This is a genomic window from Streptomyces sp. NPDC047049 (assembly GCF_040643995.1).
GTDB lineage: Bacteria > Actinomycetota > Actinomycetes > Streptomycetales > Streptomycetaceae > Streptomyces > Streptomyces mooreae.
The window spans coordinates 528,582-579,385 of record NZ_JBEYVM010000001.1 but is presented as its reverse complement, the minus strand read 5'-3'; the positions used below and the strand labels follow the sequence as shown (position 1 = coordinate 579,385).

General features: G+C 70.7%; 47 protein-coding genes and 1 tRNA gene (1 of these 48 only partly in view). 19 read left to right on the top strand and 29 right to left on the bottom strand.

Translation table 11 applies throughout. The features are described 5' to 3' along the window. Positions 1–194 precede the first annotated feature (194 nt). Positions 195–1,304, top strand: a complete 1,110-nt coding sequence (locus ABZ851_RS02720) for a potassium channel family protein (RefSeq protein WP_361121076.1) — start codon at positions 195–197, stop codon at positions 1,302–1,304. Positions 1,305–1,376: 72 nt separating this feature from the next. Here ABZ851_RS02720 and ABZ851_RS02715 read toward each other — a convergent pair whose 3' ends face one another. The 5 genes from ABZ851_RS02715 to pdhA all read right to left on the bottom strand — a co-directional run bounded on the left by ABZ851_RS02715 (position 1,377) and on the right by pdhA (position 8,310). Further along, a complete protein-coding gene (locus ABZ851_RS02715; RefSeq protein ID WP_361121073.1) occupies positions 1,377–3,206 on the bottom strand; it encodes a molybdopterin-binding protein in 1,830 nt (609 codons plus the stop codon). Continuing rightward, positions 3,203–4,180 carry a DUF6457 domain-containing protein gene (locus tag ABZ851_RS02710; protein ID WP_361121070.1) on the bottom strand — a complete coding sequence of 326 codons (978 nt, stop codon included), beginning with the start codon at positions 4,178–4,180 and terminating at the stop codon, positions 3,203–3,205. Before ABZ851_RS02710 ends, ABZ851_RS02715 begins: the two co-directional genes overlap by 4 nt. Before the next feature lie 217 nt (positions 4,181–4,397). After that, positions 4,398–6,083, bottom strand: a complete 1,686-nt coding sequence (locus ABZ851_RS02705; RefSeq protein ID WP_361121067.1) for a dihydrolipoamide acetyltransferase family protein — start codon at positions 6,081–6,083, stop codon at positions 4,398–4,400. Next, positions 6,083–7,120 carry an alpha-ketoacid dehydrogenase subunit beta gene (locus ABZ851_RS02700; RefSeq protein WP_328385766.1) on the bottom strand — a complete coding sequence of 346 codons (1,038 nt, stop codon included), beginning with the start codon at positions 7,118–7,120 and terminating at the stop codon, positions 6,083–6,085. Before ABZ851_RS02700 ends, ABZ851_RS02705 begins: the two co-directional genes overlap by 1 nt. Then, complete coding sequence (gene pdhA / locus ABZ851_RS02695) at positions 7,117–8,310, bottom strand: pyruvate dehydrogenase (acetyl-transferring) E1 component subunit alpha (RefSeq protein ID WP_361121064.1); 1,194 nt, start codon at positions 8,308–8,310, stop codon at positions 7,117–7,119. The genes ABZ851_RS02700 and pdhA overlap by 4 nt, the downstream gene beginning before the upstream one ends. A gap of 224 nt (positions 8,311–8,534) precedes the next feature. Here pdhA and ABZ851_RS02690 point away from each other — a divergent pair, with 224 nt between their 5' ends. Further along, positions 8,535–9,107 (top strand): Lrp/AsnC family transcriptional regulator, encoded by a 573-nt coding sequence (locus ABZ851_RS02690; protein ID WP_361121061.1) that lies wholly within the window; start codon positions 8,535–8,537, stop codon positions 9,105–9,107. 112 nt (positions 9,108–9,219) lie between these two features. Here ABZ851_RS02690 and ABZ851_RS02685 read toward each other — a convergent pair whose 3' ends face one another. Together ABZ851_RS02685 and ABZ851_RS02680 are read right to left on the bottom strand one after the other, a co-directional pair. Further along, complete coding sequence (locus tag ABZ851_RS02685) at positions 9,220–9,810, bottom strand: TetR/AcrR family transcriptional regulator (protein ID WP_336047472.1); 591 nt, start codon at positions 9,808–9,810, stop codon at positions 9,220–9,222. Between the two features lie 11 nt (positions 9,811–9,821). Beyond that, complete coding sequence (locus ABZ851_RS02680; protein ID WP_361121058.1) at positions 9,822–11,333, bottom strand: 3-hydroxyacyl-CoA dehydrogenase; 1,512 nt, start codon at positions 11,331–11,333, stop codon at positions 9,822–9,824. Positions 11,334–11,481: 148 nt separating this feature from the next. Between ABZ851_RS02680 and paaN the strand changes: the two genes are divergently transcribed. Then, positions 11,482–13,164: a phenylacetic acid degradation protein PaaN gene (gene paaN / locus ABZ851_RS02675; protein WP_361121055.1), complete on the top strand. Its 1,683-nt coding sequence runs from the start codon at positions 11,482–11,484 to the stop codon at positions 13,162–13,164. A 126-nt stretch (positions 13,165–13,290) separates the two neighbouring features. Here paaN and ABZ851_RS02670 read toward each other — a convergent pair whose 3' ends face one another. The 3 genes from ABZ851_RS02670 to ABZ851_RS02660 are packed head-to-tail and all read right to left on the bottom strand — an operon-like array spanning position 13,291 to position 16,039. Then, complete coding sequence (locus ABZ851_RS02670; RefSeq protein ID WP_336047476.1) at positions 13,291–13,965, bottom strand: TrmH family RNA methyltransferase; 675 nt, start codon at positions 13,963–13,965, stop codon at positions 13,291–13,293. Further along, positions 13,962–15,371 (bottom strand): HTTM domain-containing protein, encoded by a 1,410-nt coding sequence (locus ABZ851_RS02665; RefSeq protein WP_361121051.1) that lies wholly within the window; start codon positions 15,369–15,371, stop codon positions 13,962–13,964. The genes ABZ851_RS02670 and ABZ851_RS02665 overlap by 4 nt, the downstream gene beginning before the upstream one ends. Further along, positions 15,368–16,039 (bottom strand): DUF5819 family protein, encoded by a 672-nt coding sequence (locus ABZ851_RS02660; RefSeq protein WP_361121791.1) that lies wholly within the window; start codon positions 16,037–16,039, stop codon positions 15,368–15,370. The genes ABZ851_RS02665 and ABZ851_RS02660 overlap by 4 nt, the downstream gene beginning before the upstream one ends. Positions 16,040–16,206: 167 nt before the next feature. Between ABZ851_RS02660 and paaA the strand changes: the two genes are divergently transcribed. The 6 genes from paaA (at position 16,207) to ABZ851_RS02630 (ending at position 21,112) form a co-directional block, all read left to right on the top strand. Next, on the top strand, positions 16,207–17,157 hold the full coding sequence (gene paaA / locus ABZ851_RS02655; RefSeq protein ID WP_361121048.1) for a 1,2-phenylacetyl-CoA epoxidase subunit PaaA: 951 nt from the start codon (positions 16,207–16,209) through the stop codon (positions 17,155–17,157). Then, positions 17,154–17,492: a 1,2-phenylacetyl-CoA epoxidase subunit PaaB gene (gene paaB, locus ABZ851_RS02650; protein WP_361121045.1), complete on the top strand. Its 339-nt coding sequence runs from the start codon at positions 17,154–17,156 to the stop codon at positions 17,490–17,492. Before paaA ends, paaB begins: the two co-directional genes overlap by 4 nt. After that, complete coding sequence (gene paaC, locus ABZ851_RS02645) at positions 17,492–18,208, top strand: 1,2-phenylacetyl-CoA epoxidase subunit PaaC (RefSeq protein ID WP_361121042.1); 717 nt, start codon at positions 17,492–17,494, stop codon at positions 18,206–18,208. Before paaB ends, paaC begins: the two co-directional genes overlap by 1 nt. After that, positions 18,202–18,699, top strand: a complete 498-nt coding sequence (paaD, locus tag ABZ851_RS02640; protein WP_088798774.1) for a 1,2-phenylacetyl-CoA epoxidase subunit PaaD — start codon at positions 18,202–18,204, stop codon at positions 18,697–18,699. Before paaC ends, paaD begins: the two co-directional genes overlap by 7 nt. Beyond that, entirely contained in the window at positions 18,699–19,742 is a 1,044-nt protein-coding gene (gene paaE / locus ABZ851_RS02635; RefSeq protein ID WP_361121039.1) for a 1,2-phenylacetyl-CoA epoxidase subunit PaaE, read from the top strand. The genes paaD and paaE overlap by 1 nt, the downstream gene beginning before the upstream one ends. Before the next feature lie 236 nt (positions 19,743–19,978). Further along, complete coding sequence (locus ABZ851_RS02630) at positions 19,979–21,112, top strand: acyl-CoA dehydrogenase family protein (protein WP_361121036.1); 1,134 nt, start codon at positions 19,979–19,981, stop codon at positions 21,110–21,112. A gap of 206 nt (positions 21,113–21,318) precedes the next feature. Here the strand turns inward: ABZ851_RS02630 and ABZ851_RS02625 are convergent, their stop codons facing one another. The 4 genes from ABZ851_RS02625 to ABZ851_RS02610 all read right to left on the bottom strand — a co-directional run bounded on the left by ABZ851_RS02625 (position 21,319) and on the right by ABZ851_RS02610 (position 26,429). Beyond that, positions 21,319–21,663, bottom strand: coding sequence for a rhodanese-like domain-containing protein (locus ABZ851_RS02625; protein ID WP_336047483.1), 345 nt, complete (start codon positions 21,661–21,663; stop codon positions 21,319–21,321). Between the two features lie 10 nt (positions 21,664–21,673). After that, complete coding sequence (locus tag ABZ851_RS02620; protein WP_361121033.1) at positions 21,674–22,738, bottom strand: hypothetical protein; 1,065 nt, start codon at positions 22,736–22,738, stop codon at positions 21,674–21,676. A gap of 663 nt (positions 22,739–23,401) precedes the next feature. Then, positions 23,402–24,841: a DUF2252 domain-containing protein gene (locus ABZ851_RS02615; protein WP_361121030.1), complete on the bottom strand. Its 1,440-nt coding sequence runs from the start codon at positions 24,839–24,841 to the stop codon at positions 23,402–23,404. 193 nt (positions 24,842–25,034) lie between these two features. Then, the gene (locus ABZ851_RS02610) at positions 25,035–26,429 is read right to left on the bottom strand and encodes an ABC transporter permease (RefSeq protein WP_361121027.1); all 1,395 of its coding nucleotides are present in this window, start codon (positions 26,427–26,429) and stop codon (positions 25,035–25,037) included. Between the two features lie 118 nt (positions 26,430–26,547). On the opposite strand from ABZ851_RS02610, the gene ABZ851_RS02605 reads away from it, so the two are divergent. Further along, positions 26,548–26,982 carry a MarR family winged helix-turn-helix transcriptional regulator gene (locus ABZ851_RS02605; RefSeq protein ID WP_361121024.1) on the top strand — a complete coding sequence of 145 codons (435 nt, stop codon included), beginning with the start codon at positions 26,548–26,550 and terminating at the stop codon, positions 26,980–26,982. Between the two features lie 183 nt (positions 26,983–27,165). Here the strand turns inward: ABZ851_RS02605 and ABZ851_RS02600 are convergent, their stop codons facing one another. Beyond that, a complete protein-coding gene (locus ABZ851_RS02600) occupies positions 27,166–27,528 on the bottom strand; it encodes a helix-turn-helix domain-containing protein (RefSeq protein WP_088798781.1) in 363 nt (120 codons plus the stop codon). Between the two features lie 126 nt (positions 27,529–27,654). On the opposite strand from ABZ851_RS02600, the gene ABZ851_RS02595 reads away from it, so the two are divergent. Continuing rightward, positions 27,655–28,305, top strand: coding sequence for an NAD(P)H-dependent oxidoreductase (locus ABZ851_RS02595; RefSeq protein ID WP_361121021.1), 651 nt, complete (start codon positions 27,655–27,657; stop codon positions 28,303–28,305). A 425-nt stretch (positions 28,306–28,730) separates the two neighbouring features. Here ABZ851_RS02595 and ABZ851_RS02590 read toward each other — a convergent pair. Beyond that, a tRNA-Leu gene (locus ABZ851_RS02590) sits at positions 28,731–28,814 on the bottom strand. Between the two features lie 541 nt (positions 28,815–29,355). Between ABZ851_RS02590 and ABZ851_RS02585 the strand changes: the two genes are divergently transcribed. From ABZ851_RS02585 to pknB, 6 genes are all read left to right on the top strand, one after another. Then, entirely contained in the window at positions 29,356–30,183 is an 828-nt protein-coding gene (locus tag ABZ851_RS02585; protein ID WP_361121018.1) for a DUF3662 and FHA domain-containing protein, read from the top strand. A 10-nt stretch (positions 30,184–30,193) separates the two neighbouring features. Then, positions 30,194–30,718, top strand: a complete 525-nt coding sequence (locus ABZ851_RS02580) for an FHA domain-containing protein (protein WP_093492247.1) — start codon at positions 30,194–30,196, stop codon at positions 30,716–30,718. Between the two features lie 132 nt (positions 30,719–30,850). After that, positions 30,851–32,431, top strand: coding sequence for a PP2C family serine/threonine-protein phosphatase (locus ABZ851_RS02575; RefSeq protein WP_361121015.1), 1,581 nt, complete (start codon positions 30,851–30,853; stop codon positions 32,429–32,431). Between the two features lie 23 nt (positions 32,432–32,454). After that, on the top strand, positions 32,455–33,840 hold the full coding sequence (locus ABZ851_RS02570; RefSeq protein ID WP_093492245.1) for an FtsW/RodA/SpoVE family cell cycle protein: 1,386 nt from the start codon (positions 32,455–32,457) through the stop codon (positions 33,838–33,840). Next, complete coding sequence (locus tag ABZ851_RS02565) at positions 33,837–35,306, top strand: penicillin-binding transpeptidase domain-containing protein (RefSeq protein ID WP_361121012.1); 1,470 nt, start codon at positions 33,837–33,839, stop codon at positions 35,304–35,306. The genes ABZ851_RS02570 and ABZ851_RS02565 overlap by 4 nt, the downstream gene beginning before the upstream one ends. Before the next feature lie 146 nt (positions 35,307–35,452). Beyond that, positions 35,453–37,456 (top strand): Stk1 family PASTA domain-containing Ser/Thr kinase, encoded by a 2,004-nt coding sequence (pknB, locus tag ABZ851_RS02560; protein WP_361121009.1) that lies wholly within the window; start codon positions 35,453–35,455, stop codon positions 37,454–37,456. Positions 37,457–37,606: 150 nt separating this feature from the next. Here pknB and ABZ851_RS02555 read toward each other — a convergent pair whose 3' ends face one another. The 6 genes from ABZ851_RS02555 to ABZ851_RS02530 form a co-directional block, all read right to left on the bottom strand. Beyond that, positions 37,607–38,347 (bottom strand): class E sortase, encoded by a 741-nt coding sequence (locus tag ABZ851_RS02555; protein WP_361121007.1) that lies wholly within the window; start codon positions 38,345–38,347, stop codon positions 37,607–37,609. Between the two features lie 25 nt (positions 38,348–38,372). Continuing rightward, a complete protein-coding gene (locus ABZ851_RS02550) occupies positions 38,373–39,893 on the bottom strand; it encodes a class E sortase (RefSeq protein WP_361121004.1) in 1,521 nt (506 codons plus the stop codon). Beyond that, entirely contained in the window at positions 39,890–40,546 is a 657-nt protein-coding gene (locus ABZ851_RS02545; protein ID WP_311623133.1) for an aminodeoxychorismate/anthranilate synthase component II, read from the bottom strand. Before ABZ851_RS02545 ends, ABZ851_RS02550 begins: the two co-directional genes overlap by 4 nt. After that, complete coding sequence (locus ABZ851_RS02540; protein WP_006604449.1) at positions 40,543–40,719, bottom strand: hypothetical protein; 177 nt, start codon at positions 40,717–40,719, stop codon at positions 40,543–40,545. Before ABZ851_RS02540 ends, ABZ851_RS02545 begins: the two co-directional genes overlap by 4 nt. 81 nt (positions 40,720–40,800) lie before the next feature. Then, positions 40,801–41,541: a class E sortase gene (locus ABZ851_RS02535; RefSeq protein ID WP_361121000.1), complete on the bottom strand. Its 741-nt coding sequence runs from the start codon at positions 41,539–41,541 to the stop codon at positions 40,801–40,803. A gap of 38 nt (positions 41,542–41,579) precedes the next feature. After that, positions 41,580–42,341 carry a DUF881 domain-containing protein gene (locus ABZ851_RS02530; protein WP_361120997.1) on the bottom strand — a complete coding sequence of 254 codons (762 nt, stop codon included), beginning with the start codon at positions 42,339–42,341 and terminating at the stop codon, positions 41,580–41,582. A 180-nt stretch (positions 42,342–42,521) separates the two neighbouring features. Here ABZ851_RS02530 and crgA point away from each other — a divergent pair, with 180 nt between their 5' ends. Continuing rightward, positions 42,522–42,779: a cell division protein CrgA gene (crgA, locus tag ABZ851_RS02525; RefSeq protein WP_088798793.1), complete on the top strand. Its 258-nt coding sequence runs from the start codon at positions 42,522–42,524 to the stop codon at positions 42,777–42,779. Between the two features lie 235 nt (positions 42,780–43,014). Here crgA and ABZ851_RS02520 read toward each other — a convergent pair whose 3' ends face one another. Beyond that, positions 43,015–43,932, bottom strand: a complete 918-nt coding sequence (locus tag ABZ851_RS02520) for a rhomboid family intramembrane serine protease (protein ID WP_361120994.1) — start codon at positions 43,930–43,932, stop codon at positions 43,015–43,017. Positions 43,933–44,074: 142 nt separating this feature from the next. After that, positions 44,075–44,602, bottom strand: coding sequence for a peptidylprolyl isomerase (locus ABZ851_RS02515; protein ID WP_088798795.1), 528 nt, complete (start codon positions 44,600–44,602; stop codon positions 44,075–44,077). Positions 44,603–45,010: 408 nt separating this feature from the next. Between ABZ851_RS02515 and ABZ851_RS02510 the strand changes: the two genes are divergently transcribed. Then, positions 45,011–45,724: a DUF5324 family protein gene (locus ABZ851_RS02510; RefSeq protein WP_361120990.1), complete on the top strand. Its 714-nt coding sequence runs from the start codon at positions 45,011–45,013 to the stop codon at positions 45,722–45,724. Between the two features lie 133 nt (positions 45,725–45,857). Here the strand turns inward: ABZ851_RS02510 and ABZ851_RS02505 are convergent, their stop codons facing one another. The 5 genes from ABZ851_RS02505 to ABZ851_RS02485 all read right to left on the bottom strand — a co-directional run. Continuing rightward, entirely contained in the window at positions 45,858–47,141 is a 1,284-nt protein-coding gene (locus tag ABZ851_RS02505; protein WP_361120987.1) for an MFS transporter, read from the bottom strand. Positions 47,142–47,332: 191 nt separating this feature from the next. Beyond that, positions 47,333–48,343 (bottom strand): 2,3-diaminopropionate biosynthesis protein SbnB, encoded by a 1,011-nt coding sequence (gene sbnB / locus ABZ851_RS02500; protein ID WP_361121788.1) that lies wholly within the window; start codon positions 48,341–48,343, stop codon positions 47,333–47,335. A 5-nt stretch (positions 48,344–48,348) separates the two neighbouring features. Continuing rightward, entirely contained in the window at positions 48,349–49,329 is a 981-nt protein-coding gene (sbnA, locus tag ABZ851_RS02495) for a 2,3-diaminopropionate biosynthesis protein SbnA (RefSeq protein WP_361120984.1), read from the bottom strand. A 202-nt stretch (positions 49,330–49,531) separates the two neighbouring features. Further along, complete coding sequence (locus ABZ851_RS02490) at positions 49,532–50,449, bottom strand: diiron oxygenase (protein ID WP_361120981.1); 918 nt, start codon at positions 50,447–50,449, stop codon at positions 49,532–49,534. Between the two features lie 84 nt (positions 50,450–50,533). Further along, positions 50,534–50,804, bottom strand: the 3' portion of a protein-coding gene (locus tag ABZ851_RS02485) for a LysE family translocator (RefSeq protein WP_361120978.1). Its footprint extends 335 nt past the window's final position; only the last 271 of its 606 coding nucleotides appear in the window; its start codon lies beyond the right edge, outside the window; its stop codon occupies positions 50,534–50,536.

Sequence of the window (50,804 nt, the reverse complement as noted above, 5' to 3'; positions counted from 1 at the left end):
GGTGAGAACCTCCGCCTTGGGGAGCACGCGTCGTAGCGGCACCACGACGTGGCGGGGGGAGATGCTGCCGGCCTGCCGCCGCACGCCGACTCCCGCCGCGGCCGGGCACGCGGGGTGCCCGAATCAAGGAGCATGGGAGCTATGTCTCCTTCACAGACCGTCTCAGCCCAGGCCGCTCCGGGAGCGCCGGCCGGATGAGCGGCGAGCAGCAACCGCGCCGCGGGACGGGCAGTTCCTCGACCCTCCGCTCCCTGTGGTCCCGCACCCGGACCGAGGCCAAGGACGACACCGAGGCCGGCCGCTCCATCCTCCTGCCCGCCCAAGGCATGGTGCCGCCCCTCCAACAGGTCCTGCGGCGGCTGGTGATGGCGCTCGGCGTACTGGCCCTCACGACGCTGCTCGTCTGGTTCGAGCGCGCCGGATACCGCGACAGCGCCCACGACGAGGTCGATTTCCTCGGCGCGGCCTACTACGCGACGGTCACCCTCTCGACCACCGGTTACGGCGACATCACCCCGGTCAGCGAGGGCGCACGGCTGACCAACATCCTGGTCATCACGCCGCTCCGCGTGCTGTTCCTGATCATCTTGGTCGGCACCACGCTCGAAGTCCTCACCGCGCGCACCCGGCACCAGGTACGCATTCACCGTTGGAGGTCCCGCATGCGAGATCACGTCGTCGTCATCGGGTACGGGACGAAGGGCCGCCACACCATCGAGACGCTGATCGGTCAGGGCGTCCCGAAAGAGCAGATCGTCGTTGTCGACCCGCAGAAGACCGTCGTGGACGCCGCCGGCAGTGACGGCTTCGTGAGCGTGCACGGAGACGCGACCCGCTCCGACACGCTGACCAGAGCCGAGTTGCAGCGTGCCGCCCGCGTGGTCGTGGCCACCCAGCGCGACGACACCGCGGCCCTGGTGACGCTGACGGCACGGCAGCTCAACACGCACGCCTCGATCGTGGTGGCCGTCCGGGAGGACGAAAACGTACCGCTGCTGAAGCAGAGCGGCGCCGACATGGTCATCACGAGTTCCAGTGCGGCGGGGCGGCTGCTCGGTATGTCCATGGCCAGCCCGTACGTCGGCACGGTCCTGGAGGATCTGCTGACCTACGGGAGCGGGCTGGACCTCGACGAGCGACCGGTGACGAAGAGCGAGGCCGGCCGCTCACCCCGGGAGCTCGGTGATCTGGTGGTGGCGGTCGTACGGGGGCACCGGGTGCTGAGCTACAGCGATCCGCAGGCCGCGACACTCGAACTCACCGACCGCGTGATCACCATCCGGCAGGCGGTGCCGAGCAGCTGACGCATGCGCGGCACCGGTGCGCGGCCGAGGGCGCCTGGCCGGGGGTGTGCGTGGCAGAGGGTGCGCCCGGCCCTACCCGGCCCCCGGAGCGGTCCAGCCCGTCGAGGAGCCCGGGGACCAGCCCGCGGACGCCCCAGCCGACCAGGGAAGTTCCAGGAGTTCGAGCTCGGTGCCACGCTCCGCGCCACCGGGCGGGACGACGGCCAGCGCCTCTGCGGCGGCGATTCCGCGCAGCATGGCGGGGCCGTGGAAGCGCAGCGGCGCCGCCCTCAGGCCGTGCCGTTCGTCCTCGCGGTAGGCCACCGGAACGAGCCGGGTGTCCCGCGGATGCCCGTGGACCGGGGCGGCCAGCGGCGCACGGTACGGCGCGGCAGGAGGGCGCGCGGCGAGCGTACGGAGCAGCGGTTCGGCGAGCGTGACCAGGCCGGAGACGGCGGCGAGGGGGTTGCCGGGCAGGCCGACGAGATGCCGGTGCGGGGCCAGGCGGGCGAGCAGCATGGGGTGTCCGGGGCGTACCGCGACACCGTCGACCAGCACCTCGGCGCCCAGCCGGCGCAGCGTGGGGTGCACATGGTCGAGGGGGCCCGCCGCGGTGCCGCCCGTGGTGATCACCACGTCGGCGGTGGACTCCGCAACGGCGGCGTACAGGACGTCGGCGTCATCGGCGAGATGGCGGGGCGCGGCCGCTTCGACGCCCAGGGCATGCAGCCACGGCGCGAGCATCGGGCCGAGCGCGTCCCGGATCCGGCCTTCCTGGGGCAGGCCGTGGTCCAGCAACTCATCGCCCAGCACGAGGATTTCGGCGCGTGGCCGGCGGTACGCGGTCAGCTCGTCGTAACCGGCCGCGGCGGCCAGGCCGAGCACGGCAGGGGTCACCAGGGCGCCAACGGGCAGCAGTTGGTCGCCGCGGCGGCACTCCTGACCCCGCGGACGGATGTCCTGACCGGGCGGCGCGGGCTGCGGCGCGTACAGCCGCCGCCCGCCGTCACTCAGCTCACGGACCTCGCCGTGCTCGCTGCGCAGCACGGCGGTGGCACCGGACGGCACGCGCGCACCGGTGGCGATCGGGATCGCATGCCCGTCGTGGAGCGCCCGGTCAGGGGCGTGGCCTGCGAGGATGCCGGGAGGGGGGCCGGGATGGGGGCCGGGATGGGGGCCGGCCTCGGATGCGCCGGCGGGGTGGTCGAGACGCCAGGGGCCGGGGCCGGACACCGCCCAGCCGTCCATCGCCGAGGTGTCGAACGACGGCAGATCGGTGAGCGCGGTGAGGGGCGCGGCGAGCGTACGGCCGAGCGCGTCGCCGAGCGCCGAGGTCACGGGCTCGGGGGGACCGGCCACGGCGCGCTCGGCGATGTCCCGGGCGGTGTGCCACGGGACGGCGACCGGGGTGGGACGGGAGCCGTGGCCGGGGGGAGGCGGGGGGTCCGCAGGGTCTTCGGGGCCTTCGGGGCCTTCGGGGCCGACGGGGGCGGAGGGGCGGGAAGGCCCGGAGGGGCGGGAGGCGCCGTTGCCGGGTGCACGTGAGGGCCCGGAGGAGCGTGCGGAGGCGCCGGTCCCGGCGGCCATGGGGTCATCGAGGGAGAAGGGATCGTCCGGGGTATAGGGAATGTCGTTGCTGCCCCCGCCGGCGGCGGAGTTGGCCGCCACGGCCTCGCGGGTGGCATACGGCGCCCTGCCGGTCGTAGGCCGCCCGGCCCCGCTGCCCTCGGCCCCGGGCCGTACGCGCGACGGCGCCGTGGCGTTGGCCAGCGCAAGCGCCTCCTCGAACGGGTCGACGCGCCCCTCGTCCGCCGCCGCGCCCCCTGTGCTGCCCACCATTCCGCCGGGCTGCCCGCCGAAATCCCAGCCGGCATCGCCCTCGAAGTCCCCGTCGAATTCCTTGCCGAAGCCCCTGTCGGTCATTCTGCGGGCTTCGTTTCGGCACCCGGGCCGCCGCCGGTCTCCGCCGGACCGGCGGACTCCTCGGCCTCCGCCGCCCAGCGGTTGGCCAGTGCGGTGGCCCGTTCGGTCAGCTCCGTGACGTCCCGGCCCTGCCGGCCCGCCGCGTAACCGATCAGGAAGGTCGTCAGGGGGGCGGCCGGCCGGGCCACACCGTGCGCCGCGTCCCGCGCGAGGTCGAGAAGCGCCGCCGTGTCGACATCGAGCTCGATGCCCAGTTCGGCCTTGACTGCGGTGATCCATTCATCCAACACGTTTCCATGCTCCCTGATACGGGCGCGTGCCGCGCTGAGGTCTTCCCAGGTGTCGCAGTCGAAGGAGGCCGTGGCCGTGACGTCCGGGACCCGTCCGAGCCGCAGCCCGTTCACCAGGGCGCGCAGCGGCAGTCCGGCCAGAGTGCCGTGCCCGGCCCGCACCCGCGCCAGCTCCCGGCGCAGCGACGCGGCCCGGTACGCGGCCACCAGCGGCTGGTCCCGTCCCGAGGCGTCCTGGAGCATCGCGCCGTCACCACAGCGAGGGGCACCGCTGTCCTCCGGCCCTACGGCATTGCTGCCCGGCTCTACGGCGCCGGTGCCCGCCCCGGCGTCACCGGGCGTTCCCGTCGCCGCTGCCAGCAGGCCCTGCACGGCCGCGGTGGTCAGGAACGGGAGATCGGCGGAGAGGACGAGCACCGTCGGGGCGGTGGTGTGCCGCAGACCGGCGTCCAGCGCGGCGAGCGGACCGCCGCCCGGCGGGTCCTCCAGGGCGCGGACGACCGCGCGGGTGGTCGGGCGGTGCGGGCCGACCACGACGGTGATCGCGGCATCGGGGCAGGCGGCGAGCACCCGGTCCAGGAGGGGGCGAGCGCCGACGGACAGGGCGGGCTTGTCCGCCCCGCCGAGCCGTCGGGCCGCGCCGCCGGCCAGCACGATGGTGTCGTAGGCGGTGGGGGCGTTCACCCCTTGAGTATCGCCGGGGGTGAGCGGATCACACCGGTGCCGACGCTGCGGCAGCTGTCAGCTCCGCCACAGCGGAGGCGACGGCCGCCGCCCCAGGTCACCCACCAGACCAGGGGCCCTCACCGCACCGGGCTCACCGACCCACCGGGCTCACCGACCCACCAGGCTGACCGACCACAGCCAGGTGACCACACCGAGCTCACCGGCCACACCGCGCTCACAGCCCCCGCAGCAACAGCGCGGGCTGTTCCACGCAGTCGGCCACATGGCGCAGGAAGCCTCCGGCGGTGCCGCCGTCGCACACCCGGTGATCGAAGGTGAGGGAGAACTGGACGACCTGGCGGACGGCCAGCTCGCCTTCGTGCACCCAGGGTTTGGCGGCTATCCGGCCGACGCCGAGCATCGCCGCCTCGGGGTGGTTGATGATCGGCGTGGAGCCGTCGACGCCGAAGACCCCGTAGTTGTTGAGGGTGAAGGTGCCGTGTGTCAGCTCGGCCAGGGAGAGTCCGCCGCTCCTGGCGGTTTCGGTGAGCCGGGTGATCTCGGCGGACAGTTCCTCGACCGTACGGGCATGGGCGTCCCGTACGACCGGCACGACCAGACCGCGGTCGGTCTGCGCCGCGAAGCCCAGATGGACGGCGGGCAGCCGGACGATCTCCTGGGTCCTGGTGTCGACGGTGGCGTTGAGCTCGGGGAACCGTGCGAGCGCCGCCGTGGTGATCCGGGCCAGCAGCGCGAGCAGCGACACCTTGGGGGCGCCCGCCACATTCATCGCCCTGCGGGCGGCGAGGAGTTCGGTGGCATCGGCGTCCACCCAGCAGGTCGCCTCCGGGATCTCCCGGCGGCTGCGGCTGAACTTCTCGGCGGCCGCACCGAGCATCCCCTTCAGCGGGATCCGCTCCTCGCCCGCAGCGGCGCCGGCTCCCATGGATCCGGGGGCCGTCACGGCTCCGGCGGCGGACGCGGCCCCCACCACGCCGGTCGCACCGGCGCCGACGGTTCCTGCGGCACCGTTCGCCGCCCTGGCATCCACCGAGGCGACCGCCCCGGCCCTCGCCGGGAGCTCCCTCTCCTGCCGCGCCCGGATCGCGCACTCGACGTCCGTACGGAGAATCAGCCCATCACGCCCGGACCCCGTCAGCTCCCGCAGGTCCAGCCCGTTTTCCCGCGCCATCCGACGCACCAGCGGAGAAATGACGGCCACCGTACGGCTGTCGGCATCCACGCCACCGGTGCCGGTCCCGGCCACCCCAGCCGCCTCAGCCGGGCCTTCCGGACCGTTCTCCCCGGTGACGCCGACCGCCCCCGCGGCCGCCGCCCCGGCGTCGGCCGCCCCTGATACACCGGGCGCACGATCGGCCGCTCCCGCTCCCGCTCCGGCCGAGCCGTCCGCCGCTCCTCCGGGTGCCCGCGACGCTCCCGCCATGGGGCTTGCCCCGCCCCCCGGCCGGATCCGGCGCCGCCGCGCCGCCGCTCCGCTCGTGCCGTACCCGACGAGCACATTTCCGGACCCGGCATCCGCCGCACCCTCCCCGGCCGGAGCGGCGACACCGGCGGAAGGCGGCGCCGGCACCCCCGCACCGGCTGCACCGCCCGCCGCCCCCGCACCGGCTCCCGGTCCCTCCCCAGGGCCTACGCCCGCCAGGTCATCGGGCACGGCCCCCACCGCGACCGTCACCAGCGGCGCCCCCACCGGGACTTCCTCCCCCTCCGCACCGAAGCGGGCGGTCACCACGCCCCCATACGGGCACGGCACCTCCACCATCGCCTTGGCGGTCTCGACCTCCACCACCGGCTGGTCGATGGCCACCACCTCGCCGACCTCGACCATCCAGTGCACGATCGTCGCCTCGGTGAGGCCTTCCCCCAGGTCGGGCAACGTGAATTCGCGGACCACGGCCATCACTCACCACGTCCCTCGGTCCAGTCCGACTCCCACTGGAGGCGGGCGACGGTGTCCAGGATCCGGTCCACGCCGGGCAGATGGTGCCGCTCCAGCATGGGTGGCGGATAGGGGATGTCGAACCCGGCGACGCGCAGGACCGGCGCCTCCAGGTGGTGGAAGCAGCGCTCGGTGATCCGTGCGGCGATCTCCCCTCCGGGACCGCCGAACCCGTTGGACTCATGGACGACCACGGCCCGTCCGGTACGCCGTACCGAGGCGCAGACCGTGTCGTCGTCGAACGGCATCAGCGAGCGCAGATCCACGACTTCCAGGTCCCAGCCCTCCGCACCGGCGGCCTCGGCGGCCTCCATGCAGACCGGCAGCGAGGGACCGTAGGTGATCAGCGTGGCGCTGCTGCCGCGGCGCCGGACCGCGGCACGGCCCAGCGGCGCGACCTCGGTGGGCGCATCGGGCGACCAGTCGGCCTTGGACCAGTACAGGCGCTTGGGCTCCAGGAAGACGACCGGGTCGTCGGAGGCGATGGCGGCGCGCAGCAGCCCGTAGGCATCCTCGACGGTCGCCGGGGTGACGACCTGGAGCCCGGGGGTGGCGAGGTAATACGCCTCGGAGGAGTCGCTGTGGTGCTCGACCCCGCCGATGCCGCCGCCGTACGGGATGCGGATGGTCAGCGGCATCGTCAGCGCACCGCGGGTGCGGTTGCGCATCCGGGCGACATGGCTGATCAGCTGCTCGAACGCGGGGTAGGCGAAGGCGTCGAACTGCATCTCGACGACCGGTCGCAGCCCGTACATCGCCATGCCGACGGCGGTGCCCAGGATGCCGGCCTCGGCGAGCGCGGTGTCGGTGCAGCGGTCCTCGCCGAACTCCTTGGCCAGGCCGTCGGTGACCCGGAAAACGCCGCCGAGGGTGCCGACATCCTCGCCCATGACATGGACGGACGGGTCGTCGGCCATGGCGTCGCGCAGCGCGCGGGTCAGCGCCTGCGCCATGGTGGCGGGCTTGCGCGCGGTTGCCGGTGCGGCGGTGGTCGTCATGGCCTGGCCTCCTCGGCGGAGCCGTCGGCGCCCGCGGTGTCCTCGGTGTGTCCGTCGGCCTCGGCGTCCAGCTCGGCGCGCAACAGCGCCGCCTGGGCGCGCAGTTGGCCGGTCTGCTCGGCGAATACGTGGGTGAACAGGTCCATCGGGTCCAGCTCCGGATCGGCGTTCATCCGCTCCCGGAGGCCGGCCGCCAGCTGCTCGGCGCCGTCCCGGGTGGCGGCGACGAATTCGTCGGTGAGCAGATCGCGGGCCGCCAGCTCATGCTCCAGAAGGGCTATCGGGTCGTGCGACCGCCAGGTCTCGACCTCGGCGTCGCTGCGGTAGCGGGTGGCGTCGTCGGCGTTGGTGTGTGCCTCGATGCGGTAGGTGACGGCCTCGACCAGAGTGGGACCGCCGCCCCTGCGGGCCCGCTGCACGGCTTCGGTGAGCACCTCGTGCATGGCGGGCGCGTCGTTGCCGTCGACCAGGCGGCCCGGCATGCCGTATCCGACCGCCTTGTGGGCGAGGGATGGCGCGGCGGTCTGCTTGGCGAGCGGCACGGAGATGGCGAAGCCGTTGTTCTGGACGAGGAAGACCACCGGCGCCTGCCAGACCGCCGCGAAGTTCAGCGCCTCGTGGAAGTCGCCCTCGCTCGTGCCGCCGTCACCCACCATGGCCAGCGCCACCACGTCATCGCCCTTGAGGCGGGCGGCGTGCGCCAGGCCCACGGCATGCGGGAGCTGGGTGGCGAGCGGGGTGCACAGGGGGGCGATGCGGTGTTCGTGCGGGTCGTATCCGTTGTGCCAGTCACCGCGCAGCAAGGTCAGTGCCTGTACGGGGTCGAGGCCGCGGGCCACGGCGGCGAGGGTGTCGCGATAGCTGGGAAAGAGCCAGTCCCGGTCTTCGAGCGCCAGCGCCGCGGCGACCTCGCAGGCCTCCTGGCCCGTGGAGGACGGGTAGACCGCCAGGCGTCCCTGCCGGGTCAGGGCCGTGGCCTGGGCGTTGTACCGGCGGCCGCGCACCAGCTGGGCGTAGAGCCGGGTCAGCAGTCCGGAGTCGAGCTGGGCCGCGGCATCCGTGCCCAGGAGGCGGTACGGCTCCTCGTCGGGCAGGAGGGGCGCGGGATCGACGCGCGGACGCCAGGCGGGCGGGGGGCCGGCCAGGCTGCTCTTCTTCCTGCTGCTGCCGGGCTGCTCTAGGACCGTCATGCCGAGCACCTCCTCGGATCGAAGGGGTGGCGCGATGCGCCTCATGTGGGTGGTGGGCGAACGGCGGGTGGGCAGGATGGAATCGGCCAGGGCGGGTACGCCCTGCCCTACCGATTGTTCGGTCGTTGATGCATTTTGGCTACAGGCGCACTCAGCCTGTGGACAAACGGTTCTCCACAGCTTGAGATGAAGACAGGGCGTCCACGAAGGGGAGGCGGGACCATATGCCGGGCGAACAGATGGCCAATTCCGAGGGGCAGCCGTCCGCACCACCCGCCGCCACCCCGCCGGCCCCCGCACCGCCGACGCCACCGGTCCAGGCACCAGCGCCGGCACCGGCCCCCGCCGCACGCCCGCTGGACACCATCGACCGCTCCATCCTGCGCATGCTGCAGACCGACGGCAGGGCCTCGATACGCTCCGTGGCCGAGCGGGTGCACGTCTCGCGCGCCAACGCCTACGCGCGGATCAACCGGCTGATCGACGACGGTGTGATCCGCGGCTTCAGCGCCCTGATCGACCAGGAACGCGCAGGTCAGGGCGCTTCGGCATATATCACGCTGAAGATCGTGCAGAACTCCTGGCGGACCGTGCGCAAGCAGCTCACGGCGCTGCCGGGGGCCACCCACATCGCGCTGGTCAGCGGCGATTTCGATGTGCTGCTCCTGGTCCACACCAAGGACAACCGCGAGCTGCGGGAGCTGGTCCTCACCCGTATCCAGTCGATACCGGAAGTGCTCAGCACCCGCACCCTGCTGGTCTTCGAGGAGACCGACCTCGGGCCCGAGGAAGACTGATTCCCCGGTGCGGCCGACAGACACCGGGGCGGATCAGGACCTACACAGGTCAGGCCCTGCGAGCCCGGCGTCAGGCCCTGCGAGCCCGGCGTCAGACCCTGCGAGCCCGGCGTCAGGGCTTGCGCAGCCCCGCGAACGCCGTACGCACCACGGCCTCGGCGACCTCGTCACGGCTCACCGCACCGCCCCGCCCCGGCCGGTACCACTCCACGATCGAGTTGATCATGCCGAAGAGCAGACGGGTGGCCAGCCGGATGTCCACGTCGGCCCGGAGGTCACCGTCGGCTGCGGCCTGCTTGAGCAGGTCGGAGACCTCGTGGTCGAACTCCCGGCGGCGCTCCATGGCCCACCGCTCGGTGTCCGTGTTACCGCGCACCCGCAACAGCAGCGTCACATACGGGAGTTCGTCCATCAGCACCTCGGCCACGCGCCGGGTGACATGCTCCAGCCGCTCGATCGCCCGCCCCTCAAGAGCTCCCGGCTCCTCCAGCACACCGAACAGCCCGTCCAGCGCGCGGCTTATGGCACGGCGCAGCAGCTCTTCCTTGCTGCGGACATGGTGGTAGATCGAGGACTTCGAGATGCCGGCCGCTCGGGAAAGGTGCTCCATGGACGTGCCGTCGTAGCCGCGCTCGATGAACACCTCGACGGCGACCGCGAGCAGCGAATCGGGCGTGTAGGTGTCGCGCTTGGCCATGGTCATGATTAGAGCACCTATTCCTCGAGGTCTGCACGGCGCCGTAGCGCCCAGGACGGTACGTAGCGTCCGCCGCCGCTCTGGCGGTGCATCGAATCCAGCAGATCCCGCACCCACCGGGCACCGAGCCGCTCGACCCACTCCATGGGGCCGCCGGGGTAGTTCACGCCCAGCCGCATGGCCGTGTCGATGTCCTCGGGACTCGCGACCCCGCGGGCCGCGGCATCCACGGCGAAGTCGCTGATCATCGCGATCGTCCGGGCGACGATCATCCCCGGTACGTCCTCGATGACGCTGACCTGCTTGCCCAGCGCCTGGAACAGCCCGACCGCCTCGGCGAGGTCCGTCTCGGAGACCGCCGCCGAGGCCGCCAGGGCGATACGGGTGGCGGCGCGGTAATCCAGGGAGAGGTCGAAGCGGATGTGCTTCCCGTGGACGTCCGGCGTCGCCGCACCACCGTTGGTCAGTGCCAGGCGGGCCCCACCGGGCAGCCGCAGGAAACCCTCCGGCTCCTCCGGTGTCCGGTCGCGGGTGACCTTGATGCCCGCCTCCTCGATGAGCTCGCACAGCACCACCGCGGGGCCGGGCAGCTCCGCGTGCAGGCCGACGGACCCGGGCGCCGGACAGGGCGCAGCGGTCCGCGGTTCGGGCCGGCCGGCGCCCTCCGAGTAGTCGAACCACCCACGGCCCGCCTTGCGGCCGTGCAGCCCGGACTCGACCAGCCGGCGCTGCGCCAGGGAGGGCGTGAACTTCGGGTCCTGGAAGAAGGCCTGCCACACGGAGTGGGTGACCGCCTCGTTCACGTCCTGCCCGATGAGGTCGGTCAGTTCGAACGGCCCCATCGTGAAGCCTGCGCCCTCACGCAGCACCGCATCGATGGTGGCCGGGTCGGCGGCCCGCTCCTCGTAGGCACGCAGCGCTTCGGCGTAGAAGGGGCGGGCGATCCGGTTGACGACGAAACCGGGGGTGTCCGTACAGCGCACCGGCTTCTTGCCCCAGGCCGCGGCGGTGTCGTACGCGGTGGTGGCGGCGGCCTCCTCGGTGGCGAAGCCGCTGATCACCTCGACCAGGGGGAGCAACGGTGCGGGGTTGAAGAAGTGCATGCCCACACAGCGGCCGGGGTGGCGCAGCCGGCCCGCGACCGCGGTCACGGACAGCGAGGAGGTGTTGGTGGCCAGCAGGCAGCCGGCCGCCACGACGTCCTCCAGCGCGGCGAAAAGCTCCTGCTTGGCGGGCAGTTGCTCCAGGATCGCCTCGATGACCAGTGCGGCGTCGGCCAGCTCGGGAAGGGCGGTGGCGGGGGAGAGGCGCCCGCGGGCGGCATCCCGCTCGTCCGCCGTGATCCGGCCCTTTTCGACCAGCCGGTCCAGCCGTCCCGTGACCGCCTCGGCGGCTTGTCCGGCACGCCCGGGGGCGGTGTCATAGAGGCGTACGCGATGGCCGGCGACCAGCGCCACCTGCGCGATGCCCTGCCCCATGGTGCCGGTGCCCACCACTGCCACGGTGCTGCTGGTTGCGAGAGCCGTCATGCCAGCTGATCCTCCCCGACCCGACTTTTCCACAGGCTGGCCGGGCCCTCTTGCCCCGACCGATCGTTCGGTTACTCTAACTCCGTTGCCCTGTCCGCTCCCAGTCCCTATCCGCTCTCCGCCCAGCTCGACGAGGAGTTGGTCATCGATGGCCGCCGAAATGACCGCAGCGCAGTTGATCGAGAAGCACCGCCCGACCCTCGACCAGGCGCTGGAGGCGATCCGCACCCGCGCGTACTGGTCCCCGCACCCCGAGCACCCGAAGGCGTACGGCGAGAGCGCCGCACCCGACGGGCTGGCCGCCTTCGAGGCCCTGCGCGGCCGCCGGTTCGAGCTCGACCAGCCGGGCACGGACGACTGGACCGGCGGGGAAGTCTCGCCGTACGGCCTGAAGTTGGACATCAGCTATCCGCACCCGGACGTGGACGTGCTGCTGCCGGCCATGCGCGCCGCGCTCCCCGCCTGGCGGGACGCCGGCCCCGAGACGCGCGCGGCGGTGTGTCTGGAGATCCTGGCCCGGATCAGCGCCCGGACCCATGAGTTCGCGCAGGCCGTGATGCACACCAGCGGCCAGGCCTTCATGATGGCGTTCCAGGCGGGCGGCCCGCATGCCCAGGACCGCGGCCTGGAGGCGGTGGCCTACGCGTACGCCGAGCAGGCCCGCATCCCGGAGCAGGCGCCGTGGTCCAAGCCGCAGGGCAAGCGCGACCCGCTCGAGCTGACCAAGAGCTTCACGGCCGTGCCGCGCGGCGTCGCCCTGGTGATCGGCTGCAACACCTTCCCGACGTGGAACGGCTATCCGGGCCTGTTCGCCTCTCTGGCGACCGGCAACCCGGTGCTGGTCAAGCCGCATCCGCGCGCCGTGCTGCCGCTGGCGCTGACCGTCAAGGTGGCCCGCGAGGTGCTCACCGAAGCCGGCTTCCCCGCCGACCTGGTGTGCCTGGCCGTGGACAGGCCGGACGAAGGCCTGGCCAAGACACTGGCCGTCCGCCCCGAGGTCCGCATCATCGACTACACCGGCTCGACCGCCTTCGGCGACTGGCTGGAGACGCACGCCCGGCAGGCGCAGGTCTTCACGGAGAAGGCCGGCGTCAACACCGTCGTCATCGAATCCACCGATGACTACAAGGGCATGCTCAGCAACCTCGCCTTCTCGCTGTCGCTCTACAGCGGCCAGATGTGCACCACTCCGCAGAATCTGCTGATCCCCCGCGACGGCATCACCACGGACGCCGGCCCGAAGTCGTACGACGAGGTGGTCAGCGACCTCGCGGGCGCGGTGGACGGCCTGCTGGGCGACGACGCACGGGCCAACGCCCTGCTGGGTGCCATCGTCAATCCGCAGGTCAAGGAGCGGATCGATGCGGCGGCCGGGCTCGGCGAGGTGGCCCTGGCCTCCCGTGAGGTGTCCAACCCCGAGTTCCCCGGCGCCACGGTACGCACCCCGGTGATCGTCAAGCTGGACGGCGCCAAGCCGGACTCCGAGGCGGTCTGTTTTTCGGAATGCTTCGGCCCGGTGTCCTTCGCGGTGGCCGTCGGTTCCGCGGCCGACGCGGTGGATCTGCTGCGGCGCACGGTCCGCGAGAAGGGCGCCATGACGGTCGGCGCGTACACCACCTCCGCCGAGGTCGAGCAGCTGGTGGAGGAGGCCTGTCTGGAAGAGTGCGCCCAGCTGTCGCTGAACCTGACCGGCGGGGTCTATGTGAACCAGACCGCGGCGTTCTCGGACTTCCACGGCTCGGGCGGCAACCCGGCGGCCAATGCGGCGCTGTGTGACGGCGCCTTCGTCGCCAACCGCTTCCGGACGGTGGAGGTGCGACGGCCGGCGTGACGGATGCGGGTGCCGGGGTCCCGCGCCCCGAGTGCGGGACCCGGGGCCGAGCGCGGGACCTGAGGCCCGGGCCCGGGACGTTCTCCTGGGCCCCGCGCCGGACACCCGGCGGGGGCCCGGGGCCCGTCAGCCGCCGTCCGGCCCCTCGATCCGCGCATGGCGGCCGATCCAGGCATGCATCGCGATGGCGGCCGCGGCCCCCGCGTTGATCGAGCGGGTCGAGCCGAACTGCGCGATCGAGCAGACCAGCGAGGCATGCCGTCGCGCCTCCTCGGTCAGCCCCGGCCCCTCCTGGCCGAACAGCAGCACACAGCGCCGCGGCAGCGCGGTCGTCTCCAGCGGCACGGAACCAGGGAGATTGTCGATGCCGATGATCGGCAGCTCCTCGGCCGCCGCCCAGGCGGTGAGGTCCGCGGTGTCCGGGTGGTGGCGGACGTGCTGGTAGCGGTCGGTCACCATCGCGCCGCGGCGGTTCCAGCGGCGCTGCCCGACGATATGGATCTCCTTGGCCAGGAACGCATTCGCGGTCCGTACGACCGAGCCGATGTTGAAGTCGTGGCCCCAGTTCTCGACCGCCACATGGAAGTCATGGCGGCGGGTGTCGAGGTCGGCGACGATCGCCTCGCGCCTCCAGTAGCGGTAGTGGTCGACGACATTGCGGCGGTCACCGTGCGCAAGCAGCTCGGGGTCCAGGCGGTCGTCCTGCGGCCAGGGCTCCGGATGCGGTCCGACCCCGATCTGGGGCCCGTACCCCTCGTCGTACTGCAGGGCCTCGGCGGGGGCGGTTTTCTCGCTGCTCACCCTACGAGCGTATGGCCACCGCCGCCGTGCCCCGTACGGGCCTCCGGCTCGCCGCCCCCGGACCCGTCGGCCGGCCGGGCCGCGGCGCCGCGCGAGAAGAGCCGTTCGCGCAGGCCGGAGAAGCGTGCGGAGACCCAGGTCAGGAAGTTCGTCGGCAGAAAGACCGCGTCCGCGGTGATCATCGCGAGCGAGAAGAACGGCAGCCCGAGCAGGAACGCGATCGAAAGGTGCTCGCAGATCATCGCGACCAGCAGCACATTCTTCAGCCGGCGGTTGAAGACCGTGAACGGGAAGGCGACCTGCACCATCACCGTCCCGTAGGTGATCAGCATGACCATCACACCGTTGCTGCCCAGCAGCTCGGACAGCGCCGGCCAGGGGGAGAAGTAGTCCAGGTGCATCGGGTAGTAGACCGCGGTGCCGTCCTGCCAGCGTGAGCCCTGGATCTTGTACCAGCCGGCCGTGGCGTAGATCAGGCAGACCTCAACCATGATCACCAGCAGTGCGCCGTTGTGGGCGAGCTTGGCGAGGGTGTCCAGTACGGTGCGCGGCTCGCCGGGTGCGTAGCGCTGCACCGCCCACCACAGACCGTGCACCAGCCACAGGCCCCACAGCGCCAGGCTCCAGCCGATGTGCGGGAACGGGCCGCCCTCGGACCAGCTGAGGCCGTAGCTGCCCTGGAGCTGGGCGGCGGCCAGACCGAGGCCGAGCACGGCCCACAGGATGACGCCGGGCAGGTCGCGGGAGGCAGGTGCGCGCCCGGATTCCTCGCCACCGGCAGCGTGCGCGGCGGCCGCTGCCCGCTTCGCCCGGCGTGCGTCCAGCGACCAGACCTGCCCGCACCGGGTCAGCACGAGGTACATCGACATCAGGTGGATGACGTTGTCGCCGCCGTCGCCTATGAAGATGCTGCGGTTCTGCAGCGAGAGCACGCCCACCATGAACAGCACCGACATGGTGCGGGTGCGCCAGCCCAGCATCAGCAGCGCGCCGGCCACGACAGCCATGAGGTAGACGCACTCGAACCAGCCGCGGCTGTCGGACCAGGGGAGCACCGAGAAGGCATGGTTGCCGTCCAGTAGGCGGCGGGCCATGTCCAGGTTCCAGGGGCTGTCGGGCCCGTAGAGCACCCCGCGGTGCGGCCACTCGCGCAGCAGGAACAGCAGCCATGTCGCCGAGAAGCCGATCCGTATCACGGCGGTCTGGTACGGGGCCAGCGCACGGCTGGTGACCAGCCCGAAGCCGCGTCCGATGGCGCGCTCGATGCGGGTCTCCCGGTAGGCGTCGGGCTCCGGGGGCGTCTGCGGCGCCTGGGCCTGCCGCGGTACGTCGGCCGTCTCCGTGGTGTGCGGGGCCTGCTGGTCGCTCGGCGTCTGCTGAGGCTGGTGGGGCTTCGGTGACGTCACTGGCCGTTCGCCCCCTTGGGCAGGTCGTCTGCGGTGACCTGCCACCAGGGCAGCACGCGGTACACGGGCTTCTCGCTGATCTTCTCGGAGCTCCATGGCGGCGGGCGGACCGCCGTCGTCTGCGAACGGACCTGTACCTGTTCGACGCGGCCGCCGCCCTTGGTCCATTCGCCGTCCATGCGGAGCATCACGATCCGCCGGATATAGCGCTCGGACAGCTCACCGCGCAGGCCGACGGGGCGGCTCTGCGCGTTGTGGGTGTTGACGAAGAGCTCCCAGCCGCGGCGCAGTTGGTTCTGCTGGGTGTGGCTGGGCAGCGGGTTGTGGAGGATGCCCTGGCCGTCGCGGGCGGTCAGATCGGTCCAGCCGGTGGTCCGCGGGGCACCGTCCCCGGTGCGCAGCTGCGCACGGACCTGTACCGCGATGTTCTGCTGCAGCGGATTGGGGGCGAACAGCTTCCAGTTCTGTTCGTACTCGGGGTAGACGTAGTCGCTGATCAGGGCGCCCTGCTGTTTGCTGAGCGTGTTCGACGGCGCTACGTGCAGGAACATCATGGCGAGATGAATCGCGACGATGACCGCGAGGGCGCAGGCCGCCACCCCTATGACGATCCGCGAGGGCAGCGAGAGCGCGGACAATGGCCGCGTTTCGTCCCCGTATGACTGCATTCCCGCCCCGTTCCCAGAATCCATGCGGTCAACTCCGCTCCGGAACCGTACCTACGCGGCCGCGCCGGGCACACCCTCACCCGAGTTATCCACAGGCTTGACACCCGCGGTCCGCCCGCTCACCATTGAACCGAACGATCGGTCGGTCGGGAGCGAGGGGGCACCACATGACGACGATCGCGCCGGAGGAAACGGCACGCGAGGCCGTATTCGACGCCACCGTGGCCGCGGACGAACGCATCGAGCCGCGGGACTGGATGCCGGACGCCTACCGCTCGACACTCGTGCGCCAGATCGCGCAGCACGCCCACTCCGAGATCATCGGCATGCAGCCGGAGGGCAACTGGATCACCCGCGCGCCGTCCCTGCGCCGCAAGGCGATCCTGATGGCCAAGGTGCAGGACGAGGCCGGTCACGGCCTGTATCTCTACAGCGCCGCCGAAACCCTGGGCACCGGCCGCGACGAACTGCTCGACAAACTGCATTCCGGCCGCCAGAAGTACTCCTCGATCTTCAACTACCCGACCCTGACCTGGGCCGACGTCGGAGCCGTCGGCTGGCTGGTGGACGGCGCCGCGATCACCAACCAGGTCCCGCTCTGCCGCTGTTCGTACGGCCCCTACGCCCGCGCGATGGTCCGTATCTGCAAGGAGGAGTCCTTCCACCAGCGACAGGGCTACGAACTCCTGCTGACCCTCAGCCGCGGCACCGAGGCACAGCACGCCATGGCGCAGGATGCGGTGAACCGCTGGTGGTGGCCCTCGCTGATGATGTTCGGCCCCCCGGACGACGAGTCCTCGCACTCCGCGCAGTCCATGGCCTGGAAGATCAAGCGGCACTCCAACGACGAGCTGCGCCAGCGCTTCGTGGACATCTGCGTCCCCCAGGCCGAAGCCCTCGGGCTCACGCTCCCGGACCCGGAACTGACGTGGAACGACGACCGCGGCCACTGGGACTTCGGCCCGATCGACTGGGCCGAGTTCCGCGAGGTCCTCAAGGGCAACGGCCCCTGCAACGAACAGCGGATAAGCCGCCGGCGGCAGGCTCATGAGAACGGCGCCTGGGTGCGCGAGGCAGCCGCCGCACACGCGGCCAAGCACGGGGAGGTCACCCGATGACGACACCACGCCCTGCCGAAGCCCCCGCGACCACCGCGGGGACGGCCGACCGGCCCGCCGACTGGCCCCTGTGGGAGGTCTTCGTCCGCAGCCGCCGCGGACTCTCCCACACCCACGCCGGCAGCCTGCACGCACCGGACGCGGAGATGGCGCTGCGCAACGCCCGCGACCTCTACACCCGCCGCTCGGAAGGCGTCTCCCTCTGGGTGGTGCCCTCCGCGCAGGTCACCGCCTCCTCGCCGGACGAGAAGGACAGCTTCTTCGAGCCGGCCGGTGACAAGCCCTACCGCCACCCGACCTTCTACGAGATCCCGGACGGGGTGCATCACCTTTGATGAACGTCACCGCCACCCCGGCCCTGCCCCTCGGGGACGACGCCCTGATCCTCTCCCACCGCCTGGGCGAGTGGGCCGGGCACGCCCCGGTCCTGGAGGAGGAGGTCGCCCTGGCCAATATCGCGCTGGACCTGCTCGGCCAGGCCCGTGTGCTGCTCTCCCTCGTGGGCGATGAGGACGAGCTGGCCTATCTGCGCGAGGAGCGGCAGTTCCGCAACCTCCAGCTCGTCGAACAGCCCAACGGCGACTTCGCCCACACCATCGCCCGCCAGCTCTACTTCTCCACCTACCAGGAGCTGCTGTTCGACCATCTCGCCACCACCGAGAGCGAGTTGGCGCCGCTGGCCGCGAAGGCCGTCAAGGAGGTCGCCTACCACCGCGACCACGCCCATCAGTGGACGCTGCGCCTGGGCGACGGCACCGACGAGAGCCACACCCGGATGCAACGTGCCCTGGACGCCCTCTGGCGCTTCACCGGCGAACTGTTCGAGCCGGTGGCAGGACTGGAAACGGTGCCCTGGCCGGCCCTGCACGACAGCTGGACCGCACGCATCACCGCCACCCTGGAACAAGCCACCCTGACCGTCCCCGAAGGCCCCCGGCACGGCGCCTGGACCGCCGGCGCGGGCCGCCAGGGCCTGCACACCGAATCGTTCGGACGGCTGCTCGCCGAGATGCAGCACCTCCACCGCAGCCACCCGGGGGCGGCATGGTGACCACCACCGCCCTCGAAGAGGAACTGCTTGCCCTGGCCGGCTCCGTTCCCGACCCGGAGCTGCCGGTGCTCACCCTCGCCGAACTGGGAGTGCTGCGCGGGGTACAGCTGACCGGCCCCGGCCGGGTCGAGGTGCGTCTCACCCCCACCTACACCGGCTGCCCCGCCATCGAGACGATGTCGGCCGACATCGAGCGTGTGCTGCACGACCACGGGATACCCGAGGTCGAGGTCCGCACGGTCCTCAGCCCGCCGTGGACCACGGACGCGATCACCGCCGAGGGCCGCCGCAAGCTCGCGGAATTCGGTATCGCACCCCCGCGCCCCACGGGACCGGCCGGCGGCCCGGTCGCCGTCGACCTCACCCTTCGCTGCCCGCACTGCGGATCGACCGACACCACCCTGCTGAGCCGGTTCTCCTCCACGGCATGCAAGGCACTGCGACGCTGTGAGTCCTGCCGCGAACCCTTCGACCACTTCAAGGAGTTGTGATGTTCCACCCGCTCCAGGTCCGGGAGATCGAGCGGCTCACGGACGACGCGGTGGCCGTCACCTTCGCGGTCCCGCCCGAGCTGCGCACGGCCTTCCGGCACACTCCCGGACAGCACATCGCCCTGCGCAGAACGGTCGACGGCCAGGAGATCCGCCGTACCTACTCCATCTGCACCCCGGCCACCGACCAGCCCGTCCTGCGCGTGGGCATCCGCCTCGTCGAGGACGGCGTCTTCTCGACCTACGCGCTCAAGGAACTCGCCGTCGGCGACACGGTGGAGGTAATGGCCCCGGCCGGCCGGTTCACCCTCGCACCACGTCCCGGACATTTCGTCGCCATCGTCGGCGGCAGTGGCATCACCCCTGTGCTGTCCATCGCCGCCACCCTGCTCGAACGGCAGCCGGACGCCCACTTCTGCCTCATCCGCAGCGACCGCACGGCGGCATCGACCATGTTCCTGGAGGAGGTGGCCGACCTCAAGGACCGCTATCCCCAGCGCTTCCAGCTCATCCACACCCTCTCGCGCGAGGAGCAACAAGCCGGCCTGCCCTCCGGCCGCCTGGACGAGGCCCGGCTCCGCTCCCTCCTGCCGGCGCTCCTGAAGATCGACTCCGTGGACGGCTGGTACCTCTGCGGCCCCTACGGCCTGGTCCAGGGCGCCGAACGCGCCCTCCGCGCCCTCCAGGTGCCCCGCACCCGCATCCACGAAGAGATCTTCCACGTCGAAAACGGCACCCCGACCGCCCCCGCCGCCGCCACCCCCGCGCACAGCACCGTGACCGCCACCCTCGACGGCCGCTCCGGCACCTGGCCGGTCCACGACAGCGAGTCGCTGCTCGAGGCGGTCCTGCGCAACCGCGCGGACGCCCCGTACGCCTGCAAGGGCGGCGTCTGCGGCACCTGCCGCGCCTTCCTGGTCTCGGGCGAGATCCGCATGGACCGCAACTTCGCCCTGGAATCCGACGAGGTCGACGCGGGGTACGTCCTCGCCTGCCAGTCCCACCCGGTCACGGAGAAGGTCGAGCTGGACTTCGACCGATGACCCCGATGAACCTGATGAACCTGATGAATCCGGTCCGGGCGGAGGCCACCGCATAGCGCTCGGCAGACGCCCCAACACCTCCGCCGCCTCACCCGTCCACCGTCGCCGCCCCTTCCACCGCTCCCGCCGGATCCGTCCCTCTCGCCCCTTCCAACGGTTCCGCCATTCCCAATTCCTGGAACATGTTCTACCTTGACGCATCGTCAGTTCGAGGCGGCGCGTGGGAGGACAGTGCAATGGACTTCACCTTCACCGAGGAGCAGCAGGCCGCCGTCGAAGCGGCCAGGGCCGTCTTCGCGGACGTCGCACCGGACGGCGTGCCCAGCCCGGCGCTCACCCACGGTGCGGTCGCCGACGACTTCGACCGCGCCCTGTGGCGCAAGCTCGCCGACGCCGACCTGCTGAGCCTGCCGATCGCGCCCGAGCACGGCGGCGCGGGCCTCGACCCGATCGCGCTCTGCCTCGTACTCCGCGAATCGGCCAAGGTGCTGGCGCGAGTGCCGCTGCTGGAGGCCGGCGCTGCCGCGCTCACCCTCCAGCGTTACGCGGCCGACGAGCTGGGGGCGCACGTCCTGCCCCGGATCGCTGCCGGGGAGCTCGTCGTAACCGTCGCCGGCAACGGGCGCACCGGGCACGAACCGGCCGAACTCGCCGTCGACGCCCGCCAGGAGGGTGCCGACTGGATCTTCGACGGGGTCCAGACCGCCGTTCCCTGGGCCCGGACCGCGGACCGGATCCTGCTCCCCGCCCACACCCCCGAAGGCCACGCCGTACTCGCGCTCGTCCCCCGCACCCACCCGGGCGTCACACTCGACGACCAGATATCCACCACCGGAGAGCGCCTTGCGGAGGTCCGGCTGGATTCCGTACGCCTCAGCCACCAGGAAACGGTCACTGCCCCGGACGCCTGGGAGCTGCTGCGCAACGTTCTGACCACCGGCACCTGCGCACTCGCCCTGGGCCTGGGCGAGCGCGTCCTCGCCATGACCGGCGACTACACGAGCAAGCGCGAGCAGTTCGGATTCCCGGTGGCCACCTTCCAGGCTGTCGCCGTCCAGGCCGCCGACCGTTTCATCGACCTGCGCGCCATGGAGGCCACCCTCTGGCAGGCCGCCTGGCGGATCACCGCCGACGCGGCCGGCCCGCTCCCGCCCGCCGGGGATGTCGCGGTCGCCAAAATCTGGGCCTCGGAGGGTGTACGCCGCGTAGTCCAGACCGCCCAGCACCTGCACGGTGGCTTCGGCGCCGACACCGACTACGCGCTGCACCGCTACCACGCCTGGGCCAAACAGCTGGAGCTCTCCCTCGGCCCCGCCGCCGCCCACGAGGAGGCCCTGGGCGACCTGCTCGCAGCACATCCGCTGAGCTGACGCGGGAGAGAGGGGCGGAGCACAGCGAGCGTCCGCGGAGGGCTCGTGCCACCGATGCCGGCGCAGCGCCAAGTCCCGGGTGCCACTCAGCGGCCACCGCGCGCCAACCGCGAGCCATCGCCCGGTCAACCCTCCGACACCGAGCAGCCCAGCCCGGCTCCCGGCTCCCGGCTCCCGGCTCCCGGCTCCCGGCTCCCGGCTCCCGGCTAGACGACCACCCCGGCGCCGCCCTTGCCATCCGACACGGGGCGGCCGGCGGCCTCCCATGCCTGCATGCCGCCCGCGACATTCACCGCGTCGACGCCCTGCTGGACCAGGTACTGCGTCACCTGCGCCGAGCGCCCACCGACCCGGCACAGCACGTACACCTTGCCGTCCGCGGGGGCCGCCTCGGTGAACTCTCCGTAGCGAGCGACGAATTCGCTCATCGGGATGTGCAGCGCGCCCTCGGCGTGCCCCGCCTCCCACTCGTCGTTCTCACGCACGTCCAGGAGGAAGTGCTCCGACGTGAGAGCGTCGACATCGACCGTGGGCACAGAACCAAATTGCATGGTCCCGACGCTACCCGACCAGCTGCGCGAGGTACGTCTCGCGTTCCGCGACATCGGCGAGCAGCTTCTCGGCGATCTCGTCCAGGAGCGCGTCCGGGTCCTCCGGCGCCATCTTGATCATCGCCCCGATCGCGCTCTCCTCCAGCTCGGAGGCCGCGGCGGCCAGCAGCTCCTTGCGCTCGGCCAGCCACTCCAGCCGGGCGTACAGCTCCTCACTCTCGCTGAGCCGATCCTCGGCCGGCGCGGGGCCGGCCTCCCATTCCTGCGCCAGCTCGCGCAGCAGGGACTCGTTACCCCGGCCGTACGCTGCGTTGACCCGCGCGATGAACTCGTCGCGCCGCGCCCGCTCGGCATCGTCCCGCGCCAGGTCCGGATGGGCCTTGCGCACCAGGTCGCGGTAGACCTTGCGGGCCTCCTCGCTGGGCCGCACCTTCTGCGGCGGCTGCACCGGCTGCTCGGTGAGCATCGCCTGCGCCTCGGAAAACAGCCCGTCCGAGCCCATCCAGCCGTGGAACAGCTCCTCGACTTCCGGCATCGGCAGCACCGACGCACGCGCCTCCTGCGCCTTACGGACGTCCTCGGGAGCCCCCGTACGCGCCGCCACCGCCTCGGCGATCTGCGCATCGAGCTCGTCCAGCCGCGCGTACATGGGGCCGAGCCGCTGGTGGTGCAGGCGGGAGAAGTTCTCCACCTCCACCCGGAAGGTCTCCACCGCGATCTCGAACTCGATCAGCGCCTGCTCCGCGGCCAGGACCGCCTTCGCCAGCCGCCGCGTCGCCTCGTCCTGCGCCGCCTGCTCATCCGGCGCGCTGCCCGGCTCGGCCCCGGCCTGGGCACCTGGCGAATCGCCCTGAGCTCCTTGACCGGCGTCCACCGCCTCTGCGTCCACAGCCTCGGGGTCCACAGCCTCGGGGGCCCCGGACCGGTCTCCCGAGCCGCCGTCCTGCCCGACCTGGGCTCTCTGACCGCCGCCGCGGGCATCCGGTGCCTGCGGCGCGGCCGTGGCGTCCGGGGTTCCCGGTACGTCCGGTCGGTGCTGACCGTCCTGCGTGTTCTCCGCGTGCGAGTTCGTCACCCGGTCAGCGTACGGCCCACGCCGGGCCCAGCCCTCCACGGCCATTCGCTCGCTTCCTACGGGGCCCCTCGGCATCCCCCGGGAGCGGCTTTCGGTCGCGGCGCCGGGCGTGGGGGCGCTGCCGGTGCCAGGGCTCGCGTTCTCCGGAACCGCCCACCGCGGAGCTGGCCGCGCTGTCCCGGGCTTTGGAGGAGACCAGCGGGCGGCTCGCCGCGGCACGGGAACGGGAGCGGCCACCCCCTCACCCACCCACACCTCAGCCGACCGGCTCCTCAGCTGCCCCTCCGCCAACAGTCCCGGCAGCCGTGAAAGCCCTGACCAGCCCCATCCATCCGCGACAGCCCCAGCGGACCCGGCTGCCCCGACCGCTTCAGCGGCCTCGACAGCCCTGACGGCCCCAGTTACTCCCGGAAGCCCGGGCAAGCCCCAGCAAGCCCAGCAGCCCCGCCCACCGGCAGGCCCGGGCAAACCCAAGGGCCCCGGCAGGCCTGGCAGCCCCAGCGCCCCTCAACCAGCCACCGGATCCCTCAGCGCATCAGCAGCCTGCGCTCCCTTTCCCTGACAGGGCTCCTGCCCCCGCTATTCCGGCCCCCGAACCCGGCCGCGCCCCAAACGCCCACGCGCCGGCCTCCCAACCCGCCCGAGAGCCCGAACGCCTCTCCCCTACACCCCCATCTCCGCCGCAATCCGACCGTTCTTCACCGCTGTGGCCAGCTCCGCATGGTCTGCTTCCGTGCGGTCCGCGTACGTGACCGCGAAGCTTGCGATCGCCTCGTCCAGCTCCTCGTTCTTGCCGCAGTAGCCGGCCAGAAGGCGTGGGTCCGCGCTGTGCGCATGGGCGCGGGCCAGGAGAGCACCGGTCATACGGGCGTAGTCGTCCATCTGATCGCCGGACAGCTGCGCCGGGTCCACGCTGCCCTTGCGGTTTCTGAACTGGCGGACCTGGAAGGGCGTGCCTTCCCACCGACGGTTCCCCGCGGGCACGCCACCGCCCGTCGGCGCCGCGCCCTCAACCGTCGTCCAGCCCAGCAATATGTCGCTGACCACTTGCATCCGGCGCTGCCCGAGCACCACCCGGCGTCCCTCGTGCACCACCTGCGGCACCGGGAAGCCGGCCTTCGCCACGAACGGCGCCAGCACCGAGGCACGGGCCTCCTTCACCTGCAGGACAAGCGGCTCGCCCCGGTGGTCCAGCAGCAGCACCACGTATGACCGCAGCCCCACACTGCCCGTGCCGACCACTCGGAAAGCCACGTCGTGTACCGCGTGCCGAGCTATCAGGGGCAGCAGGTCCTCGGGCAGCGTCTCCAGATAGCCGCTGAGAGATGCGGCCACGGCGGCCGCTTCCGCATCCGGCACCTGCCGCAACACCGGCTGAGCGTCCACGAACCGGCGGCCACCGTCCGGCGTCTCCTCCGTCGCCTTGGCCGCGAACCGCGCGCTGGTGTTCTTGCGCGCCTTGTCCGCTACCCGCTCCAGCGTCCCCACCAGATCTTTGGCGTCGGCGTGCGAGACCAGTGCCTCGTCGGCGATGGCGTTCCACGCCTCGGTCACCGGCAGCTTCGCCAGCAACCGCATCGTGCGCCGGTACGCGCCCGCCGCGTCCTGCGCCGCCTTGCGGCAGTCCTCCTCGCAGGCGCCCGCCTCCCGGCCGGCCAGCACCATCGACGTCGCAAGCCGCTTCACGTCCCACTCCCACGGCCCGTACAAGGTCTCGTCGAAGTCGTTGAGATCGATGACGAGCTGACCGCGGGCGTCGCCGTAGAGTCCGAAGTTGGCGGCGTGGGCGTCCCCGCAGATCTGCGCGCCGATGCCGGTCACGGGGCTGCCCGTCAGGTCGTACGCCATCAGGCCCGCCGAGCCGCGGAGGAAGGCGAAGGGGCTCGCGGCCATCCGGCCGACCCGTATCGGTGTCAGGTCGGGCAGCCGACCGGCGTTGGACTGCTCCACCGCCGCGACCGCATCCGGCCGCCCGGCCGTGAACGACAGCGCGGCCTGCCCGGCACGCGGAACGCGCTCCCGCAGGGCACGCCCGGCGGCCTTGGGCGAGGCCCCCCGCTCGTCCGCCTTCGCAAACCCCGGTACGTACGGCACACGCGGCATAGCGGGCCACCTCCCCCTTCACGACCTGCGTTCTTGTGTCCTTGTCCGCTGCGTCCATCAGCCCGCCGAGCGAACCCGGCCTGCCGACGAGCAATGACGTTACCGAGATCCGGTCACACCCTGCAGAGCCTGTGGATAACTCTCCGGAGCCCCGAACCAGGGAGCCCCGAACCACGGAGCCCCGAATCACCCGCTAAACCCCCACCGCCCCCTCCATTTCCATCTCCACATCCACGTTCGCCTCTCCAGTCCCAGACCCAGCCAAATCGGCACCTGCGCCCCCAGCGCCCGCTTCTCCCGCCCCTGCTCCCTCTTCCGGCCACGCTGTCCGGCTCCCCCGCTTCCACGTCAGCTCCGGCTCCGGCACCGTTGCCGCCACCGCGGCCGCCGCCACCGCCGCGGCATGGGCAGCCACCTCCGCCTCAGCAGTGCGCCGCCGCTTCTCGGCCAGCGCCGCCGCCCCGACCGTCAGCAGGCCGGCGACCAGCCACCACCCCAGCGTCCAGACGTGTCCTGACAGGCCGTAATTGTTGAAGTAGACGTGGCTGCGGGTGCCCTCCACGAAGCCCGCGCCGTTCCAGAAGGAGTGCAGCGCCGCGAAGAATCCGTTCTGCATCTCCGGACGGAAGATCCCGCCGGAGGACGTGAAGTTGAGCATGACGAAGAGGGCCATCACACCGAGCGTGGTCCAGCGCTTGAGGAAGGTGTGCAGGCCGGTGCCGGTCAGCAGAATGCCGGCGGAGTAGAGCCAGGCCATGCCCCACAGGCCCCTGAGGCCGTGGTCGACCAGGTGGAAGACCGGACCGGCGAACGCCGTCCCGATGAGGCTGACGACGAAGGACGTGCCGATCGCCAGCGCGGTCCGCAACCGGACCGGCAGCACGGCCCCGGCCCCGCCGATCACCGCGACCGAGGCGTACGAGCCGATGCTGATCGCGACCAGCAGGAAGAAGATGCCCTGCCCGGTCGGATCGTCCTCGGCCGTCGGCGCCACATCGGTGACCTTCAGGGGAGCGCCCTGCTGCGCCGCGACCGGGGTGAAGACCTTCTGTACGACGGAAGCGCTGGTGTCGGATCCGGCGGTCGCCACCAACAGCTCGGGCATCGCCTTCGCCGCAGCCGCCGCCCTCCCGCCGGCAACAGCACCGGCCCTCTCCTTCGCCCCCTCCGAGGAAGCCTTCTCCACTCCGCTCTTCACCGAAGGCTTCGTCGCAGCCGTCGAGGAAGCCTTCGGCGCACCCTTCGCATGGATCACATACGCACCGAAGATCTCCTGGTGCTTGAGCCCGTCGACCGCCGCGGCCCGGTCAGCGACGGTCCGCACCTCCAGGTCACCGTCCGCCTTGTCGTTGATCGACTGGGCGAGCAGCTGTGCGCTCCGGCCCGATCCGACGACCGCGACGGGAAGGTCATGCGGTGCGGGGTTCGCGAAGGCACCCAGGTACGCCAGCCCCATCCCGACACACATCAGCAGCGGGGTGATCAGGTGCGTCAGGACATGACGCAGCCCCGCGGAGTGGGAGGAGCGCGCGGAACGGTGGCTGCCGTGCTGCTCGCTTCGATGGTCGGGAGGCCGGACCGTACTCATGGGCAGCCCTTCTCAGCTCGTCGGATCAGCTGTCGCCACCTCTGACACAGGCAGTAGTTGGCAAATACAACTCTCAATACGCGTTGTACTATACAACTACCTCTCCGAAAGGCAACTCGTGAGCCACCGCGACGACTCCGTCGAGACCATCCAGCAAGAGATGACCGCGTTCGCCCGCCGGGCCCGCGCGACCGCCGCCCGGATGCACCCCGAGCTGTCACTGGTCTCCTACACCCTGCTGGCACACCTCGATGACCAGCACGGATGCCGCGCCACGGACCTCGCCGCGCACTACCTCCTGGACAAGTCCACGGTCAGCCGCCAGATCGCCGCACTGGAGAAGCTGGACTTCGTCGAGCGCCGCGTCGACCCGGAGGACCACCGGGTCCAGGTGCTGCACCCCACCGAAAAGGGCGCCCAGGTCCTCGCCAACGTCACCGCCAGCCGCCGCAAGGCCTTCCGGGAACGGCTCGCCGACTGGGACGAGGACGACCTCGAACGCTTCGCCGCCTACCTGCTGCGCTACAACGCCGCCCAGGAACGGCTGGGATAGGGGGAGCAACGGTCGGGACAAGGCGAGGGGTTGGGACAACTACGGACGCGACCACCCGCGCCCCACTCCAGCCCTACCCACAAGCACCCACCCGCAGACTCGCCCTCAGACCCACGCGCAGACTCGCCCCCAGTCCGCCGACACCCGCGCCCAGAACCAACTACGCCCGAAACCGCGGGCCGCTCACTTCCGGAACCGCTCCGGACACTGCCCGCCGTCGGCGAGATAGGTCTCCGCCCAGCGCCCCAGCTCCTTGAGCGCGGGCTCCATCGCGAGACCGGCCTCCGTCAGTCGGTAGGAGACGCGCAGCGGCGGACCCGGGTCCACCTCGCGCAGGAGCAGGCCGGCCGCCGCCAGCTCGACGAGGCGGTCGGAGAGCATGCGCTCACTGATGCCGGGGATGGCCCGCCGCAGATCGGCGAAGTGCACGGGCGCCGGCATCAGGGTGGCGACGATCAGCCCCGTCCAGCGCTTCCCCAACAGCTCGAAGACGCGCGTCACACCGTCGTCGACCTGCCTGCACACCGCCTCGCCATGATCCGCCATACAGCCAGGGTACCGCTCTCCCGTTTGCTGCTGCAGAAAAGTAAGCTGCTGTGCTATTAATAGTTACGTACGGAATTCAACCAGAGGTCGGGCACCACCCGGCCACCCAGCGAAGGACCGGTCCCCATGGCCACGCTTCTGCTCATCGACTCCTCCCTGTTCCCCGAGGGCGGCTCCGCCTCCCGCTCGGTCACCGCGGCCTTCCGCAAGGCGTGGGAGGAGCAGCACCCCGACGGCACCGTGATCCACCGCGACCTGGCCGCCGACCCGCTGCCGCACCTCGACGGCATCGGCGCCTCCGCCGGCTTCTCCGACCCGGCCGGCCACACCCCCGAGCAGCAGGCGGCCTTCGCACTGCGCGTGCAGCTGATCGAGGAGCTGGAGCAGGCCGACGCGATCGTCATCGGCGCTCCGATGTACAACTTCACGATTCCTTCCACGCTCAAGGCGTGGCTCGACCAGGTGATCCTCATGGGCCGCACCGCGGGCGAGCAGCCGTCCGCCAAGGGCACCCCGGTCACCGTCGTCGCCAGCCGCGGCGGTTCGTACGCGCCGGGCACGCCCCGCGAGCCCTTCGAGTACGTCCAGAACTACCTGGAGGCCGTACTCGGCGGCGGGCTGGGACTCGAGGTCGACTTCATCGTCCCCGAGCTGACCATGGCCCCCAACAACCCGGCGATGGCCGAGCTCATCCCGCTGTACGAGACCTCCCGCGACAAGGCCCACGAGGACGCGGCAGCCAAGGCCAAGGCCCTCGTCGCCCGCTTCGCCGCCTGAGGCCTTCCAAGAAGCACGGACCGGAGGACCTGAGGGCCAGGGAGAGGAAGGAGAAGGGGAAAGGGAAAGGGAAAGGGAAAGGGAAGGGGAGCGGGCCGGCGCCGGGCGACGGCCCACGGCACAGCCAGGGCAACCTGCCACGAAAGGTGACACCTGCGCCACAAAGGGCCACAGGGTCAGCCCTCAGGGGCCTCATCAGCCCCGTATGTGACGCACTCCTCAAGCTGCCCCAAGCCGCCCGAGCCGCCTCAGCCGCCAGGCCCCAGGCTCAGCCCCCGATTCCAGCGCCCACCCCACCCGGTCCGCCCGGTCTCGGCCCGGGGCCCCACTCAGCCCCCACCCCCCGTGACATACGCAACAACGTGACGAACACAACGAAAGACCCCCGGTCTCCGGATTTCTCCGGAGACCGGGGGTCTCATCTGTGCGCGAGGGGGGAGTTGAACCCCCACGCCCTTTCGGGCACTGGAACCTGAATCCAGCGCGTCTGCCTATTCCGCCACCCGCGCATGGGTGCTGCCGTTCGATGTTCTCACAGGATCCGGGCTGTTCCGTCCGGGTCTTGTGCGACCGCCTTCCGACATCCAGAACACTAGCACGCTGCCGGGGGTGCCTTCACACGCCTTTTCCCCGGTCCCCGCCTCGCGGCAACCCCGGGCCGCACCCCGCCGTGCCTCGGACATTCGCCGAGCACTGCCCCAAGGGTTCACACTCGCGGTAGCCGCAACAGGAACGCGGGCCACCCGGCCCGCCTCCACGCCGGCCGGGACAGGGCCGGCGCATGCGTCATGTCCGACTCCGGCACCCGCCCGGCGGGAGTGCCCGGCGGTTGCGGGACACTGTCTGCGGGGCACATCTACGATCGCAGTGCACGAGCAGTGGGCAGGAGCAATCAAGCAAGCACCGGGCAACCCTGTGAGGGGCGACACTCGTCCTCAAGGCGGGAAAGGGGAACCAGCCGATTTCCCTACGCGTGGATACGATCAGTAAGCAGTATCAGGACGACTCGATCAGGACGACCCCGACGAAGACTGAGGAAGGAGGTGCCCCGTGGGAGTACTGAAGCGTTTCGAGCAGCGTCTCGAAGGTCTCGTCAACGGCACCTTCGCCAAGGTGTTCAAGTCCGAGGTGCAGCCCGTTGAGATCGCCGGCGCGCTGCAGCGCGAGTGCGACAACAACGCCACCATCTGGAACCGCGACCGCACGGTCGTCCCCAACGACTTCATCGTCGAGCTGAGCACCCCGGACTACGAGCGGCTGAGCCCCTACAGCGGGCAGCTCGGCGACGAGCTCTCCAGCATGGTCCGCGACTACGCCAAGCAGCAGCGCTACACCTTCATGGGCTCGGTCAAGGTCCATCTGGAGAAGGCCGACGATCTCGACACCGGCCTGTACCGCGTCCGCAGCCGTACGCTCGCCTCCAGCTCGTCCCAGGAGCCCGGCCCGGCGGCCGCACAGCGCCCCGCGGCGCCCCGCGGCGGCCGTCCCGGCGGCGGCCACGTGAGCCCGCCCCCCATGCCTTCGTCCCCGCCTCCCGGCGGCGCACAGCCCGTACCTCGTACGGCACCGCCCGGTGCAGGACCGCAGCCCCACGCGCAGACCCGGCGCTGGATCGAGATCAACGGCACCCGCCACCAGATCTCGCGCCCGACGCTCGTGCTGGGCCGCAGCACCGACGCTGACGTACGGATCGACGACCCGGGTGTCTCCCGGCGTCACTGTGAGATCCGGGTCGGAACGCCCCCCACGATCCAGGATCTGGGCTCCACGAACGGCATCGTGGTAGACGGGCAGCACACCACTCACGCTAATCTCCGCGACGGCTCGCGGATTGTCGTGGGCAGTACCACCATCGTTTACCGGCAAGCCGAAGGGTGAAGCGGGGGCAATGTCAGAGCTGACCCTCACGGTCATGCGGTTGGGTTTCCTCGCCGTACTGTGGCTGTTCGTCATCGTGGCCGTTCAGGTCATCCGCAGCGATCTGTTCGGCACGCGCGTCACACAGCGCGGTGCCGCCCGGCGCGGCGGGCAGGAAGCGCGTACGCAGCGGCAGGCTGCGCCACCGCAGCAGCAGCGCCGCCAGGAAGGCGGTCGCGGCAACAACCGTCAGCGCCGCGGAGCACCCACCAAGCTGGTGGTCTCCGAGGGCTCGCTGACCGGCACCACCGTCGCCCTCCAAGGCCAGACCATCTCCCTGGGCCGTGCGCACGACTCCACGATCGTGCTGGACGACGACTACGCGTCCAGCAGGCATGCCAGGATCTACCCGGACCGTGACGGCCAGTGGATCGTCGAGGATCTCGGTTCCACCAACGGCACGTACCTGGACCGGACCCGGCTGACGACCCCGACACCGATTCCGCTGGGAGCCCCGATCCGCATCGGCAAGACCGTCATCGAGCTGCGGAAGTAGTACGACAATGAGCGAGCGGAGCGAGCGAGCCGCGACGGTCCACTCGGCGGACCCGGGCGTGCTCCCGACCGGAGGGTGGGCAGTGTGGCTCGACGAGACCGGCTGTACCCCGAGCCGACGGGTGAGGTGCACATGAGCTTGTCACTGCGCTTCGCCGCCGGATCGCACAAGGGCATGATCCGCGAGGGCAACGAGGATTCCGGCTATGCCGGGCCACGGCTGCTCGCCATCGCCGACGGCATGGGCGGCCAGGCCGCCGGTGAGGTCGCCTCCTCCGAGGTGATCTCCACGCTCGTCCAGCTCGACGACGACGTCCCCGGCTCCGATCTCCTCACCTCGCTGGGCACGGCCGTCACCCGCGCCAATGACCAGCTGCGGGTGATGGTCGAGGAGGACCCCCAGCTGGAGGGCATGGGCACGACCCTGACCGCCCTGCTGTGGACCGGTCAGCGGCTCGGCCTCGTCCACGTCGGTGACTCGCGGGCGTATCTGCTGCGCGACGGCGTGCTGACCCAGATCACCCAGGACCACACCTGGGTGCAGCGGCTGGTCGACGAGGGCCGGATCACCGAAGAGGAAGCCACCACCCATCCGCAGCGGTCGCTGCTGATGCGGGCGCTGGGCAGCGGCGATCATGTCGAGCCCGATCTGTCGATCCGCGAGGTGCGGGCCGGCGACCGGTATCTGATCTGCTCGGACGGACTGTCCGGGGTCGTCAGCCACCAGACGCTGGAGGAGACCCTCGCCAGCTACCACGGGCCGCACGAGACCGTGCAGGAGCTGATCCAGCTCGCGCTGCGCGGCGGCGGACCCGACAACATCACCTGCATCGTCGCCGACGTCCTGGACGTGGACGGCAACGACGCGATGGCCGGCCAGCTCAACGACACCCCGGTCATCGTCGGCGCCGTCGCGGAGAACCAGCACCAGCTCAGCGACCCGAGCACGCTGCAGACCCCCGCGGCGCGGGCCGCCGAGCTCGGCCGGCCGGGCGGTCAGCCGTCCGCCCCCGGCGGTGCCTTCGGGCCGCCCGGCAGCGGTGAGCACGAGGTCGGCGGTCCGCCGCAGGGCTCGTTCGGCGCGTTCATGGACGAGGACTTCGTCAAGCCGCGCCGGCGCGGGCGGTGGCTGAAGCGGTCGCTGTTCATCGCGCTGGCGCTGGCCGTCGTGGGCGGCGGGTGCTACGCGGGCTACAACTGGACGCAGACCCAGTACTTCGTGGGCGCCAAGGACGATCACGTCGCGCTCTACCGGGGCATCAGCCAGGACCTCGCGTGGATAAAGCTCAACGACGTGGATGAGGACCATCCCGAGATCGAACTCAAGTACCTGCCGCTGTACCAGCGCAACCAGGTCAAGGAGACGATCGCGGTCGACAGCCGCACGCAGGCCGGCGAAAAAGTCACCGAACTGAACAACCAGGCCAATGCCTGCCGTATCAAGGAGCAGCGGGAGGCGGCCGAGCGCGAGGCGGCACGGCACCCGGGCAAGAAGGGCCAGGCCGGCACACCGTCGAAGCCCGGTACGCCTTCCCCGTCCGGTTCGCCGAACGCCAAGCCCGGTTCCACCGGCAAGGCGGGCAACGACAGCACCGCCGGCACGGCCGGCACGCTGTCGGCGACCGTCACTCCGAAGCCCGGACCCAGCACCAGCCAGGCCGCCCCCTCCGAGGAGCAGAAGCAGCTGGAAAAAAATTGCAGCACCCAGCAGTGAGGGCCTAGGGGGCCGTAGATCTCATGAGCAGCAGCACCACCAACACCACCACCATCGGCACCATCGGAGCCCCGAGCCGCCGCAACACCGAGCTGGCGATGCTCGTCTTCGCGGTGCTGATTCCGGTGTTCGCCTACGTCAACGTCGGCCTGGCGAAGGACGGTTCGGTGCCCGCCGGCGTACTGGGCTACAGCCTGGGCCTGGGCCTGCTGGCGGGCGTCGCGCATCTCGTCGTCCGCAAGTGGGCGCCGTACGCGGACCCGCTGATGCTGCCCATCGCCACCCTGCTCAACGGGCTGGGACTGATCTTCATCTGGCGGCTGGACCAGGAGCCCTCGCTGGGCAAGGCGATGGCGCCCAACCAGCTGATGTGGTCGACACTCGGTGTCGCCTTCTTCCTCGCCATCCTGATCTTCCTCAAGGACCACCGTGTCCTGCAGCGCTACACCTACATCTCGATGGTGGTGGCGCTGGTCCTGCTGGTCGCTCCGGTGTTCTTCCCCGGTGTGAACGGCGCGAAGATCTGGATCACGATCCCGGGTCTCGGCTCGCTGCAGCCCGGTGAGTTCGCGAAGATCATCATTGCGATCTTCTTCGCCGGCTACCTGATGGTGAAGCGCGATGCGCTGGCGCTGGCCAGCCGCCGCTTCATGGGGCTCTACCTCCCCCGCGGCCGTGACCTCGGCCCCATTCTCGTCATCTGGGCGCTCAGCCTGATGATCCTGGTCTTCGAGACCGACCTGGGCACCTCGCTGCTGTTCTTCGGCCTGTTCGTCGTGATGCTGTACGTGGCCACCGAGCGCACCAGCTGGATCGTGTTCGGCCTGCTGCTCAGCGCCGGCGGCGCGGTCGCGGTGGCGACGTTCGAGTCGCACGTCCAGACCCGTGTCCACAACTGGCTCAACCCGCTAGAGCTGGCCAACGGCGGTGTCACCGAGACCGCCCAGGCCATGTACTCCTTCGGGTCGGGCGGCATCCTCGGCTCCGGTCTGGGACAGGGCTACTCCCGCCTCATCCTGGGTATCGCGCCGAAGAGTGACTACATTCTCGCCACGGTCGGCGAGGAGGTCGGCCTGGCCGGGCTGATGGCCATCCTGCTGCTGTACGGCCTGCTGATCGAGCGCGGCATCCGCACGGCGCTGGCCGCCCGCGACCCGTTCGGCAAGCTGCTGTCGATCGGCCTCTCCGGCGCCTTCGCGCTGCAGGTCTTCGTCGTCGCCGGCGGTGTGACGGGCCTGATCCCCCTGACGGGTATGACGATGCCGTTCCTCGCCCAGGGTGGCTCGTCCGTGATCGCCAACTGGGCACTGGTCGCGATCCTGCTCCGGATCAGCGACACCGCGCGCCGTCCGGCGCCGGCTCCCGCCCCGTCCACCGATGCCGAGATGACCCAGGTGGTCCGCCCGTGAACAAGCCCCTGCGCCGGGTCGCGATCTTCTGCGGCCTGCTCGTCCTCGCTCTGCTGGTCCGCGTCAACTGGGTGCAGTTCGTCGAGGGTGACCAGCTCAAGAACGATCCGCACAACCGCCGGGTCGCCATCGAGCGCTACAGCACCCCGCGCGGCAACATCATCGTCGACGGCAAGGCCATCACCGGCTCCACGACCACCGACAGCGGCGACTTCAAGTACAAGCGCACGTACAAGAACGGCAAGATGTGGGCGCCGGTCACCGGCTACGCCTCGCAGGCCTTCGACGCCAACCAGCTCGAGAAGCTGAACGACGGCATCCTCAGCGGCACCGACGACAGGCTCTTCTTCAGCCGCACGGTCGACATGTTCACCGGCAGCAAGCAGAAGGGCGGCAACGTGGTGACCACCCTCGACGCCAAGGCCCAGAAGGCCGCCTACGACGGCCTGGGCAAGCAGAAGGGCGCGGTCGCCGCGATCAACCCGGAGACCGGCGCGATCCTGGCGCTGGCCAGCACCCCGTCGTACGACCCGTCCACCTTCGCGGGGATGAGCAACAAGGACGCCGAGGCGTACAACGGGCTGCAGAAGAAGAACGACCCCGACGAGCCGATGCTCAACCGGGCGCTGCGCCAGACCTACCCGCCCGGCTCCACCTTCAAGGTCGTCACGGCCTCGGCGGCGCTGCAGAACGGCCTCTACACGGACGTCGACACCAAGACCAGGTCGCCGCTGCCCTACACGCTCCCCGACACCTCGGGCATCGAGCTGAAGAACGAGGGCAACATCCCCTGCGAGGACGCCACTCTGCGGGAGGCGCTGCGCTGGTCCTGCAACACGGTGTTCGGCAAGATCAGCGCGGACCTCGGCAACAAGAAGATGAAGGCCGAGGCGGAGAAGTTCGGCTTCAACGACCCGGGGATCAACACTCCGGTCCGCGCCGCGGAGAGCTTCTACCCCGAGGACAACCGGCCGCAGAACGCCATGGCGGGCATCGGCCAGGCCTCCAACCGCGCCACGCCGCTGCAGATGGCCATGGTCGCCTCGGCGGTCGCCAACGGCGGCAAGCTGATGAAGCCGTACATGGTCGACCAGCTGGTCGCGCCGAACCTCAATGTGGTCCAGAAGCACACGCCGCAGGAGATGAGCCGGCCGCTGAGCGCGGAGAACGCCCAGAAGGTGCAGAGCATCATGGAGACCGTGGTCAAGCAGGGCACGGGAACCAACGCCCAGATCCCGGGCGTCATCGTCGGCGGAAAGACCGGTACCGCCCAGCACGGCGAGAACAACAAGGACAATCCGTACGCCTGGTTCATTTCCTACGCGAAGACCGACAAGGGCACCCCCGTCGCGGTCGCGGTCGTCATTGAGGGATCCGACACTCTTCGCGACGACATCGCCGGCGGAAAGCTTGCCGCTCCGGTCGCGAAGCGCGTCATGCAGGCGGTACTCGAAGGCGAGAAGTGACGCGGGCCATGCCAATACCGGTCACGTATCAGGTTGCGGCACCGGCCCGGTCCGGTGCGGCGTGCCGGGTACGGTATGCCCGGACAGCACACCGCCGGACCACACACCGGTGCGGTCGGGACTGACGGAGAGGGCTGGAGAAGCTTATGGAAGAGCCGCGTCGCCTCGGCGGCCGGTACGAGCTGGGCTCGGTGCTCGGCCGCGGTGGCATGGCCGAGGTGTACCTCGCGCATGACACCCGCCTGGGCCGCACCGTAGCTGTGAAGACGCTGCGGGTGGACCTCGCCCGTGACCCGTCCTTCCAGGCCCGGTTCCGCCGTGAGGCCCAGTCGGCCGCCTCGCTGAACCATCCGTCGATCGTCGCGGTCTACGACACCGGCGAGGACTACGTCGACGGTGTCTCGATCCCCTACATCGTCATGGAGTACGTCGACGGCTCCACGCTGCGTGAGCTTCTGCACTCCGGAAGAAAGCTGCTGCCCGAGCGGTCGCTGGAGATGACCACCGGTGTCCTCCAGGCGCTGGAGTACTCCCACCGGGCCGGCATCGTCCACCGCGACATCAAGCCGGCCAACGTCATGCTGACGCGCACCGGCCAGGTCAAGGTCATGGACTTCGGCATCGCCCGGGCCATGGGCGATGCCGGTATGACGATGACGCAGACCGCGGCGGTCATCGGCACGGCGCAGTACCTCTCCCCCGAGCAGGCCAAGGGCGAGCAGGTCGACGCCCGCTCCGACCTGTACTCCACCGGCTGTCTGCTCTACGAGCTGCTGACCGTCCGGCCGCCGTTCGTCGGTGACTCACCGGTCGCGGTGGCCTACCAGCATGTCCGCGAGGAGCCCCAGAAGCCCAGCAACTTCGACCCCGAGATCACGCCGGAGATGGACGCCATCGTCCTGAAGGCGCTGGTCAAGGACCCCGACTACCGCTACCAGTCGGCCGACGAGATGCGGGCCGACATCGAGGCGGCGCTGGACGGGCAGCCGGTGGCGGCGAGCTCCGGCATGGCCGCGGGCGGCTACGACCAGGACCAGCCGACCACCATGCTGCGGCCGCAGGACCCGGCCGGCCAGACCTCCATGCTGCCGCCGATGAACCCGGACGACGGGGGCTACGGCTACGACGACCGCGGCGACCGGCGCCGTGGCGGCGGCCAGAAGAAGAGCAACACCTCGACGATCCTGCTGGTGCTGGCGGCCGTCCTCGTCCTGGTCGGTGCGATCTTCATCGGCAAGGCGATGTTCACCGGCAAGAGCCCGGGCGGCAAGACGCCGGTGCCCAACCTCGTCGGCAAGACCCTCCAGGAAGCCAAGTCGTTCGGCAGGAACGGCAGCTTCAAGGTCACCGAGGGGGGCCGCAAGGCCTGCGACAACGTCAAGAAGGGCCAGGTCACCGAGCAGAGCCCGAAGCCCGGCAAGGAGATCGACAAGGACGAGACCGTCACGGTCACGCTGTGCACGGGCCAGGAGAAGATCTCGGTGCCCAGCGTCACGGGTCTGACCGAGGACAAGGCGCGCTCGGACCTCAAGGAAAAGGGCTTCACAAACATCGAGAGCAAGCCCATGGTCTCCGACCGTGAGCCCGGCACCGTCGCGGACCAGAACCCGGCGGCGAACTCGCAGCGGACCAAGGACGCGAAGATCACGCTGTCGATCGCCACGGAGAGCCCGAAGAAGCAGGTCCCCGACGTCAAGGGCCAGGACTTCGCCGCGGCCCAGAAGCAGCTGCAGGACCTGGGCTTCACGGTCGCCAAGAGCGAGCAGGAAACCCCCGACCCCAACCAGGTCGGCAAGGTGCTCGACCAGACTCCGGCGGGCAACACCAACGCCAAGGTGAACTCCACCGTGACCCTCACGGTCGGCAAGGCGGGCGCTCAGACACCGGTTCCGGGTGTGGTCGGGCAGAAGCTGAAGGATGCGAAGAAGGCGCTTCAGCAGGCCGGCTTCACCAACGTCTCGCTCGCCGGCGGCAGTCCGCAGGACGACAACGCCCGCGTCATCAACCAGGACCCGCAGGCCAACACGCCGTCCGATCCCAAGACCACCACCGTGACGCTGACCACCATCGGCGGTGGCGGTGGCGGTGGCGGCGGCGGTGACGACGGCGGAGGCGGCATCTTCGGCGGAGCCTTCGGCGGCAACCACTAGCGGTCCCCGCGACGAGGAAGTACGAAGCCCCGGCACCCTGGGAAGGGTGCCGGGGCTTCTTCGTTGTCCGCACCGCACACAGGGGGCCGCGCGCGGGTCTCGGGCAGGCTCTTGGGCGCGTGGGAGCGGGCCGGGCCTGCCCCGGGGCGGCTAGCGGAGTTCCTTGGGGGGTGTGCGGTCCGCATCGACCTTCTCGGTGCGTTCCAGCTCGCCCCAGACGATGAAGCGGTAGTTCGAGGTGTAGACCGGGGTGCAGGTCGTGAGGGTGATGAAGCGGCCCGCCTTGCGCTTGCCGGATTCCTTCGGGATGTCGTCGAGGACGTCCACGTTGTACTTCGAGGTCTCGGGCAGCGTCGCGAACACCTTGTAGACGTACCAGGTGTCCTTCGTCTCGAAGACGATCGGGTCGCTGTCCTTGAGCTTGTCGATGTTGTGGAACTTCGCGCCGTGGCCGTCACGGTGCGCGGCTAGGGTGAAGTTGCCCTTCTTGTCCTCCGGCAGCTCCGACTTGACCGGCTTGGTGTAGTAACCGGCCACGCCCTCGTTCAGGATGTCGGCGTCGGTGCCCTTCTTGACCAGGACCTCGCCGTTGTCCATCGCCGGCACGTGCAGAAAGCCGATGCCGTCCTTGGTGTCCAGCTTCCCCGGGCCCTTGGGGCCGTTGCTCGCCCAGTGCTTGCGGACCTGGTCGCCCTGCTGGTGCGCGGCGCGGTCGGCGAGGACATTGGTCCACCACAGCGAGTAGGCGACGAACAGGCCCAGGATGACCCCGGCCGTGATCAGCAGCTCACCGATGACGCTGACGACGGCGGCGATGGCCCGGAGCACCCGGCGCGGCTCGGGTGGTGGCGCGGACCGCTTGCATTCCTCGTCGGTTCCGGTTGCAGTCACCGCGCAGCACCCCTCTTGTGTTCACTCAGCCGGCGAGCGCATCCGGTTTGCCCTTGCTCCGCGGCCGCTCGTCGACCATCTTGCCCCAGACGATCATCCGATAGGTACTGGTGAATTCCGGGGTACAGGTCGTCAGGGTGATGTAGCGGCCGGGGCCGGTGAATCCCGACCCGGGCGGCACGGGACCGATCACGCTGGTGTTGCTCGGAGAGGTCTGCGGGAGGATGCTCTCCATCTCGTAGGTGTAGTACGAGCTCTTCGTCTCGACGACGATCTTGTCGCCCTTGGTGAGCTTGTTGACGTAGCGGAACGGCTCGCCGTGCGTGTTGCGATGCGCCGCCACCGCGAAGTTGCCCTTCTTGTCCCAGGGCATCGCCGTCTTGATCCCGCTGTTCTTGTCGTAGTGACCGACCATGCCGTGGTCCAGCACACGGTGCTTGTCGATGCCCTCGGCTATCGGGGCCTTCACATCCAGCTTCGGGATGTACATGATCCCGAAGCGCTCACCGTCCGCGAGATTCTTCTTCTCGCCGCCGCCCTTGTCCCACTCGTGCTGCAGGTTGGTGGCAGCGCCGCCCGCCTCCTCTTCGGCCCTCACATTCGTCCACCAGAGCTGATAGGTGACGAACAGCAGCATCAGCACGCCGAGGGTGATGAACACTTCGCCCAGCGCGCGGCTGGCGATCAGGCTGGGGCTGTCCTTGGCGGCGCGCGCGGCCTGCCGGGCCTCCAGCCGGGACATGGGGGCGGGCGCCGTTCCAGAGGAGGTCCCAGCGGCTGCTGTGGCGGCGGCCGCGCCGCTGTGGCGCCCGCGCCGCCCGCCGCGCTTGGCGGCCTCCTGAGCGGCCTTCCGCCGGGCCGCCCGGCCGCCGGATGCCGGAGTCGACGCCACGGTGGCTGCCGAGGTCTCGGTTTCACGTGAAACCGCGGCGTCCGTTTCACGTGAAACGGCTTCCTCACCGGGCTTCTCCGCCTGACGCAGCGCCATGGTCTCGTTGTCGCCCTGCCATGGCGGGGCAGCGGCCGGCGCGGGGCGCGCGGCCGGCGCGGAGCTGACGGCGGAGTCGGGGCGCGCGGCGGGCGCGGGAGCGGGCGGTACCGGCGTCTCCGGTGGGGCATACGGCCGGGATATCGAGTCGGTCACCGCGGGGCGGGCGGCGTAGCCGGGGCCGGCTTCCTGGCCGTAGGGGGCCGTCTCGGAGCCGTGGCCCTGGCCGTCCGTCCGGGACGGCCTCTCCGGCTCCAGATGCGGGCGGAACCACGGTGAGCCCTGGCTCCCGCCCTCCTCAGCCGCCTTGCCCCGCCGTCGCCCCCGGCCCGGCTGCCCGTACGGAGCGGGTGCCGGTGGTGCCACCCGGCCCGGCAGTGGATCGTTCAGCGGGTCGTCGAGCTGTTCCACCGCCGCCTCGAACGCATCGGGGTACCCGTACGGATCCGGTGATCCCTGCGGTTCCTGCGGCCCGTACGACTGCTGCGGCCCGTAGGACCGTGGCGAACCGTCCGGCTCGGAGGATCTCCCTTCACGCTCGGGGCGTAGGTCGGTCACGCGCCGGCCTTGCCGACCACCGGGGCCAGCCCCGTGGAGCGCTCCACCGCTCCCTCGTCGCCGCATTCGACGAGCCAGTTGGCCAGCATCCGGTGCCCCCACTCCGTCAGCACCGACTCGGGGTGGAACTGCACGCCCTCGACCGGCAGTTCGCGGTGCCGCAGACCCATCACGATCCGCCCGCCGGGGACCTCCTCGGCCTCCGTCCAGGAGGTGACGAGCAGTTCATCGGGGACGGTGTCGGGCTCGACGGCGAGGGAGTGGTAGCGGGTGGCGGTGAACGGGGAGGGCAGGCCGGCGAAGACCCCGGCGCCCTCGTGGAGGACGGGCGAGGTCTTGCCGTGCAGCAGCTCGGGCGCCCGGTCCACCACGCCGCCGTACGCGACCGCCATCGACTGCATGCCCAGGCACACACCGAAGACCGGGACGCCGGTGTCCGCGCAGTGCCGGACCATGTCGACGCAGACGCCGGCCTGCTCGGGGGTGCCGGGCCCGGGGGACAGCAGCACGCCGTCGAAGCCGTCCCGCGCATGCCGCGGCTCGACCTCGTCGTTGCGCAGCACCTCGCATTCGGCACCCAGTTGGTAGAGGTACTGGACGAGGTTGAAGACGAAGCTGTCGTAGTTGTCGACGACGAGAATCCGTGCGGTCATCGGACGGCTGCCATCCCTTGGTCGACAGTGACGTCATTGAAGGGGAGCAGCGGCTCCGCCCACGGAAAGACGTACTGGAAGAGTACGAAAACGACCGCCAGCGCGAGCACCAGGGAAATCAGTGCCTTCACCCAGGTGTTGCCCGGCAGATGCCGCCAGATCCAGCCGTACATGCTGTCGCTGTCCCCTTGCCGATGCCGATGACGATGACGATTGCGACACCAGAGTAAGGGGCGAGGGCGGGCACAGGTGGGTCAGCCGGTCAAAGCCGATGGCCTTCCCTGCGCCACGGGTTGGGTGGAATCGAGGTGTCCCCAGGCGATCAGCCGGTGGCTGTGGCCCCATTCCGGCTCGCAGGTCGTGAGCGTGAGATAGCGGCCGGGGCCGTGGAATCCGGACTTCGGCGGTACGGGGTCAATCACCCCGATGTCGCCGGGCAGCGTCGTATAGGGCCGGCGGTCGATGCGGTAGGTGTACCAGGTCGCGCCGTCGGTGAGCACCACGGCGTCACCGGGGCGCAGCCGGGGGAAGTCCTTGAAAGGGTCGCCGTACGTGCGGCGGTGGCCGGCGACGGAGAAGTTGCCGGTCTCCCCGAGGTGCGCGGTACGGCCGTAATGTCCCAGGCCGCGCTGGAGGACGTCGGGCGCGGTGCCTTCGAGGACGGGCTTGACCCAGTCGGCGCCCAGACGCGGGATGTACATCACGGCGAAGGAAGCGCCCGGTGCGTAGCGGCGGGGCCGCGCGCCGGGGGCGGGGGTGCCGCCGGGGGCCGGCTTCGCGCCGGGAGCCGGTGTGCCGCCGGGTGCGGTGGCCGGGGCCGTGGACCACTGGTGCCGGAGCTTGCCGATCTCACCGGCCATGGCGCTGTCGGCCCGTACGCCGGTCCAGAAGAGGATATAGATCACGAACAGGACGATCAGCGCGCCGGCGGTGACGCAGATTTCGCTGAGCGTCCACGCGATCCACCGCACCGCCGTCCGGCCCCGCAGCGTCATCCGGCCCCCGCCCCTCCCGCCGCCCCGCGGCGTGCGGGCTACGGCTTCACAGGCTGTGCGTAGTGCAGATCCACTGTGCCGGAGTAGCCGGGAAGAGTCACCGCCTCGTGCTGGTCGACTTTCCAGCCCAGGCCGTAGGCGTTCACGTACTGGAGGTAGTTCTGGATGGCGGGGGAGGCGGTCAGCGCGTTGGTGAGGGCCTCGCGGTCGCCGACGGCGGTGACCTTGTACGGCGGGGAGTAGACCCGGCCCTGGAGGATCAGGGTGTTGCCGACGCAGCGCACCGCGCTGGTGGAGATCAGCCGCTGGTCCATGACCCTGATGCCCTTGGCGCCGCCCTGCCACAGGGCGTTCACCACGGCCTGCAGGTCCTGCTGGTGGATGACCAGGTCGTTGGGCTGCGGCTGGGGCACCCCGGGGATCTTGGCGGTGGCGTTCGGCGGGGCGTCGGTCAGGGTGACCGTCACGCCCTGGCCCTTGAGCGGCTTGGTGCCGGCGTTCTTCTCCAGCGCCTTGACCTTGGCTTCCTCGGCCTGGGAGTTGCCGTTGTCGCGCCGCGCGAGGGCGTCGACCTCCGCGCGCAGGGTGGCGTTGCGCTCGTCCTGGGCGCCGTTCTTGTGGCTGCGCTCCTGGATGAGGTCGGACATCCGCAGCATCGAGTCGTCCGAGCGCAGGTTGGTGCCCCGTGCGGTGTCGAAGCTCAGCCAGAACAGCAGCCCGGCGAGTGCGAACACGATGAGGGTGAGGAACCGCACGGGCCGCAGGCGGGCGCGGTGGGGGGAGTCAGCGGAATTGCTCAACGTACCCTTACTCCTTACGGCGCCTCGGAAGCACTACGCTAACGGACGCCCGGGAAAAGGAATCCGCTCCCCACCGCGTCCGTGCCCCGGCGCACCCCTCGACCCTCCCCGCGGATGGGGCACCGCCCGCCGGCGCCAAGCAGAGAGCGGGGGAGCAGCGCATCGACAGGAGAGTTCCTCGTGCCGAAGTCACGGATCCGCAAGAAGAAGGACGACTTCACGCCGCCGCCGGCGAAGACCACCAACCTGAAGATGAACTCAGGGCGTGGTTGGGTGGCGCCGCTGATGCTGGCGATGTTCCTCATCGGGCTGGTGTGGATCGTGATGTTCTACGTGTCCGAGGGTGATCTGCCGATCGGCGCCATGGGCAACTGGAACATCGTGTGCGGCTTCGGCTTCATCGCGGTGGGCTTCGGCGTATCCACGCAGTGGAAGTAGCGCAAGCCCTGCCCAAGGCCATCCACACGGTTATCCACAGCCGGGGAAAACTTCAGAAGATCTGTGGATAACCTTCCGGAGGTTGACGCCGGTGTGATCGGCGGCACCCTCCCCCGGCCTGCTTCTCCCCGCATCCTTACTGGGGAAACGCAGGTCAGGCGGGCCGGGACAAGGGTTTCGCACAGCATGCACAAGATCGGCCACGCACTGTGGACAACGTGCCGGTACAGGCCCGTCAGCCCAGCAGCTGAAGGGTCCGTACCCACACCACCGCGATGATCGCGAGCAGGGCGGCCAGGCAGGTCGCGAGGTGCACCAGGGTCCGGCGGTGGCGCGGCGCGTGCACCATCCCGAACGCCACCGCGGCGCCCACCACCAGGCCGCCGACATGGGCCTGCCAGGAGATGTTCGGCCACAGGAACGTGAAGACCAAGTTGAGGCCGAGCAGGATCAGCACCGGCTTCATGTCGTAATTCAGCCGCCGCAGCAGCACCGCGGTCGCACCGAGCAGGCCGAAGATCGCGCCGGACGCACCCAGCGAGGGCTGGTTCTGCGCGGCGAGGAGATACGACAGGGCGCTGCCGCCCAGGCCGGCGAGCAGATAGAGCGCGATGAACCGCAGCCGGCCGAGCGCCGCCTCCAGCGGAGGTCCCAGCCACCACAGCGAGAGCATGTTGAACGCGAAGTGGGCGATCTGTGCGTGCAGGAACATCGCGGTCAGCAGGCGGTACCACTGGCCTTCCGCGACACCGACCAGCCGGAACTGCCCCGGGTCGGCGGCGAGCCCCACCAGGTCGAGACGGCTGAGCAGCCAGCCCGTTTCGCCACCGTTCAGCAGGACGGCGAGGAAGACCGCGGCGTTCAGGCCCAGCAGGATCTTGGTGATCAGCCGCGGATCGGCCGCGAGGGTGCCGCCCGCGAGAGTGCGCGGAGCCGTCGCCCCCGGCGGGTGGCCGGTGCCGCTGCCGGTGCGGACACAGGACGGGCACTGGAAGCCGACCGAGGCGCTGACCATGCACTCCGGGCATATCGGCTGCTCACAGCGGGTGCAGCGGACGCCGGTCGGGCGGTCGGGGTGGCGGGAGCAGCCGGGCAGGCCGTCGTCGCCCTGCGCGTCCTGCGGCGTGTGCGGGCTGCCTGGCACCTGGGTCATCCGTCCCTCGTCCTCTTCTCCGTCCGGGCGCGTCCATGCGTCACCCCGCCCGGCCCCGTTCCGGACGAGCCTCGCGCCCCGCCTGATGTACGACCGGGCGGGGCGCAATGGTTCCCCGGACCCGGCCGGGGCGCAACGCGGCTCAGCGGGTCTCGACGACCACCGACTCGATGACGACGTCCTTGACGGGACGGTCGGTGCTCGGGTTGGTCTGGGTGCCGGCGATGGCGTCGACGACCTTCTTGCTCGCCTCGTTGCTGACCTCACCGAAGATGGTGTGCTTGCCGGTCAGCCACGCCGTCGCGCCGACGGTGATGAAGAACTGCGAGCCGTTGGTGCCCGGACCGGCGTTGGCCATGGCCAGCAGGTACGGCTTGTTGAAGGCCAGGTCGGGGTGGAACTCGTCCCCGAACTCGTAACCGGGGCCACCGGTACCGTTGCCCAGCGGGTCGCCGCCCTGGATCATGAAACCGCTGATCACCCGGTGGAAGACGGTGCCGTCGTACAGCCGGTCCGTGGACTTCTTGCCGGTCGCCGGGTGGGTCCACTCCCGCTCGCCCTTGGCGAGCTCGACGAAGTTCTTGACCGTTTTGGGGGCATGGTTCGGCAGGAGCCGAATCTCGATGTCGCCCTGGTTGGTCTTCAGGGTGGCGTAGAGCTGCTCAGCCACGATCTACCTTCCATAAGTCTTCGCTGACGGTTCCTGATCCTCGCACGGACCGGCCCTCCCAGGGCCCGACCGCGGCCGCTCGCCGAGCTCCGCGCCGCGTTTCGCCCCCGCCCCGCCACGGCCCCGCCATGGCACCGCCACGCCCCTGCACGCCCCTCGCGCCGCGGCGTGCGCGCCGTCCGGCCGCCGCCGCTGATGCTCTTCGTACGGTTTTCCACCGCCCGGAGCGGGAAATCGTGGCATTGTCGTCCACAAGGCTCCGGAACGTCTGCAATGACCCGGATGCCCGCTCGCACATGCCGTACGACGCATGAGCGGGCATGATCTTCAAACGGGTGGACAGGCGATACAGCAGACACGGGGGAACAGCCCCCAAGCCCCGGATACGCCACCGAGGAGGAGGATCCCGTGACCCGCAAGGACAGCGTGCGCGCCGCGACCGGTACGGCCAAGGACAGCGTGCGGCACGCCGCGGAGGTGGTAGCTCCTTATGCCGGTACGGCCAAGGACGCCGCCGTGCACTTCGCTCACGAGGCCCGGACGCGAGCGGCTCCCAAGGTGGCCGAGGCCGCCCACCAGGCACGTACGCAGTACGACACCCATCTGCACCCGCGTATCGAGCACGCCCGTGGCACCCTGCCGCCCAAGGTGGACGCGGCGGCGACCCGGGCGGCCTGCCGGACCCGCAAGGCGGCCCGCCAGGCGGCCGATTACACGGCGCCGCGGCTGGAGAACGCCGTGACCCACGCGCGCGCCGCGGCCGAACCGGTACGCGACGAAGCCCTCGCCCGCGGCACCGCCGCGCTCGCCGCCCTCCGCGGCCAGGTGACGGCGGCCGAGATCGCCAAGCTCCAGAAGAAGCACAGCCGGCGGGCCAAGTGCGGCAAGCTCGCCAAGCGCCTCACCGTGCTGGGCATCCTGGCCGGCGGCGCGGTCGCCGCCTGGAAGTGGTGGGACAAGCAGGCCAACCCGGACTGGCTGGTCGAGCCGCCGGCCCCCACCGAGGTCAGCGACCGCGAACGGCTGAGCTCGGTCGACGGCAGCCAGGGCGCCTCGCTCGACCCGGAGATCCAGGCCAAGCAGGCCGAGGCCGACGAACACGGCGGCGGCACCACGGCCTGACGCACCGGCCCGGCCACCGGCCACGGGCACCTCACCGGGCACGCCGACGGGCCGTGTCCCGCCCCGTACAGGCGGCGGGACACGGCCCGTTGGCGTACGCCGTGCACCGGGTGTCCGGCTCCGGCCGGGGCCGTCAGGCCAGGTCGCGCATCCGCCGGATGGGGCTGCTCCACAACGCCAGCGGCGCCAGGAAGGCCAGCGCGCACATCACCCAGACGGCGCCCCGGTTGCCCAGTGCGGTGGCCGCGCCGCCGGCCACCAGCGCGCCGACGGGGATGGCTCCCCAGGAGATGAAGCGCACGGTGGCCATGACACGGGGCAGCAGGTCGAGGGGGGTCACCGTCTGCCGGTGGGTGCGGGTGAGGATGCTCATGACCACTGCCGCGGCCCCGAAGCCCATGCTGCCCAGGGCGAAGAGGAGCAGCCCCCAGCCCGCCTGCGCCAGCGGCATCAGGAGGGCGCACGCCGCGCCGGCGAACGTGCCGTACACCAGGGTGCGGGCGCTGCCCAGCCGGTTCACGAGCCGGGTGGTGAGCGTCGCCCCGACCAGGCTGCCCAGGCCCTCGGCGGCGATCAGGAGGCCGACGAGGCTCGCGGGGGCGTGCAGCGTCCGCACGAGGAAGACGGGCGTCAGCGCCATGAGGCCGCCGAGGATGAAGTTGGTCAGCGTCGCGGCCGCCGCACAGGGACGGATCACCGTGTGGTGGGCCACGAAACGCCAGCCCTCCTTGATCAGCGCCACGGTCGACTCGCGCTCCGCCGGCGCCTTGGGAGGGGCGGCCCTGGGCAGGCTCCACAGGAGCAGGGCCGAGACCAGGTAGCTGACGGCGTCGACGACGAGGCTCAGGGCCGCACCGCAGAACTGCACGAGCACGCCGCCGAGCGAGGGACCGCCCAGCTGGGTCGCCGAAGTGGAGGCGGAGGAGAGGCTGTTGCGCGCGGTCAGCTCGTCCTTGCTGACGATCGTGGGGAGGAACGTCGAGTTGCCGACGTCGAAGACCACCGTCGCCAGGCCGATGACCAGCGCGACGACGACGAGCTGCGCCAGGTGCAGGACGCCCAGCGCGTAGGCCACCGGCACCGAGACGATGGCGGCCGCCCGGAGGAGGTCCATCACCACCTGGGTGCCGCGCAGCGGGAGGCGCTGCACGATGACCCCGGCCGGCAGCCCGATCGCGATCCAGGCGGCGTACTGCGCGGCCGGCAGCAGGCTCACCTCGAACGCCGAGGCCTGCAGCGCCCCCACGGCCAGCAGCGGCAGGGCGACGGTGGTGACCGCGTCACCCGCCTGGCTGACCGTGGACGCGGTCCAGTAGCGCCAGAAGACGGACAGGCCCCTGCGGCGGGCGGCGGGCGCGCCGGTGGCCGCGGACGGGGCTGCCGCGTCCGTCCCGGCGTCCTCGTGCTGCGCCGTCATCGGATACCCGCTTCGGTGGCGGGGGCCGGGCGGCGCGGTTCGCCGGCCTCGTTCGCTCTCATTCCTTCTGCCTCCTGAGGGGGAACGTCCGTGATCTGCTGAACGGGACGGACTGCTGACGGACTACCGGACTGCCGGCAACTTCTGACGGACTGCCGTCTGCCGACGGGTTGCCGGCGGGCTGCCGGCGACTAGCGGGACCACCGTTCGGTCTCACCGAAGAAGTCGGGGATCTCCACTGCTGAAGAGGCTTCCTTGGCGGACGTGTACACATGCATGCCGACCGCGAGATCGAGCACCCCGAGGCCGAAGGGCGAGAAGATCCTGGGCTTGTCGTGGCCGAGGTGCACCTCACCGGTCAGCACACCGGCGAGCGTGCCGTCGATGAAGTCGTGATGCCCGAACTTCTGCTGTGCCAGGTGGGGAGAGGTGTTCGCGGTGAGGCAGTGGTCGATGTCGTCCAGGATGTTGTGGGAGCCCGCGATGATGTCCGGACCGATGTCGCGCAGCGAGATGTTGAGCACGTTCTGGCCCGGCGCGAAGGCCGGCTCCTCGACGACGTAGGGCTCCCCCGCGGTGGTCGCGAAGACCACGAGGTCCGCGCCGTCGACCGCGGCGGCCAGCTCCTCCTCCACGGACGCCGTCCCGCCGAGTTCGCCGATGAAGCCGGCGAGCTTGGCGGCGTACTCCGGAACCGCGTCGTGGAGGGCGAACCGGCCGGTCTTCCAGCCGGCGGCGTGGAAGAACTCGACGATGTTGCGGGCGATGATGCCGGCGCCCACCACGGCGATCTTCCCGGCCTCGGCGGTGCCCTGCAGCGCCTCGGCGCCGATGACGGCCGAGGCCGCCGTCCGCGCGGCGCTGATCTGCGACGCTTCGAGGCAGGCGAAGGGGTAACCGGTCTCGTAGTCGTTCAACAGCAGCGCGGCGGACGCCCGGGGCACGTTGCGGGAGACGTTCTCCGGGAAGCTGGAGATCCACTTGATGCCTGCCACGCCCTGGTCGCCGCCCACGTAAGCGGGCAGGGCGATGATCCGGGAGCTCGGCTTCTCCGGGAACCGCAGGAAGTAGCTGTTCGGGTTGACCGTCCGGCCTTCATGATGCGTCAGGTAGGTCTCCCGCACCTGACGGATGATCTCCGTCCGGGAGCGGGCAATGATGCGGCGGGCCTCCGCACCGGGCACCACGTGGAACGAGAACACTCGGCTCATCTCCCTGCCTGGCCGACGAGTTCGCCGGCCGATAGTGCTTCGGGCCCGAAGGTACGGGCCACCCAGTCATCGTTGTAAACGGTCTGTGCGTAGCGGTCCCCGAGGTCCGGCGAGAGCGCCACCACCCGGGAGTTCTCGGGGATGTCCGGGGCCATGCGCGCCACCGCGGCCAGCACGGAACCGGTGGAACCGCCGACGAAGATCCCCCGCCGGGCGAAGGAACGGCAGGTGCGTACGGCCTCGGCCTCGGGCACCATGATGATCTTGTCGGGTGCCTGGGGGTGGCAGATCTCCGGCCTTCTGCTGGTGCCCAGCCCGGGAATGTGGCGGGGCCCCGCCGGATGGCCGAAGGTCACGGAGCCCTCGGAGTCGACGGCGATGATCTGCGTGGCCGGGGAGTGCTTGCGGAAGTGCGCCAGGCATCCCATCAGGGTCCCCGAGGTACCGGCGCCGACGAAGAGGTGGTCCACGCGGGCGATCTCGCTGAGGATCGCGGTGGCGGTGTGTGTCTCGTGGGCGCGGGGGTTGGCGGGATTGGCGTACTGGTTCAGCCAGACCAGGTCCGGCTCCGCGGCCAGCCGTTCACGGATGTAGGCGATCCTCGTCCCGAGGAATCCGCCGTTGGCATCGCGGTGGCTCACCTGGACCACCTCCGCGCCCAGCGCGCGCATCAGAGCGGTGCTGTGGGGCGAGGTGTTCGGGTCGGTGACGCAGGTGAAGGAGTACCCCTTGGCGGTGGCCACCAGTGCCAGCGCGATCCCGAGGCTCCCAGACGAGGACTCGATGAGCCGGCCGCCCGGCAGCACCTCTCCCGCGCCCTCGGCGTCCTCGACCATGCTGACGGCCGCCTTCAGTTTGATGGACCCGGCAGGGTTCAACCCTTCCAGTTTCAGGAAGACTTCGCTGCCCGGCACCAGATCACCGAGGCGTAGAAAGATGTCATCGGTGATGACTTCATAAGCGTGATCGAGTATCACGGATTACTCCTGCTCCACGAAGTGGGCTGCTCGCACACCGCGGGCCGGACGCGATCAGGGGCAGTCGGTTCACCGGTTCCCGGCGGCGGGCACCCGGCCCGGGTGGGGCGGGGCGGCGGCGCGGACACGGCAATTCCCGTGGTGCGATATGGATTTGGTGGTACCACACACTTCCGGACCTCGTTGTGGGCTCCTGATCCGGTCAGACCAGGCCCGCCGCCGCGAAGGCCTCCTCGGCGCCCGGCATCTCCAGCACGCCCACCGACTCGAAGAGCCGGACGGTGTGCCGGGCCGAGTGGCGGATCTGCTCGCGGACCTGCGCGGGCGCGTACGCATCGGCGACGACCTGCTCCACACCGTCCTTGTCCAGGCCCGCCAGGCCCAGCGAGTTGCGCACCGGCGCCAGGTCGGGAGCCAGACTGCGCAGGACCAGTTCCGGCAGACAGCGGGCGGAGCGCTCGCGCAGGGCCGGGTCCAGGTCGGTCCACAGCTCCTTGAAGAACCCGGAGAAGTAGGCGTGGTGCCTGCCCTCGTCCTCGGCGTGATCGCGCACCACGTCCCGCACGGTGGTCACGACCAGGGGGTCCTTGGGGACGTCCTTGAGGATGGAGGTGACCAGCGTTTCGAAGACGACGACCTGCAGCAGCTGGCTCAGCAGGGGCTCGCCCGGCATGACCTGTGCGCCGATGCCGTCCAGCTGGCTCAGGAAGGGCATGAAGTCGTAGGCGGGCACGTCGATACCGGTGGCGCCGCGCACCTGGTCGATGATGTCGAGGCTGTACAGGGCGTGGTACGCCTCGTCGCAGTAGATCTTGTACGCGTCCAGCCGCATCCCGGTCGTCACCCCCAGGCCCGAGGTGCCGTTGGCGATGCGCTCGGTGGCGCGGTTCACCACGCTCGTCTCGAAGTGCATGGTGAAGTGGAGGTACTGGTAGAGGTGCCGGGCGACGATGCGGAAGCGCTCGTCGGGACCCAGTGCGCGGACCAGCGGATGGTCCAGGTACGGGATCATCGCCTCCGGGAAGAGCGTCTTTCCCGATTCCAGGTCCTGGCCTATGACGCGCCGCGGGTCTCTTCGGACCCCTGCCTTCTCGTACCACTGGTTCAGCGGGGACTTCATGGACGTTCCTCTCGTTCCTGCAGGTCGTTCCTGTCAGGGGTGGGTGCCGCGCCGGCCGGGGCAGCGACAGGGGCTGCTGCGGTACTAGGCCATGGCCGAGACCACCAGCCAGGTGCCGATGGCGCACAGTGCCCCACCGCCCACGGTCTCCAGCGCGCGGCGCCAGCCGTCCCGCTTGAAGATGTTTCCGAGCCGCAGCACCAGCAGCGCATAGCCGCACAGGCACAGGAAGCTGAGGGCGATGTGGATAGCGGCCAGGGTGAGGGAGACGGGCAGGGAACCGTTTCCGGCCGGGATGAACTGCGGCAGGAACGAGGTGTAGAAGACGCCGACCTTGGGGTTGCCCAGGCTGGTG

Bases quoted from the DNA above. Each gene is read 5' to 3' on its own strand.
- ABZ851_RS02505 (WP_361120987.1), bottom strand. From the start codon at position 47,141: ATGACGGCGCAGCACGAGGACGCCGGGACGGACGCGGCAGCCCCGTCC.
- ABZ851_RS02540 (WP_006604449.1), bottom strand. From the start codon at position 40,719: ATGTACGGCTGGATCTGGCGGCATCTGCCGGGCAACACCTGGGTGAAG.
- ABZ851_RS02625 (WP_336047483.1), bottom strand. From the start codon at position 21,663: ATGCAATTTGGTTCTGTGCCCACGGTCGATGTCGACGCTCTCACGTCG.
- ABZ851_RS02595 (WP_361121021.1), top strand. From the start codon at position 27,655: ATGGCCACGCTTCTGCTCATCGACTCCTCCCTGTTCCCCGAGGGCGGC.
- ABZ851_RS02630 (WP_361121036.1), top strand. From the start codon at position 19,979: ATGGACTTCACCTTCACCGAGGAGCAGCAGGCCGCCGTCGAAGCGGCC.
- pknB (WP_361121009.1), top strand. From the start codon at position 35,453: ATGGAAGAGCCGCGTCGCCTCGGCGGCCGGTACGAGCTGGGCTCGGTG.
- pdhA (WP_361121064.1), bottom strand. From the start codon at position 8,310: ATGACGGTCCTAGAGCAGCCCGGCAGCAGCAGGAAGAAGAGCAGCCTG.
- ABZ851_RS02680 (WP_361121058.1), bottom strand. From the start codon at position 11,333: ATGACGGCTCTCGCAACCAGCAGCACCGTGGCAGTGGTGGGCACCGGC.
- paaE (WP_361121039.1), top strand. From the start codon at position 18,699: ATGTTCCACCCGCTCCAGGTCCGGGAGATCGAGCGGCTCACGGACGAC.
- paaD (WP_088798774.1), top strand. From the start codon at position 18,202: ATGGTGACCACCACCGCCCTCGAAGAGGAACTGCTTGCCCTGGCCGGC.
- ABZ851_RS02570 (WP_093492245.1), top strand. From the start codon at position 32,455: ATGAGCAGCAGCACCACCAACACCACCACCATCGGCACCATCGGAGCC.
- ABZ851_RS02720 (WP_361121076.1), top strand. From the start codon at position 195: ATGAGCGGCGAGCAGCAACCGCGCCGCGGGACGGGCAGTTCCTCGACC.
- ABZ851_RS02575 (WP_361121015.1), top strand. From the start codon at position 30,851: ATGAGCTTGTCACTGCGCTTCGCCGCCGGATCGCACAAGGGCATGATC.
- ABZ851_RS02660 (WP_361121791.1), bottom strand. From the start codon at position 16,039: ATGCAGTCATACGGGGACGAAACGCGGCCATTGTCCGCGCTCTCGCTG.
- ABZ851_RS02690 (WP_361121061.1), top strand. From the start codon at position 8,535: ATGCCGGGCGAACAGATGGCCAATTCCGAGGGGCAGCCGTCCGCACCA.
- ABZ851_RS02685 (WP_336047472.1), bottom strand. From the start codon at position 9,810: ATGACCATGGCCAAGCGCGACACCTACACGCCCGATTCGCTGCTCGCG.
- ABZ851_RS02600 (WP_088798781.1), bottom strand. From the start codon at position 27,528: ATGGCGGATCATGGCGAGGCGGTGTGCAGGCAGGTCGACGACGGTGTG.
- ABZ851_RS02520 (WP_361120994.1), bottom strand. From the start codon at position 43,932: ATGACCCAGGTGCCAGGCAGCCCGCACACGCCGCAGGACGCGCAGGGC.
- ABZ851_RS02580 (WP_093492247.1), top strand. From the start codon at position 30,194: ATGTCAGAGCTGACCCTCACGGTCATGCGGTTGGGTTTCCTCGCCGTA.
- ABZ851_RS02705 (WP_361121067.1), bottom strand. From the start codon at position 6,083: ATGGCCGTGGTCCGCGAATTCACGTTGCCCGACCTGGGGGAAGGCCTC.
- paaC (WP_361121042.1), top strand. From the start codon at position 17,492: ATGAACGTCACCGCCACCCCGGCCCTGCCCCTCGGGGACGACGCCCTG.
- ABZ851_RS02545 (WP_311623133.1), bottom strand. From the start codon at position 40,546: ATGACCGCACGGATTCTCGTCGTCGACAACTACGACAGCTTCGTCTTC.
- ABZ851_RS02700 (WP_328385766.1), bottom strand. From the start codon at position 7,120: ATGACGACCACCGCCGCACCGGCAACCGCGCGCAAGCCCGCCACCATG.
- paaN (WP_361121055.1), top strand. From the start codon at position 11,482: ATGGCCGCCGAAATGACCGCAGCGCAGTTGATCGAGAAGCACCGCCCG.
- paaA (WP_361121048.1), top strand. From the start codon at position 16,207: ATGACGACGATCGCGCCGGAGGAAACGGCACGCGAGGCCGTATTCGAC.
- ABZ851_RS02490 (WP_361120981.1), bottom strand. From the start codon at position 50,449: ATGAAGTCCCCGCTGAACCAGTGGTACGAGAAGGCAGGGGTCCGAAGA.
- ABZ851_RS02615 (WP_361121030.1), bottom strand. From the start codon at position 24,841: ATGCCGCGTGTGCCGTACGTACCGGGGTTTGCGAAGGCGGACGAGCGG.
- ABZ851_RS02715 (WP_361121073.1), bottom strand. From the start codon at position 3,206: ATGACCGACAGGGGCTTCGGCAAGGAATTCGACGGGGACTTCGAGGGC.
- ABZ851_RS02535 (WP_361121000.1), bottom strand. From the start codon at position 41,541: ATGACGCTGCGGGGCCGGACGGCGGTGCGGTGGATCGCGTGGACGCTC.
- ABZ851_RS02610 (WP_361121027.1), bottom strand. From the start codon at position 26,429: ATGAGTACGGTCCGGCCTCCCGACCATCGAAGCGAGCAGCACGGCAGC.
- paaB (WP_361121045.1), top strand. From the start codon at position 17,154: ATGACGACACCACGCCCTGCCGAAGCCCCCGCGACCACCGCGGGGACG.